50 protein-coding genes, 1 riboswitch and 1 other annotated feature (2 of these 52 cut by a window edge) are annotated in these 57,671 nt (G+C 38.0%); of the genes, 46 read left to right on the top strand and 4 right to left on the bottom strand.

What is annotated here, in order from left to right:
* From ACAN52_RS11880 to ACAN52_RS11845, 8 genes are all read left to right on the top strand, one after another.
* A protein-coding gene (locus ACAN52_RS11880) for an energy-coupling factor transporter ATPase (RefSeq protein WP_378954997.1) crosses the window boundary here: on the top strand, nt 1-244 show its end. Its footprint begins 614 nt before the window's first position; the window shows 244 of its 858 coding nt (coding positions 615-858); its start codon lies beyond the left edge, outside the window; the stop codon is at nt 242-244.
* A gap of 2 nt (nt 245-246) precedes the next feature.
* Nucleotides 247-1,050: an energy-coupling factor transporter transmembrane component T family protein gene (locus ACAN52_RS11875; protein WP_378954995.1), complete on the top strand. Its 804-nt coding sequence runs from the start codon at nt 247-249 to the stop codon at nt 1,048-1,050.
* A 31-nt stretch (nt 1,051-1,081) separates the two neighbouring features.
* Nucleotides 1,082-3,301, top strand: a complete 2,220-nt coding sequence (locus ACAN52_RS11870) for a HelD family protein (RefSeq protein WP_378954994.1) — start codon at nt 1,082-1,084, stop codon at nt 3,299-3,301.
* 25 nt (nt 3,302-3,326) lie between these two features.
* Entirely contained in the window at nt 3,327-4,064 is a 738-nt protein-coding gene (truA, locus tag ACAN52_RS11865) for a tRNA pseudouridine(38-40) synthase TruA (RefSeq protein ID WP_378954993.1), read from the top strand.
* Nucleotides 4,065-4,115: 51 nt separating this feature from the next.
* On the top strand, nt 4,116-5,201 hold the full coding sequence (locus tag ACAN52_RS11860; RefSeq protein WP_378954992.1) for an AbrB family transcriptional regulator: 1,086 nt from the start codon (nt 4,116-4,118) through the stop codon (nt 5,199-5,201).
* Nucleotides 5,202-5,361: 160 nt separating this feature from the next.
* Nucleotides 5,362-5,799 (top strand): 50S ribosomal protein L13, encoded by a 438-nt coding sequence (gene rplM, locus ACAN52_RS11855; protein ID WP_378954990.1) that lies wholly within the window; start codon nt 5,362-5,364, stop codon nt 5,797-5,799.
* A 21-nt stretch (nt 5,800-5,820) separates the two neighbouring features.
* Entirely contained in the window at nt 5,821-6,213 is a 393-nt protein-coding gene (rpsI, locus tag ACAN52_RS11850; RefSeq protein ID WP_378954989.1) for a 30S ribosomal protein S9, read from the top strand.
* 132 nt (nt 6,214-6,345) lie between these two features.
* The gene (locus ACAN52_RS11845) at nt 6,346-7,008 is read left to right on the top strand and encodes a hypothetical protein (protein ID WP_378954988.1); all 663 of its coding nucleotides are present in this window, start codon (nt 6,346-6,348) and stop codon (nt 7,006-7,008) included.
* A gap of 40 nt (nt 7,009-7,048) precedes the next feature.
* On the opposite strand, the gene ACAN52_RS11840 is transcribed toward ACAN52_RS11845, so the two are convergent.
* On the bottom strand, nt 7,049-7,813 hold the full coding sequence (locus ACAN52_RS11840) for a transglycosylase domain-containing protein (protein ID WP_378954987.1): 765 nt from the start codon (nt 7,811-7,813) through the stop codon (nt 7,049-7,051).
* A 158-nt stretch (nt 7,814-7,971) separates the two neighbouring features.
* Here ACAN52_RS11840 and ACAN52_RS11835 point away from each other — a divergent pair, with 158 nt between their 5' ends.
* The 20 genes from ACAN52_RS11835 (at nt 7,972) to ACAN52_RS11740 (ending at nt 32,852) form a co-directional block, all read left to right on the top strand.
* Nucleotides 7,972-8,688, top strand: coding sequence for an N-acetylmuramoyl-L-alanine amidase (locus tag ACAN52_RS11835; protein ID WP_378954986.1), 717 nt, complete (start codon nt 7,972-7,974; stop codon nt 8,686-8,688).
* Between the two features lie 53 nt (nt 8,689-8,741).
* Nucleotides 8,742-10,067, top strand: a complete 1,326-nt coding sequence (amrA, locus tag ACAN52_RS11830; protein WP_378954985.1) for an AmmeMemoRadiSam system protein A — start codon at nt 8,742-8,744, stop codon at nt 10,065-10,067.
* A gap of 13 nt (nt 10,068-10,080) precedes the next feature.
* Nucleotides 10,081-11,073: an AmmeMemoRadiSam system radical SAM enzyme gene (gene amrS, locus ACAN52_RS11825; RefSeq protein WP_378954984.1), complete on the top strand. Its 993-nt coding sequence runs from the start codon at nt 10,081-10,083 to the stop codon at nt 11,071-11,073.
* A gap of 178 nt (nt 11,074-11,251) precedes the next feature.
* The gene (locus ACAN52_RS11820) at nt 11,252-12,595 is read left to right on the top strand and encodes an anaerobic C4-dicarboxylate transporter (RefSeq protein ID WP_378954983.1); all 1,344 of its coding nucleotides are present in this window, start codon (nt 11,252-11,254) and stop codon (nt 12,593-12,595) included.
* 294 nt (nt 12,596-12,889) lie between these two features.
* Nucleotides 12,890-13,921, top strand: coding sequence for an N-acetyl-gamma-glutamyl-phosphate reductase (gene argC / locus ACAN52_RS11815; protein WP_378954982.1), 1,032 nt, complete (start codon nt 12,890-12,892; stop codon nt 13,919-13,921).
* A 130-nt stretch (nt 13,922-14,051) separates the two neighbouring features.
* Complete coding sequence (gene argJ, locus ACAN52_RS11810; RefSeq protein WP_378954981.1) at nt 14,052-15,260, top strand: bifunctional glutamate N-acetyltransferase/amino-acid acetyltransferase ArgJ; 1,209 nt, start codon at nt 14,052-14,054, stop codon at nt 15,258-15,260.
* A 14-nt stretch (nt 15,261-15,274) separates the two neighbouring features.
* The gene (argB, locus tag ACAN52_RS11805) at nt 15,275-16,159 is read left to right on the top strand and encodes an acetylglutamate kinase (protein WP_378954980.1); all 885 of its coding nucleotides are present in this window, start codon (nt 15,275-15,277) and stop codon (nt 16,157-16,159) included.
* Between the two features lie 192 nt (nt 16,160-16,351).
* On the top strand, nt 16,352-17,536 hold the full coding sequence (locus tag ACAN52_RS11800; RefSeq protein ID WP_378954979.1) for an acetylornithine transaminase: 1,185 nt from the start codon (nt 16,352-16,354) through the stop codon (nt 17,534-17,536).
* A 30-nt stretch (nt 17,537-17,566) separates the two neighbouring features.
* The gene (argF, locus tag ACAN52_RS11795) at nt 17,567-18,517 is read left to right on the top strand and encodes an ornithine carbamoyltransferase (RefSeq protein ID WP_378954978.1); all 951 of its coding nucleotides are present in this window, start codon (nt 17,567-17,569) and stop codon (nt 18,515-18,517) included.
* 66 nt (nt 18,518-18,583) lie between these two features.
* The gene (locus tag ACAN52_RS11790) at nt 18,584-19,795 is read left to right on the top strand and encodes an argininosuccinate synthase (RefSeq protein ID WP_378954977.1); all 1,212 of its coding nucleotides are present in this window, start codon (nt 18,584-18,586) and stop codon (nt 19,793-19,795) included.
* Complete coding sequence (gene argH, locus ACAN52_RS11785; protein WP_378954975.1) at nt 19,795-21,210, top strand: argininosuccinate lyase; 1,416 nt, start codon at nt 19,795-19,797, stop codon at nt 21,208-21,210. The genes ACAN52_RS11790 and argH overlap by 1 nt, the downstream gene beginning before the upstream one ends.
* A gap of 163 nt (nt 21,211-21,373) precedes the next feature.
* A complete protein-coding gene (locus tag ACAN52_RS11780; RefSeq protein ID WP_378954974.1) occupies nt 21,374-22,447 on the top strand; it encodes a branched-chain amino acid aminotransferase in 1,074 nt (357 codons plus the stop codon).
* Between the two features lie 152 nt (nt 22,448-22,599).
* Complete coding sequence (gene cdaA / locus ACAN52_RS11775) at nt 22,600-23,415, top strand: diadenylate cyclase CdaA (RefSeq protein ID WP_378954973.1); 816 nt, start codon at nt 22,600-22,602, stop codon at nt 23,413-23,415.
* The gene (locus ACAN52_RS11770) at nt 23,415-24,338 is read left to right on the top strand and encodes a YbbR-like domain-containing protein (protein ID WP_378954972.1); all 924 of its coding nucleotides are present in this window, start codon (nt 23,415-23,417) and stop codon (nt 24,336-24,338) included. The genes cdaA and ACAN52_RS11770 overlap by 1 nt, the downstream gene beginning before the upstream one ends.
* 22 nt (nt 24,339-24,360) lie before the next feature.
* Entirely contained in the window at nt 24,361-25,950 is a 1,590-nt protein-coding gene (locus tag ACAN52_RS11765; protein WP_378954971.1) for an NAD(P)/FAD-dependent oxidoreductase, read from the top strand.
* A 51-nt stretch (nt 25,951-26,001) separates the two neighbouring features.
* A complete protein-coding gene (gene glmM / locus ACAN52_RS11760; RefSeq protein ID WP_378954970.1) occupies nt 26,002-27,342 on the top strand; it encodes a phosphoglucosamine mutase in 1,341 nt (446 codons plus the stop codon).
* Nucleotides 27,343-27,671: 329 nt separating this feature from the next.
* Nucleotides 27,672-29,501, top strand: coding sequence for a glutamine--fructose-6-phosphate transaminase (isomerizing) (gene glmS, locus ACAN52_RS11755; protein WP_378954969.1), 1,830 nt, complete (start codon nt 27,672-27,674; stop codon nt 29,499-29,501).
* Between the two features lie 254 nt (nt 29,502-29,755).
* A complete protein-coding gene (locus tag ACAN52_RS11750; RefSeq protein WP_378954968.1) occupies nt 29,756-30,784 on the top strand; it encodes an FAD:protein FMN transferase in 1,029 nt (342 codons plus the stop codon).
* A gap of 31 nt (nt 30,785-30,815) precedes the next feature.
* Nucleotides 30,816-32,027, top strand: coding sequence for an MFS transporter (locus tag ACAN52_RS11745; protein WP_378954967.1), 1,212 nt, complete (start codon nt 30,816-30,818; stop codon nt 32,025-32,027).
* Between the two features lie 174 nt (nt 32,028-32,201).
* Nucleotides 32,202-32,852, top strand: a complete 651-nt coding sequence (locus ACAN52_RS11740; protein WP_378955059.1) for a L,D-transpeptidase family protein — start codon at nt 32,202-32,204, stop codon at nt 32,850-32,852.
* Nucleotides 32,853-33,007: 155 nt separating this feature from the next.
* Here ACAN52_RS11740 and ACAN52_RS11735 read toward each other — a convergent pair whose 3' ends face one another.
* Nucleotides 33,008-34,435 carry a sodium:solute symporter family protein gene (locus ACAN52_RS11735; protein ID WP_378954966.1) on the bottom strand — a complete coding sequence of 476 codons (1,428 nt, stop codon included), beginning with the start codon at nt 34,433-34,435 and terminating at the stop codon, nt 33,008-33,010.
* Nucleotides 34,436-34,578: 143 nt separating this feature from the next.
* Nucleotides 34,579-34,787, bottom strand: a binding site (T-box leader).
* Between the two features lie 321 nt (nt 34,788-35,108).
* Here ACAN52_RS11735 and ACAN52_RS11730 point away from each other — a divergent pair.
* The 18 genes from ACAN52_RS11730 to ACAN52_RS11645 all read left to right on the top strand — a co-directional run bounded on the left by ACAN52_RS11730 (nt 35,109) and on the right by ACAN52_RS11645 (nt 55,486).
* Nucleotides 35,109-35,390 carry a hypothetical protein gene (locus ACAN52_RS11730; RefSeq protein ID WP_378954965.1) on the top strand — a complete coding sequence of 94 codons (282 nt, stop codon included), beginning with the start codon at nt 35,109-35,111 and terminating at the stop codon, nt 35,388-35,390.
* Between the two features lie 194 nt (nt 35,391-35,584).
* Entirely contained in the window at nt 35,585-36,805 is a 1,221-nt protein-coding gene (locus ACAN52_RS11725) for a multidrug effflux MFS transporter (protein ID WP_378954964.1), read from the top strand.
* Between the two features lie 186 nt (nt 36,806-36,991).
* A riboswitch (cyclic di-GMP riboswitch) is annotated at nt 36,992-37,078 on the top strand.
* Nucleotides 37,079-37,271: 193 nt separating this feature from the next.
* Complete coding sequence (locus tag ACAN52_RS11720) at nt 37,272-38,291, top strand: galactose ABC transporter substrate-binding protein (protein ID WP_378954963.1); 1,020 nt, start codon at nt 37,272-37,274, stop codon at nt 38,289-38,291.
* Between the two features lie 20 nt (nt 38,292-38,311).
* Nucleotides 38,312-40,015 carry a methyl-accepting chemotaxis protein gene (locus ACAN52_RS11715; RefSeq protein WP_378954962.1) on the top strand — a complete coding sequence of 568 codons (1,704 nt, stop codon included), beginning with the start codon at nt 38,312-38,314 and terminating at the stop codon, nt 40,013-40,015.
* A 214-nt stretch (nt 40,016-40,229) separates the two neighbouring features.
* Nucleotides 40,230-40,766 (top strand): hydrolase, encoded by a 537-nt coding sequence (locus ACAN52_RS11710; protein WP_378954961.1) that lies wholly within the window; start codon nt 40,230-40,232, stop codon nt 40,764-40,766.
* Between the two features lie 24 nt (nt 40,767-40,790).
* Nucleotides 40,791-41,666, top strand: coding sequence for a prephenate dehydratase (gene pheA, locus ACAN52_RS11705; protein ID WP_378954960.1), 876 nt, complete (start codon nt 40,791-40,793; stop codon nt 41,664-41,666).
* Nucleotides 41,667-41,986: 320 nt separating this feature from the next.
* Nucleotides 41,987-46,009, top strand: coding sequence for a response regulator (locus tag ACAN52_RS11700; RefSeq protein WP_378954959.1), 4,023 nt, complete (start codon nt 41,987-41,989; stop codon nt 46,007-46,009).
* Nucleotides 46,006-47,481 carry a sigma-54-dependent transcriptional regulator gene (locus ACAN52_RS11695; protein WP_378954958.1) on the top strand — a complete coding sequence of 492 codons (1,476 nt, stop codon included), beginning with the start codon at nt 46,006-46,008 and terminating at the stop codon, nt 47,479-47,481. Before ACAN52_RS11700 ends, ACAN52_RS11695 begins: the two co-directional genes overlap by 4 nt.
* Nucleotides 47,482-47,667: 186 nt before the next feature.
* Nucleotides 47,668-47,916: a hypothetical protein gene (locus ACAN52_RS11690; RefSeq protein ID WP_378954957.1), complete on the top strand. Its 249-nt coding sequence runs from the start codon at nt 47,668-47,670 to the stop codon at nt 47,914-47,916.
* On the top strand, nt 47,894-48,247 hold the full coding sequence (locus ACAN52_RS11685; protein ID WP_378954956.1) for a response regulator: 354 nt from the start codon (nt 47,894-47,896) through the stop codon (nt 48,245-48,247). Before ACAN52_RS11690 ends, ACAN52_RS11685 begins: the two co-directional genes overlap by 23 nt.
* 315 nt (nt 48,248-48,562) lie before the next feature.
* Entirely contained in the window at nt 48,563-49,021 is a 459-nt protein-coding gene (locus ACAN52_RS11680; RefSeq protein ID WP_378954955.1) for a response regulator, read from the top strand.
* A 44-nt stretch (nt 49,022-49,065) separates the two neighbouring features.
* Nucleotides 49,066-50,895 (top strand): ATP-binding protein, encoded by a 1,830-nt coding sequence (locus ACAN52_RS11675; protein ID WP_378954954.1) that lies wholly within the window; start codon nt 49,066-49,068, stop codon nt 50,893-50,895.
* A 71-nt stretch (nt 50,896-50,966) separates the two neighbouring features.
* The gene (locus ACAN52_RS11670; RefSeq protein ID WP_378954953.1) at nt 50,967-52,721 is read left to right on the top strand and encodes a 2-oxoacid:acceptor oxidoreductase subunit alpha; all 1,755 of its coding nucleotides are present in this window, start codon (nt 50,967-50,969) and stop codon (nt 52,719-52,721) included.
* Nucleotides 52,722-53,585, top strand: a complete 864-nt coding sequence (locus tag ACAN52_RS11665; RefSeq protein WP_378954952.1) for a 2-oxoacid:ferredoxin oxidoreductase subunit beta — start codon at nt 52,722-52,724, stop codon at nt 53,583-53,585.
* A gap of 182 nt (nt 53,586-53,767) precedes the next feature.
* On the top strand, nt 53,768-54,301 hold the full coding sequence (locus ACAN52_RS11660; RefSeq protein ID WP_378954951.1) for an RNA polymerase sigma factor: 534 nt from the start codon (nt 53,768-53,770) through the stop codon (nt 54,299-54,301).
* 13 nt (nt 54,302-54,314) lie between these two features.
* Nucleotides 54,315-54,608 (top strand): hypothetical protein, encoded by a 294-nt coding sequence (locus ACAN52_RS11655; protein ID WP_378954950.1) that lies wholly within the window; start codon nt 54,315-54,317, stop codon nt 54,606-54,608.
* A 47-nt stretch (nt 54,609-54,655) separates the two neighbouring features.
* A complete protein-coding gene (locus ACAN52_RS11650) occupies nt 54,656-54,991 on the top strand; it encodes a hypothetical protein (RefSeq protein WP_378954949.1) in 336 nt (111 codons plus the stop codon).
* Between the two features lie 93 nt (nt 54,992-55,084).
* Nucleotides 55,085-55,486, top strand: coding sequence for an HsmA family protein (locus tag ACAN52_RS11645; RefSeq protein WP_378954948.1), 402 nt, complete (start codon nt 55,085-55,087; stop codon nt 55,484-55,486).
* A gap of 128 nt (nt 55,487-55,614) precedes the next feature.
* On the opposite strand, the gene uxaC is transcribed toward ACAN52_RS11645, so the two are convergent.
* Both uxaC and ACAN52_RS11635 read right to left on the bottom strand, forming a co-directional pair.
* Nucleotides 55,615-57,021, bottom strand: coding sequence for a glucuronate isomerase (uxaC, locus tag ACAN52_RS11640; protein WP_378954946.1), 1,407 nt, complete (start codon nt 57,019-57,021; stop codon nt 55,615-55,617).
* Nucleotides 57,022-57,211: 190 nt separating this feature from the next.
* On the bottom strand, nt 57,212-57,671 hold the 3' portion of the coding sequence (locus ACAN52_RS11635; RefSeq protein ID WP_378954945.1) for a molybdopterin-binding protein. It continues 560 nt past the right edge of the window; only the last 460 of its 1,020 coding nucleotides appear in the window; its start codon lies beyond the right edge, outside the window; its stop codon occupies nt 57,212-57,214.

Genomic DNA, 57,671 nt, shown 5'->3' with positions numbered 1-57,671 from the left:
GGAAGATATAGCGCGTATGGCCAATCGACTGCTCGTCATGAATGGTGGGGAAATTAGTTTAGATGGCTCACCAACGGATATTTTTCGTGATTCCCAGGTACAGCTCAAAGAAGCAGGCGTTGATGTACCGCCGCTTACGGTTCTCATGAATCGTTTGAATCAACATGGCTTAGCTGTTGATCATACCGTAGTAGCCATGGATGCTGCTGTCGACAGTGTGCTTACAGTCGTAAGGGGGCTTTAGAAATGCTTGCAGATATTATGCTTGGACAATATTTTCCTGGAAATTCTGTTATACATCACTTAGATCCGCGCACTAAAATAATAAGTACCTTATTATTAATTAGTAGTATTTTTTTAGCAGAAAATTATCAGTCTTATTCAATTGCAGCTGTTTTTGTGAGTATGATTATCGCATTAGCGGGTATACCTTTGATGATGATTTTAAGATCTTTAAAGCCATTATGGATTATTATTATTTTGACGCTGTTGATTCATGTTTTCACTACTCCTGGGACTGTTATGTATGTTTTTGGCCCCTTGGCGGTAACGCAGGAAGGGCTACGACAAGGTCTGCTCATGTCATTTCGATTAGTCTTTTTGATTACCACTTCTTCTTTATTGACTTTTACTACCTCACCTGTTGCTCTGACCGATGGAATTGAAAGGTTGCTCAAACCATTTAAAAAACTTGGGATGCCTGTCCATGAATTAGCTATGATGATGACGATTGCTCTTCGGTTTATTCCTACCTTATTGGAAGAAACTGATCGAATTATGAAAGCGCAAATGGCACGTGGGGCTGATTTCACATCAGGAAATTTATTGCGGCGTGCACGTAATATGATACCCTTGTTAGTACCTTTATTTATTAGTGCTTTTCGTCGTGCTGATGAATTAGCAACAGCCATGGAAGCTAGATGTTATCGAGGCGGTGATCACCGTACTCGTATGAAACAGCTGAAAATTACAAGCCGTGATTGGGCGGCATATGGCATTTTAGTACTCTTACTCGGAGTATTGATTTTATTTCGCATATCTGTAAAATAGAATATTGGAGATAGAGATTCAGGAGGTTATTATGGTTAAAGAGCATCCGGATTATGCCTTAGAAAAGCAGCACTTGGATGACACTATTAATGAAATGAAATTAATAGTATCTTCGTTAGAAATTGATATTGAGAAGCGTGTTCAGCAAATGCGTTTGTCACTCGAATATAAAGATCAAGTAAGTTCCTATGTACATTCCATGCTGAAAAATGACAACATTGATAAAATATATGACATTCAAGGGGCAGTTGACAGCCCCTATTTTGGTCGTGTAGATTTCAGAGAAGACGATACCCCTCTCTACGAAAGCTTCTATATCGGAAGGGTTAAAATTAGTCGGTTAGAAATTAACGGTATTCAAGATATTTTAGTTTTTGACTGGCGTGACCCTGTTGCAACAATCTTTTATGAGTGCCAAGATGGACGTGCTAGTTATGATGTATTAGGAAGGTACTATTACCATGGCGATGTCAACCTAAAACGTCAATATAAGATTACGAATGGGATTTTAGAAAAAATATCCGATGACTATATTTGGGATCAAATCGTAGCACGGCAGCATGAGGCAGTCATTGCCGATCCTTTCTTGACAGAGAGATTACTACAAGGAACGAGTAATAAACTAAAAGATATCGTTACATCCATTAGGGCGGAGCAAAATAAAATTATTCGTGAGACTCTTAATCAAGTGATTATCATTCAAGGTGTTGCTGGATCAGGGAAAAGTACCATTGGCCTGCATCGATTGTCTTATCTACTTTATAATGAAAAATTAGATCCACAAAAAATGATGGTTATTGCCCCCAATAAAATTTTCCTTGATTATATTTGTGAATTATTGCCGGAAATTGATGCCAATGATGTTGGTCAATCAACATTTATAGATTTAGTAACAATGATGACTCAAACTGAGCTAATCCTTCACAAAGATGAAAAAACTCAATTATATCTTGAAAATAAAGATAAAGATCAGCGGAGAGAACAGCTGAGTGCTGTTGCCAAATTAAAGGGTTCCTTAGAGTTTATCAAGGTGCTTGAAGCTTGGCAATTTAAAAAGACTGAAAAATTTTGTTTAAAACTAAAAGAGATTAAATTATTTGATGGTCAATTACTCATTACGAAAGAAGAACAGATTGCAAAAGTGATGGAAGGTAATCAGCTTATTATTTCATATAATGAACGAATTCAGACACTCATTGGCTATATTAAATTTCGGGTACGAAATTTCTTAGAAGTACTCGAGGCGCGACAAAGAAAATCCAAGGGTGAGATTGATAAAAAACTTGAGCAATATAAAAAACAGGGAGCCGATTTTTTAGGACGCCACTTCACAAATTGGCTTGCGAATGATTTAATTTTAGCCTACATGGAAGTTTTTCGCGATAAAAGCATATTCAAGGTAGTTAAACAGAAAAAATATGATTTAACGTTCATTACTGAGTATTGCTTAGATATTTTAGGTGAAGGTAAGGTAGAAAAAGAAGATTTAGCACCTCTTTGTTATCTTAAATATTTACTTGATGGTTTTCATCATATTACACGATTTGAGCATATTGTAGTGGATGAAGCTCAAGATTTAAATGCTTTAGAATTTACAGTATTGAGACTGCTATCCCGCAACAGTTCTTTTACCATCATGGGTGATATGTCACAAGGCATTACATCATATCGCAGTATTGATAACTGGCAGATATTGATGAAAGATGTGTTTGCTGATGTAAAATCGATCTATCGAGAAGTAAACTATAGTTATCGTTCGGCGCGGGAAATTGTAGAATGTTTTAACAGTGTGATGCCGAGTGGCTATTCAGCTGCGATACCTGTATATGAAATTGGTCATCAACCAACTTTTGAGCAAGTCACTACAACACAAGAGAACATTTCAGCGATTGTAGAGGCCATTGAAAAATTTCAACAATTAGGATGTAAGTCCATTGGCATCCTTACAAAATTAGACCGTGAAAGTCTACTTATTTACCATACTCTCAAGAGAGAACCTTTTAATATAAGTAATATCAACTTGATTACCAATGATACAGTTACATACCAAGGAGGTATTTCCATACTGCCCATTACCTTGGCTAAAGGATTGGAATTTGATGGTGTCATCATTGGCAATGCTTCCGATAAAGAGTTTAAAGAGAATAGCTTTGATCATAAGTTATTATATGTTGCTTTATCTCGCGCTTTATATTATTTATATATTGTATATCGTGGTACAATCACGCCACTTCTAAAAAAATACACATAATACAACAGTGATGAGGTATATAAAGATGCGCACTATTAAACTAACAATTTCATATGAAGGCACCGCTTATAATGGTTTTCAACGTCAAATGAATGGTATTGGCATACAACAAGTATTGGAACTAAGGCTGGCAAAACTATTTGGTCATGAACTTAGGATGAATGGTGCTGGCCGGACTGATACAGGAGTACATGCCTATGGGCAGGTTGTCAGTTTTAAAACGAATGGTACAATTCCAATTGATCGAATTGTAATCGCTTCCCGGTGTTTATTGCCCCATGATATTGTCATTACTAAGGCTGAAGAAGTGAATGAGAATTTTCATGCTCAATATAGTGCTATTAGTAAGATCTATGTATATAAGATTTATCCACATGATATGCCAAATCCATTTTTACGCAATTATGCTTGGCATATTACGCGTAAATTGGATACAGCAGCGATGCATCAGGCCTCACAATTTGTTGTAGGAACCCATGATTTCTCAGCTTTTCGTGCAGCAGGTAGCGCCAATAATAGTCCTATACGAACGATTATGGAGGCTAATTGTCAATTCAATGATGATATCTTAGAACTTTCTTTTTGGGGAACAGGATTTTTGTACCATATGGTACGGAATCTAACAGGTACCTTAGTGGAGATTGGTCTAGGATGCCGCCGCATTGAAGATTTTAAGACCATACTGGAGAGCCGTCAACGAAAAAAAGCTGGCATTACAGCACCAGCCCATGGCTTATATTTACAAGAAGTAAAATATTCTTAGTTATCGAATTTAGATAATGTTCTACTAGGTTTGATATGGAGGTGATGTAAGATGTTATTATCAGTCTTGGAGACATTACTCATTGCTTTGTTAGGGGGATTTTTATTTTCTTACCTTCATACCCCTCTGCCTTGGATGTTAGGGGCTTTAACGACCGTATTGTTATGGAATTTCTTACTTAAAAGGAAAGTTTGTTGGCCAGGGAAATTTGCTAACATTGGGCAGATCATTATTGGCTATACCATTGGGAGAACTTTTACTCAAGAAACATGCCAACAAATTATGACGCAACTGCCAATTATGCTAATCGTCACTATCGTGACAGTTATTTTTAGCTTATTGTTGGGTTATATTACTCATAAGAGAACAGGTATTAGTGTCGAGAGTGGTTTAATTGGCAGTATCCCTGGTGGACTTAGTCAGACAGCGGTATTATGTGCTGAAGTGCCTGGCAGTGATATTACGATTGTTACTGTGATGCAAACAGCACGATTGCTATCTGTTATCTTTGTCGTACCCTTTTTAGCCATTCATGGTTTAGGTTATGGCAGCCTTACACCAACAGCGGTTTCAACAATTTCTACAGCGACTTCGATCTTGATGCCAGTCAGCCAGAAGATATTAATTTCCGGCTTGGTCATTTTAAGTGCAATCCTTGCCCATAGGCTTGGCATGCCTACCCCCTTTTTATTAGGTGCTGTAATCGGCACTGCCAGTATTGGTTTATATGGCCTCAAATTGCCATCCTTACTTCAATATTGGCTTGATGGGGCACAACTATGCATTGGTGCATATACTGGTGCCAGGATCAATCTAGGTAACTTAAGCAATTGGCGTAAAATATTGCCATACACTTTGCTCGGTGTGATCGGGCTTATTTTCTGTTCCATTGGCATTGCTTTTCTTTTAATGCATTTTCATCATATTTCACTGGTAACAGCTTTCTTGAGTACAGCACCTGGTGGTATGGCTGAAATGGGTCTTACAGGGATGATGCTACAGGCTGATTTATCAGTGATTGTTGCTTTTCAGCTGTTTAGGTTACTATTTATTCTAATGGTACTACCACCAGTTTTAAAATGGTGGCTTGCTAGAAATACAGCAAATAAGAGGCGTAATAAACAAAAATGTGGATAACTTAAAAAAAAATACGCTTATCTGTCGATACTTCTTGACATTGACAAGCTTATTTAATACAATGTTTCTATGAGATTTATGCCATGACTTCCGTTAGCCCCGGAATCTCAAGGATACAAAATCAATTTTTTCTGTAATGTTGTGACAAGGAGGTAATCGCATGAAAACATTTATGGCAAATGCTGCCACCATTGAACGTAAGTGGTATGTTGTAGATGCAGAAGGTAAAACTTTGGGTAGATTAGCTGCTGAAGTAGCAAAAGTTCTTCGCGGCAAAAATAAACCGACTTTTACTCCGCATGTTGATGCAGGTGATCATGTTATCGTGATCAATGCTGCTAAAGTAGCGTTAACTGGTAAGAAATTAGTACAAAAAACTTATTTCCGCCATTCTGGTTATCCAGGTGGAACTACGTTCACTCCTGCAGGCCAAATGCTTGCAGACAAACCAGAACGAGTGATTGAATTAGCTGTTAGAGGCATGTTGCCAAAAAACAGTCTTGGTCGCCAAATGTATCGTAAATTGCAAGTATACCGTGGTGCTGAGCACCCGCATGCTGCGCAACAACCTGAAGTATTAGAAATTAACGTAAGATAATCCGGAAAGGAGGAACATATTATGGCATTGGTTACTTACTACGGCACCGGTCGCAGAAAAACCTCGGTTGCCAGAGTTCGTCTGGTTCCGGGAGAAGGCAATGTTCTTGTTAACGGCCGTTCTTTACCAGAATATTTTGGTCGTAAAACATTAGAATTAATTGTTAAACAACCCCTTAATTTGACAGAAACTCTTGGCAAATATGATGTATTGATTAAGGTAGCGGGCGGCGGTCCTTCTGGTCAAGCAGGCGCAGTTCGTCATGGTATTTCACGTGCACTACTTCTTGTAGATGCTGAGTATCGTCCATCTTTGAAAAAAGCTGGTTTCCTTACTCGTGATCCACGCGAAAAAGAGCGTCGTAAATACGGTCTTAAGAAAGCTCGTAAAGCTTCCCAGTTCTCAAAACGTTAATATCGTTTTATATCAGATCCAGAAAGAGTTTATCTTTCTGGATTTTTTATATTTTTATCAGCAGGAATCTAATGAATGAGGTATAATTATAAATAGTAAAAATGTAAAAATAAAAATGGAAGGGGTTCATGTATGAAAAAGTCGATAGCAACATTAGTTCTTTCCTTACTGCTCATGATGTCAAGTGTGGCTTTTGCTAATTTAAATGACAACAAAGCAAGTATGCAAACCCAGTATGGAGATTATCGTTTAGTCATCGATTCTGATAATCAATTATGGACCAAAGCTGATTGGGAGGGTAAAGGATATAAAAAAGCTAAAGCTGCATCCTATATGTATTCTTTCACTCGACAAGGACTTCGGACTCAAATGGAAGTATTATATAATGGTGATCAACCGGATTCAGCTGTTCTTATACAACGATTTACACCTGACACGGGCATTCAATTAAAAGAATTTAAGCTTTATTTCCCTGAAGTATACGCTTTGATTAAATCGCCTAAAGCACAAACTTTTGCTACCTATCATTCTCTAAGTCGTCAGTTTCAAGAACTTCAATCACCTGTAAAAATGGGTGTCGTAGTTAAAGACTTAGTTGATAATAAAAAAGTTGCTTTTTACTCTCTAATAGCCTTTAATATTCAAGATGAAGGCCGTCTCATTAAAGATATTAACTTGATTAATGAGGATACATATATTAAAGAGTTCACAATTGAACGCGTTTCTCGTACTGTTGTGCGTGATTCTCTAGAGTCGAATAAACCAGAATGGCAAAGTATCAAAAATTATTTTTAGCTAAATAAGAAAAGACTTGGCTTATGCGCCAAGTCTTTTTTTATTTAGCTAATCTTATTGGTACAGACTTGGCTTCTTCAGCTGATTGTGGACCAATATAGCCATTTCGCGCCATGACTGACAATACAATCGCTTGACGTTGTTTAGCGGCCTTAAAATCTACGTAGGGAGAGTACAGAGAAGGAGCATTTGGTAATCCTGCCAGCATGGCAGACTCTGCTAAGTTGAGATTAACTGGTGCTTTATCAAAATAAATTCGAGCAGCATCACCAATGCCGTAAGCCCCAGAGCCAAAGTAAATGGAATTTAGATACATTTCTAAGATTTCTTCTTTTGAATACCGAAGTTCCATATCAATGGCGAGGACAAATTCTTCAACTTTACGTCCATACGTTTTTTCTTGGGATAAAAATAAATTTTTAACAAGTTGTTGCGTGATGGTACTACCACCTTCGCTAAAAGAACCAGTCTGCATATTCACTAACATGGCACGAAGAATTCCTTCAATATCAAAACCCATATGACGATAAAAGCGGTTATCCTCGACAGCAATGATTGTTTGCTGCATGGTGAGAGGAATGTATTGTATTTTAATATAATTTCGTTGATCTAATTTGCTATTAACAGCACTTTTTAAAGCGATGACGCGATATGTGCGTTCCCATGAAGTCGATAATTCTTTTGTTATGATTTTTGATGACGGTATAGTAGGTAGTAATCCTTGTAAAAAACTAGTGCCACCAGCCCAACCAAAAGATAGGGCGAATAACAGTAGTAAAATTATAATCAATCGACCAAATCGCATGAGCACCCTCCCCGTATAATGTTAAGTCTTCTTTATCATTATTCTACCTTAATGTCTTGTATTTAGCCATATATAGAATCTATTAAAGAAAACCTCTGTATATATATAGAAAAATTGGCATAAAGTGATAAGGGAGCTTACGAGGGGAGTGGAGTCGATTGAAGTTAGTTATGATTCGAAAATATAATTTGCAACGATTTGCGATGCTTAGTATTGCAGTTGTCGTACTTAATTTTTTGTCCATTCACTATGTAGCACAGGAAGAGATAGAAAATGTAGATATGTCAGTACTTGCTGGTCATAAAATTGTAATTGATCCAGGGCATGGTGGTATTGATAGCGGTGCGAGTGCGAATCATGTCATTGAAAAACAAGTCACATTCGCCATTTCACTTAAGTTGGCTGAAGTTTTAGAGAAAAACGGGGCAATCGTCACCTTTACTCGGAATGGAGATATTGATTATTACACGAAAGGAAAAGGCGGAAAACGAAATGACCTATTACAACGTATCAAAATTATTGAAGATTCAGGTGCCGAAATTTTTATCAGTGTACATTGTAATGCTTTTAGTGCTGTAAATTTGTCAGGAGCGCAAGTGTTTTATAATCCCAAATTTGCGGAAAATAAAATACTAGCAGAAAGATTACAACAAGTTCTTAAAGAATTTCCTCCCAATAATAAACGTCAAGCAAAGGAGGATTTGCGTATTTTATTATTGAATGGTACTACTATTCCTGGAGTATTAATTGAAACAGGATATATTACCAATCAACGAGAAGCCCTCTTACTTGTTGATGATCACTACCAACAAAAGTTAGTCGAGCAAATCGGTAAAGGCTTAGCGTATCATTTTAACCATTACGTAACAAAATAAAGAAGAATTGATTCAGGTGGAGTTCTATCGATATTGAAAGGAGAAGTCACCATATGAAAAAACCAATTATTTGTGCATTTATGCCTCATCCTCCGATCATGATACCTGAGATAGGTAAAGGTGATTTGGATAAAGTTAAGGCAACAGTAGCTGCAGCTCAGCAAGCGGCTACAATTATTCAGCAGCAAGATCCCCAGACCATTATCCTCATTACTCCTCACGGACCAGTATTTGATAAAGCTTCTAGCATTAGCATTGACCCAAGATTAAAAGGAAATTTTAGAGCATTTGGTGCACCTGAGGTCTCTTTAGCTTTTGAAACAGATGATTTACTGACCCAACATATTTTTGCAAGTGCTGATGACGTAGGCATCAACTTAGTACAATTAACAGATCATCTTGCTGAGCATTATGGACTGCATTTGGAACTTGATCACGGAGCTTTAGTTCCACTTTATTATTTGAGTAAAGCGGGATTTAAAGGACAATTGATACATATATCAGTTGGTACTCTGTCTTATGAACAAATGTATACTTTTGGCAAGGCGGTACAAATAGCCATAAACCAAGGGGATAAGAGGGTAGCAGTCATTGCGTCAGGCGATTTGTCCCATCGTTTAACACCTGATGCACCAGCTGGTTATAGCCCTCAGGCTGCTGACTTTGATAAACAAGTATTGCAAGGGTTACAGGATATAAATAAAGATACATTACTTGCCATTGATAAAAAGTTAATTAGAGAAGCTGGTGAATGTGGTTTACGACCTATTTTCTTCCTGTTAGGAGTCGTGGATGGTATGGATATGACTACCAATCTATTATCCTATGAAGCACCTTTTGGTGTTGGATATGCAGTAGGGGTCATGACTAGAGAAAGTTCACCTGTTTCTTTGGCGAGAGCTAGTTTACATCATTTTTTGGACAAGGGGAGCGTATTACCTGCTCCTGAGAAATTAGATGATATGCTAGCGGGGCGGGCTGGTGTTTTTGTATCTTTGAAAAAGCAAGGTCAGTTGCGAGGATGTATTGGAACCTTTGGACCGACTCGAACGAATATTGGGAGCGAAATTATTTATAATGCTATTAGTGCTGGTACTGCTGATCCAAGATTTGAACCAGTAGAGCTTATAGAGTTACCTGAACTTACGATTAGTGTTGATATTCTAGAAACTCCTGAGCCTGTAAATCGTATCGATGATTTAGATCCACAAAAATATGGAATTATTGTCCGTAATGGCAGTCGAAGTGGTTTGCTCTTGCCTATGCTTGAAGGTGTTGATACAGTGGATGAGCAACTTAGTATTGCCATGCAGAAAGCAGGAATTGGTCCGAAGGAAAAAATCGAACTTTACCGTTTTACTGTCACTCGGTATAAATAGTGGAGGCTTATGTATGCGAGAAGCTATGTATTATCAGTCTTATGGACAGGGTATACTCTGCAGTCTATGTCCAAAAGGATGTATCATCAATGAAGGGCAGACAGGGTTTTGTCGAGCTCGTGAGAATATTAGCAACAAACTCTATACAAAAAATTATGCAGGCTGTACTTCATGTGCCCTTGATCCGATTGAAAAGAAGCCACTTTATCATTTTTATCCAGGTAGTTTAATCTTGTCACTCGGTACATGGGGGTGTAATTTCTCTTGTTCATTTTGCCAAAATTGGCAGATTGCTCAGGAACTTCCGAGCACGACAGAGTTATTGCCTCCTAAAGCAGTAGAAATCGCTAAACAGTATCAAGCAAAGGGCAATATTGGAATCGCATATACTTATTCTGAGCCAAGTGTATGGTATGAATATGTGTTAGAAACCGCTCAACTTATCAAAGAGGCTGGACTTAAAAATGTGCTCGTGACTAATGGTTTCATTAATCCAGAACCATTAAAAAAGTTATTACCCTATATTGATGGAATGAATATTGATGTCAAAGCATTTAATAAGGAGTTTTATCAGACCATTTGTGCTGGAGGGCTTGAGGCGGTCAAAGAAACGGTAGAACTAGCAGTAAAATCTTGTCATGTAGAGATTACGACACTGCTGATACCGGGACTTAATGATGAAAAAAAGGAAATTACTAAAATGGCTCAATGGTTGGCAGGATTAAATTCTAATATTCCGTTGCATTTTTCCCGCTACTTTCCCAATTATAAAATGAATTTGCCTCCTACATCTGAAAAGATAATGAAAATGGCTAAAGAGGAAGCGGAGCAATATTTAAACTATGTGTATCTTGGTAATATGAACGGAGATGAAGGGAATACCAATTGTCCTCAATGCAATCAAGTCGTGATTGATCGCACTCGATCACTGAATTATTTGCAAGATAAGAAGCATTGTCCACATTGTGGGCATATCATCTCTATGATTGGTGAAGTTAGATTTTAAGCCGTTTTTTCTTATTCTCACTTTTTTAACTTTTTTAACTATTAAATATGTTTTTATAACAGGAATTATGTGTGTAAATAGTAAATAAGGTGTAGAAAGTTAGGTGTTACTAGCAGGAGAGCTAATGATGAATTTTCATGATTAGCTCTTCTGCAAAAGAAAGGAGAGTATACAAAATATGCTTAGTTTACAATTTTTAGTCATTCTTGGATGTCTGCTGTTAGGTACGCGATTCGGAGGTATGGGTCTCGGACTTATTAGTGGTATCGGTCTTTTTATTCTTACATTTGTTTTTGGTATAGAACCTGGTAAACCACCAATTGATGTTATGCTCACAATTTTAGCCGTTATTGCCTGTGCTTCTGTACTGCAGACGGCAGGTGGTTTGAATGTTATGATGAAAGTGGCAGAACGTGTACTGCGTCGTCATCCTGCATACATCACCATCCTGGCACCAATTACCACATGGACATTGACAATACTGTGTGGTACTGGTCATGTAGTTTATACCATGTTCCCAATTATTTATGATATTTCTATTAAAAAAGGAATACGTCCAGAGCGCCCTATGGCAGTTGCTTCGATTGCATCCCAAATGGGGATTGGTGGATCTCCTGTATCTGTTTCTGTTGTCTCTATGGTTTCCATTTTAGCGGCAGGTCATGGTATAGGAAAAGCTGTTGGCATTCTTGATTTACTTTCTATCTCGATTCCAGCAACATTCTTTGGGGTGTTGGCAGCTGCTCTATGGAGCATGAACCGTGGTACGGATCTTGATAAGGATCAAGAATTCCAAGCTAAACTTCAAGATCCAGAGCAAAAAGAATATATTTATGGCGCTACCAATACGTTGCAAGACACAGTGTTTCCTAAGGAAGCTTACTGGGCCACTTGGATTTTCTTTGCAGGTATTCTTGGTGTTGTATTACTAGGGTCATTCCCAAGTTTATTACCGAAATTCGGTGCTGTTGGTAAGTTAAAGCCCATGTCAATGACTTTAGCCATTCAAATGATTATGCTTATTGCTGGTGCTGTTATTATGATGGTTTGTAAAGTTAATTCACGTGAAGTCTCTAAAGGTCCTGTTTTCCAAGCTGGTATGGTTGCTATCGTATCTGTATTTGGTGTAGCTTGGATGAGTGATACTTTTTTCCAATCCCATTTTGAGCTACTCAAAAGTACTTTAGCTGGCGTTGTTGCTAGTAAACCATGGATGTATGCTATTGTATTATTTTTAGTTTCTAAACTGGTAAATAGCCAAGCAGCTGCAGTTGCTGCCATTGCTCCTATGGGTGTTGCTTTGGGAGTCGATCCTAAAATGATGGTGGCTTTCTTCTCTGCTTCATATGGTTACTTTATATTACCAACTTATCCAAGCGATCTAGCCTGTATTGGATTTGACCGATCTGGTACAACTCGCATCGGTAAATTTATTATTAATCATAGCTTCATTATGCCTGGTCTTATTGGTGTAATAGTTGGATGTGCCGTGGGTTATATCTTAGTTAAGGTCATGATGTAATCTTCATCTAGCAATAAAAATAACCTAATCCTTTGTTGACGAAGGATTAGGTTGTTTTTTTACGTAATAAAAAAATAATATAGATAAGGAAGTTGATTCTGTATATTTTGCAGGAATTTTATATTTTAATGGTAAATACTATTGAGTGTTCCATCTTTCGATTACCAACCCATAATCGAATTCAATTGGCACCTATCAATCACTGTTGTATCTTGATGAATTTTTTATGCAAAAACCATTGCATAAAAATGCAGTAGTCGTGTATAATTATAAAGAAGAAAAGGGGGAAGTTCAATGAAGATTAGTATTATTGGCGCAACAGGCTATGCAGGAGCAGAGCTATTAGGGATATTAGCTAATCATCCAGAAGTGGAGATTGGGCCTATTACTTCCGAGAGCCAGACCGGTACGGCGATTGCTGATGTGTATCCGCATTTGCGCGGATTTTATGATAAAAAATTAAGTAGCATGACAGATATAAGTCAATTTGCCGATAGTCAGGCTGTGTTTATTGCCCTGCCTCATGGGCATGCTATGGGTATTGGTAAGCAATTAGCAGAACAAGGTATTAAAATTATTGATTTAGGTGCGGATTACCGTTTCCGTGATGAAAGTGTCTATGAACAGTGGTATAAGGTTCCTCATACACATGTGAAATCAGGCGCTGTGTACGGCTTGACTGAATTATACCGAGACCAAATCAAAGGGGCGAGCATTGTTGGTAATGCAGGTTGCTATACAACGGCCAGTATTTTAGCTTTGGCACCATTGGCTAAAAATCACTTAATTGATGTAAAAAGTATTGTTGTTGATGCAAAATCAGGCGTATCAGGCGCAGGACGCAGTTTAAATCTAGGTGTACATTTTGCTGAGATGTTTGATAATCTTAAAGCATATAATATTGGTGGTCATCGTCATACACCTGAAATTGAGCAAGCCCTTAGTGATGTTTCAGGTCAAGAGGCTCTTATTAATTTTACGCCACATTTAATTCCTATGTCGCGGGGCATTTTAAGCACTTGTTATGGCAATCTTAATGAAGGGGTCACAGCAGAAGATGTTGACCAAGCATTTCATGATATGTACGATCAAGAATATTTTATTCGTCTGCTCGGACGAGGCGGTTACCCAGCTGTGAAAAACACACGTGGTTCTAACTTTTGTGATCTAGGTTGGCACATTGATCCTCGTACGAATCGAGTGATTGTGGTATCTGCCATTGATAATCTAGTTAAAGGTGCAGCGGGCCAAGCAGTGCAAAATTTTAACGTCATGTTTGGTTTTGCAGAAAATACTGGATTAGCAAAAATAGCATTATATCCATAAAAAGATTGCTTTTAAAGAAATAGATCAGTTTTTTCCATAGGGGTGGGTATGATTTTCTATGTCATGCTTGACTACTAATTTAGAAGTGACGTTTTCATAGAGTTTAGTCGAAATTTGAGGAGGTTATTATATGTTGAAAAAAATTACAGGCGGAATTACTGCACCAAAAGGTTATAAAGCAGCGGGGGTTAAAGCTGGTCTCAAGAAAAGTGGGAAATTAGATGTAGCTCTTATTTATAGTGAAAAACCTGCTAGCGTAGCGGCTGTGTTTACTACGAATACGATGGCAGCAGCGCCTGTTCTTGTCTCACGTCAGGCTGTTGAACAAGGCACTGTGTCTGCTGTAGTCATTAACTCAGGTTGTGCCAATGCATGCACAGGACCTCAAGGGCTTGTTGATGCTAAGGATATGGCTCACATCACAGCTCAGCTTCTTCAAATTGAAGATCATGAAGTCATTGTGGGTTCGACAGGTATTATTGGAGTCAATTTACAAATGGATAAAATTAATACAGGTATAAAAGAAGCCGTATCTCAGCTTGATGAAAAAGGATATGATAATGCCACGGCTGCTATTATGACGACAGATACTTTTCCTAAGAGCTGCTCTTATGAATTTGAATTAGGTGGCGTTCCTGTCAAAATTGCAGGGATTGCAAAAGGGTCAGGCATGATTCATCCTAATATGGCGACCATGCTGTGTGTGATTACTACAGATGCTGCTATTGCTTCGCCAATCTTGCAAAAATCATTAACCGAAGCTATTAATTTATCGTTTAATATGATATCTGTTGATGGTGATAGCAGTACGAATGATATGGCAAGTGTTCTGGCTAATGGCCTGGCTGCTAATCCACTGATTGATAGTATAGATTCTGCTGATTATAAAGCTTTTACAGCTGCATTGACGGAAGTTTGCATTTACTTAGCCCAACAAATCGTGCGTGATGGTGAAGGGGCAACTAAATTCTTAGAAGTGACTGTACAGGGTGCTGAAAGCTTTAGCGATGCTAAAAAAGCCGTTATGGCTATTGCCAAATCTCCATTGGTTAAAACTGCATTTTTTGGTGAGGATGCCAACTGGGGACGGATTTTATGTGCAGTAGGTTATTCAGAAGCTGCTGTTAATCCAGAAAAGATTTCTCTAGCTATTGGTGATGTAACCATTGTTAAAGAAGGTATGGGCGTTGAAGTTGACGAAAAAGCATTGAAAGCCATCATGGCAGAGCAAGACATCACCGTGACTGTTGATTTAAATCTTGGTGAGTCAAAAGCGACCATGTGGACATGTGACTTTTCTTATGAATATGTAAAAATTAATGGTGAATATCATACATGAGAGGCGGTAATAAAGTGACCAATCCATTGGAAACTGCAGCAGTGCTCATTGAAACACTGCCTTACATGCAACAGTTTGCTGGTAAGACTGTTGTCATTAAATATGGCGGCAATGCCATGGTTAATAACGAGCTAAAGCAGAGTGTGATTCAAGATATTACTCTTTTAAAATATGTGGGGATGCGTCCTGTGGTTGTACACGGGGGTGGTCCAGAAATTACTAAGACTTTAAAACAGCTTGGCAAAGAGACGACTTTTGTCAGCGGACTCAGAGTGACAGATGCTGAGACTGTATCAATAGCAGAAATGGTACTTGTCGGAAAAATTAATACAGAAATAGTAAGCTTACTGAATCGGCATGGTGCTAAGGCTGTGGGGCTCAGTGGAAAAGATGCTGATCTCATTATTGCTAAAAAACATTTTGCTGAAGTTCATGAAAATGGGCAAGTCAATACCGTTGATATTGGTTTTGTTGGTGATGTTGAACATATTAACGCCGATATTTTAAATGCACTTCTTGATCGTGGTTATACTCCAGTGATTGCCCCTATTGGCGTGGGCCGAGAAAACGAAAGCTACAACATTAATGCAGATTATGTAGCTGGTGAAGTCGCAGGTGCTCTTGGAGCTGAAAAATTGATCATGCTCACGGATGTTGAGGGGATCTACCGAGACTATAATGATAAAAGTAGCTTTATTTCCACCCTATCCCTCGCTGACGCCCAGCAAATGATTAAAGATGGTACTATCGGGGGTGGAATGATTCCTAAGGTAGAGACCTGCATTAAGGCTCTTGAGGGCGGTACAGGCAAAACTCATATTATTGATGGACGTCAGCCCCATTCTATCTTGTTAGAAATATTCACCGCTCAAGGTATTGGTACACAGGTCGTGAAATGAAGCAGCGAACCAAAATCTTTGCTAAAAGATTTTTGTGAGTTGCGACCTTAGCATCGGGATGCTAACATCATATCCCTGCTGAACGAAAATCTTTGCTAAAAGATTTTCGTGAGTCGCGGCCTTAGCATCGGGATGCTAACATCATACTCATCGAAGTGGGCTTCGTAAGAATGGATAAACGGAGGAATCAATATGAATAAACAAGAAGTAGTTGACATGATTGACGAGTATTATATGCCCGTCTTTGCTCGTTATAATATAGTACTTTCTCATGGCGAAGGTCCTTACGCTTATGATCAAGAAGGTAAAAAATATTTAGACTTTTTGGCAGGCATTGCTGTTAATCTTTTGGGTCATGCTCATCCTCGTTTAGTGTCAGCCATTGCTGAACAAGCTGGAAAAATGATTCATTGTTCAAATTTATATTACACTGAAGTTCAGGCGCGACTCGTTAAAAGGTTGGCGGCTGTTAGTGGTCTTGATAAAGTTTTTATTGCTAACAGTGGGGCCGAAGCTAATGAAGGAGCTATTAAATTAGCACGGAAATATGGCAAAAAGTTAAACCCAGATCGAGTAGAAATTATTGCTGCAAATCATTGCTTTCATGGACGTACGTTAGCAACTTTGGCAGCTACAGGTAAATACTATAATGGTTATGAACCATTGCCAGCAGGGTTTCGCCATGTAGATTACAATGACATTGAAGCACTCAAAGCTGCTACATCGGAGAAAACCTGCGCGATTCTTCTTGAACCGATTCAAGGAGAAGGTGGAATTAATATGCCTGATGAAAATTATCTGAAGCAAGTACGCCAATTATGTGATGAAACAGGCGCCTTACTGATTTTTGATGAAATTCAAACAGGTATGGGACGCATTGGTACTATGTTTGCCTATCAGCATTATGGTGTCACCCCTGATATTGTGACCCTTGCTAAAGGGCTCGGTGGTGGTGTACCGATCGGTGCTTTCATTGCCAGTAACAAAGTGGCTGCGGCTTTCTCAAGCGGTGACCATGGTTCAACTTTTGGTGGTAATCCATTGGCCTCTGCAGCAGCTAATGCTGTATTGACAGAGATTGAAGAAGCAGGATTACTTGCTAATGTCAAAGAAACGGGTGCCTATTTACTCCAATCTTTGGCAACGCTGAAAGAAAAATATCCTGAACTGATTACAGAAGTGAGAGGTAAAGGTCTGATCGTTGGCGTTCAATTGACTATTCAAGGGCGGGATATTGTAAATTCTTGCTTAGAAAAAGGGCTTATTATTAATTGTACAGCAGGTGATGTACTGAGGTTTGTGCCACCACTCATTATTAAGCCCGTTCATGTGGATGAAATGGTAGCAGTACTCGATCAAGTACTGTCGAAAATATAAAAGATAGAATTCATTATGGGGGTTTTTACTATGGGGCTAGAGGTGAAAGATTTACTATCAATTCATGATTTGTCAACGAATGACGTCAATCAAATACTTGATTTGGCTACAACGCTGAAAGCCCAGCTTAAAAATGGCGAACAGCACCATTTATTAAAAGGGAAAACGTTGGGGATGATTTTTCAAAAATCATCCACCCGGACTCGCGTATCTTTTGAAGTTGGTATGTGGCAATTAGGTGGTTCAGCATTATTTTTAAATGCTAATGACATGCAAATTGGTCGCGGTGAACCTGTCAAAGATACGGCGAGGGTATTATCACGTTATGTAGATGGTATTATGATTCGTACATCTTCTCATGATGAAGTCATTGAGATGGCCAAGTATGCAAGTATACCTGTGATTAACGCTCTGACAGAAATGATGCATCCATGCCAGGCGTTAACAGATATCTTTACCGTCATGGAGTATAAAGGAAAATTACAAGGATTAAAAATGGCCTACATTGGTGATGGTAATAATATGGTACATTCACTGGTGCAAGCGTGTGCGAAAGTGGGGATGGACATTGCCATCGCTACGCCAAAGGGCTATGAGCCTGATGCAGCTATTATTAATGAATCATTAGAAGTTGCTAAAGTCACTGGCAGTAAAATTACTCTGAGCAATGACCCTTTAATTGCCGCGCAAGATGCCGATGTACTCTACACAGATGTATGGGCCAGTATGGGAAGAGAAACAGAACAAAACATTCGAAAAATCGCTTTTGCTGGTTATCAAATTAATCAAAAAGTGATGGATGTAGCTAAATCTGATGCCATGGTATTACATTGCTTACCAGCTCATCGTGGAGAAGAAATTACAGACGAGGTAATGGAGAGCAAACAGTCAGCTGTTTTTGATCAAGCTGAAAATCGCCTTCACATACAAAAAGCAATTATGGTATTATTAATGGGTAGTGAGGCATCTTCAAAAAAATAAAGAGCCATCTTTGACGAGTTATTTTTTCAAATGCCTAAATAGGAAAATGCAAGGGGGATTATAAAAATGAGTGAAATTAAAAAAGTTGTACTGGCTTACTCTGGGGGCCTAGATACTTCCGTTATTATTCCGTGGTTAAAAGAAAATTACAATTGTGAAGTTATTGCCATGTGTGCTGATGTAGGACAAGGTGATGAATTAGCACCTGTGTATGATAAAGCGATCAAATCCGGCGCAAGCAAAGTATATATTGAAGATCTAACAAAAGAATTTGTTGAAGATTACATTTGGCCAACCTTAAAAGCTGGTGCTGTTTATGAAGGAAAATACTTATTAGGTACTTCTTTTGCAAGACCAGTCATTGCAAAAGCCTTAGTTAGAATTGCTGAACTCGAAGGGGCTGATGCCATTGCCCACGGTGCAACAGGTAAAGGGAATGACCAAGTACGCTTTGAACTCACTGTTAAAGCACTTGCTCCTCATCTTAAAGTGATTGCTCCTTGGAGACTGTGGGATATTCGTTCACGTGAAGATGCTTTTGATTATGCAGAAAAACACAATATTCCAATTCCAGTAGCTAAATCCCGTCCATACAGCATGGATCGTAACATTTGGCATTTAAGCCATGAAGGGGCAGACCTAGAAGATCCAGCGAATGCACCACTTGATGATGTTTATATGGTGACTCGCACTCCAGAAATGGCACCAGATCAAGCTGCCTATGTGAATATTGATTTTGAAAAAGGCCTTCCAGTTGCTATTGATGGTGAAAAACTAGAAGCTGTTGCCTTATTAGAAAAACTCAATATTCTTGGTGCTGAACATGGTGTAGGGATTACCGATATGGTAGAAAACCGTCTCGTTGGTATGAAGTCTCGTGGTATTTATGAAAATCCAGGCGGAGCTATTTTATATTATGCTCATCGCGAATTAGAATTATTGACGTTAGATCGCGCGACTATGCATTATAAAGAACAAGTGGGAATTCGCTATGCAGAACTTGTATATGATGGAATGTGGTTCTCACCTCTAAAAGATGCCTTAGATGCATTTGTTGATAGTACACAACAAACAGTAACTGGTACTGTGCGTATCAAATTATATAAAGGTAATATTATTAGTGCAGGTACTAAATCACCTTATTCACTGTACCATGAAGGGTTTGTTACTTTTGGTCGTGATGAAGTCTATAACCAACAAGATGCTGAAGGATTTATCAACCTCTTTGGACTTCCATTAAAAGTTCGTGCGTTAATGATGAAAGAGGCGAATAAATAATGAGTAAATTGTGGGGCGGTAGATTTGCCAAAAATACAGATGTAATGGTGGAGGAGTTTACCTCCTCCATTTCCTTTGACCAACGTATGTATGCTGAGGATATTGCAGGCAGCATTGCTCATGCGACTATGCTAGCAAAATGCAAAATTATTGGAACGGATGAAGCCAATACCATTATTGAAGGTCTCAAGAGTATCCTAGCTGATATTGAAGCTGGAAATTTCAGTTTTGAAGTAGCCCTTGAGGATATTCATATGAATATCGAAAAACGCTTAACGGATCGCATCGGAGCAGTTGGTGGCAAACTACATACTGCCCGTAGTCGTAATGATCAAGTGGCTTTAGATACTCATATGTATCTAAAAAGAGAAATTGTCACCATTGGTACATTACTGAGTGAACTTCAACAAGCAATTGTCGAAGTCGCAGATAAGTACAAGACTGTTATTATGCCAGGGTACACTCATCTTCAACGTGCTCAGCCGATTTTGTTTGCTCATCATATGATGGCATACTTTTTTATGCTAGCTCGTGATTTTCGTCGTTTGCAGGGCGTATGGGAAGGCGCTGATATGATGCCTCTTGGGGCAGGTGCTCTTGCCGGTACGACTTTTCCCATTGATCGGCATTTCGTAGCCAATGAACTGGGTTTCAGTCAAGTGTATGAAAATAGTATGGATGCAGTCAGTGATCGGGATTATATTTTAGAATTCTTATCTTGCTCTTCCATTATGATGATGCATTTAAGTCGTATTAGTGAGGAAATTATTCTCTGGTCTTCTACGGAGTTTTCCTTTATTGAGCTCGATGATGGTCATTGTACTGGTTCTAGCATTATGCCCCAGAAAAAAAATCCAGATGTAGCTGAACTTGTTCGGGGCAAAACAGGACGGGTATTTGGACATTTGATGGGACTTTTAACCACTGCAAAAGGATTGCCATTGGCTTATAATAAAGATTTGCAAGAAGACAAAGAGGGAATGTTTGATACTATCGATACCTTAAAATTTAGTCTAACTGTCTACGCTTCTATGCTCAGAGGCATGAAAGTCAATGAAAAGGTTATGGGCGCGGCAGTGCGCAATGATTTTTCCAATGCGACAGATATGGCGGATTATTTGGTGAAAAAAGGTTTACCTTTCCGTCAAGCTCACGAAGTCGTTGGCAAATGTGTAGCGTACTGTCTCGGAGCAAACAAATGGTTAATGGATTTATCTCTCATCGAGTTTAAAGAATTCTCACCTTTGTTTGAAGCCGATATTTTAGAGGCAATCAAAGTAGAAACTTGTGTAGATGCTCGTAATTCCTATGGTGGAACTTCGTCCACCGGCGTACAGCAAGAATTTACAATGGCGGAACAAATTTTAACAAAACAGCAAGCTGTACTTGACATGTTTACAAAAAGCAATATATAATACCTCTAAATTGTGGTACAATATATTGAATACAAAGCTTTTTTACGGAACCAAGAAAATATAATATTTTCTTGGTTTCAAGTAAGAACGACTAAGGCTTTGGCCTACGTCTAAGGACTTGGCACAAGCCAAGTCTTTTCTTAAATAACAAGGAGGCGCTGACATGACTGAAATTAAAGTTGTAAAGAAAGATGGAGTAGGGATCATGCCACCTGAGGAACATTTAGGGTTTGGCGAACATTTTACAGACCATATGTTTATTATGGATTATGACCCTCAAAATGGTTGGAATAATCCTCGAATTGCTCCTTATAATGAATTTTGCGTATTTCCAGCTGCAATGGTTCTTCACTATGGACAAGCTATCTTTGAAGGTATTAAAGCATTCCGAACTGCTGATGATCGGGTTGTTGTATTTCGTCCCCAAGATTATCTTGAACGATTCAATCGTTCCGCTGATGCCTTGTGTATACCACGCATTGATGTTGATGTAGTGGCGGAAGGCCTAAAAAAAGTCATTGAAATTGATAAAAAATGGGTTCCATCGACAGTTGGAACGGCCTTATATATTAGACCACTCATTATTGCTACTGATCCTTATGTTGGTGTAAAAGTATCTGATACATATAAATTATTTATCATCTTATCACCAGTTGGCGCCTACTATGCAGCAGGATTTGATCCTGTCAGCATTAAAGTTGAAGATAAGTATGTTCGCGCTACTCTTGGTGGCCTTGGGGAAGCTAAAACTCCAGCTAATTATGCTATGAGTTTAAAAGCTCAAGTCGAAGCCAAAAAAGAAGGGTTTGCCCAAGTATTATGGCTTGATGCTGTTGAACGTAAGTATGTTGAAGAAGTAGGAACCATGAATATATTCTTCAAGATTAATGGTGAAATCATCACCCCTGAATTAGTTGGCAGTATATTAGGCGGAATGACGAGAAGAACTGTATTAGAATTGGCTAAGTCTTGGGGACTAAAAGTATCTGAACGTCGGATTTCCATTGATGAAATATTTGCTGCCCATGAACAAGGACAGTTGGAAGAAGTATTTGGTACAGGTACAGCGGCCGTTATTTCTCCAGTTGGTGAATTATCTTGGAAAGGCAAAAAAATCATCATTAATAATAACAAAACAGGTGAATTTGCACAAAAATTATTTGACACTGTAACGGGTATACAATATGGAACAGTGGAAGATACATTTGGTTGGGTGGAAGAAGTTACAAAATTGTAAAATCATAAAAAATAGTACCTCTTGCATATCATTTGCAAGAGGTATTATTTTTTTTAATTGTTTATGAGAAATAATAAAGGTTTTGCTTGATATTGGGTAGAATAAATTAGTATTTATTTATAATTTATTTATGGTGAGGAGTTTGGTGTAGTATGCCGCAAATTAATGCAATCATTTCAACGATTAGCTTACTCGACATCTTTGATATGGTCATTGTAGCTTTTGTCCTTTATAAGCTATACGTCATGATTAAAGATACGAGAGCCTTAGCGCTATTAAAGGGGTTAATTGTCATGCTGATTGCTACAGTCATCAGCAAATGGCTAGGGCTTAATGTTATTTATTGGTTACTACAGAAAACCATGACTGTCGTACTCGTTGCTCTGCCAGTGGTATTTCAGCCTGAACTTAGACGGGCACTTGAGCAATTAGGCAGAGGTGGATTATTTAAAAAGAGTGTATTTTTAAATGAAGAAGAGCAAGAAAATCTTTTAGATGAGTTAGCTAAAGCTGTGGCAGTTTTAGCAAAAAACAAAATTGGTGCACTCATTGTGTTAGAACGAGAGACTGGTCTTAATGATTACATTGAGACAGGTATTAAAGTGGATGGTCTTGTATCCAATGAATTTTTAATTAACATTTTTATTCCTAATACACCACTTCATGATGGAGCTGTTATTCTCAGAGGTAATCGGATTATGGCAGCAGGGTGTTTATTGCCTTTAACAGAAGACCGTAGTCTGAAGAAAGAACTAGGTACACGTCATCGTGCCGCCATTGGTCTTGCGGAACAAACCGATGCAGCGATCGTAGTGGTCAGTGAAGAAACAGGCATTATTTCTCTTGCCCGCAGTGGTCGATTAGTACGTGATCTTGATGCGAACCTACTGAAAGATAAATTACGCCCACTGTTTGCTAATAAAGCTCATCCTTTGGGTAATATCTTAAACTGGAGGCAACATTTATAATGGAGAGACTTCCGAAAAAAAACCTCACTGCTAAAATAATTGCCCTCATTATGGCTATTATCCTATGGGTATATGTGATGAATGAACAAAATCCACCAGTAGAAACAAATATGGAAGTTCCTCTTGAAGTGAGAAATCTTTCCACTTCGGCTATGGCTTCTGGGATTCCAGAATATGTACGTGTAAAAGTACGAGGGCCGCGGACAATTGTGATTGGGCTAACCCATAATGATATAAAATCATATGTTGACCTTCGGGGATTATCCGATGGACCCAATACTCTTAAAGTAAATACTGCTATTCCGGCCAATATGGAACTCGTTGAAGTAAGCCCTGAGAAAATTAATTTTCAACTCGATACCATTACCAGTCGCCAGATACCGATTGAGGCTAAAGTAGTTGGTACTCCTTCTGAAGGTGGTGCTATAGAAAAAATCACCTATAGTTTGCCTAATATAACTGTCAAAGGCCCTAGTGAATTACTCAATCGGGTTACCAAAGCTGTAGCGACTGTTGATGTATCAAATCAAAATAAGGATTTTACTGTAAATGTACCTCTTACCATTGTTGATGATAAGGACAAAGCAGTAGAAGGATTAACTATGGCTCCAGGAAATGCATCCATTAGCGTGGCTATTACACCGATGATGAGTAAGAAAATCGTTGATGTAAAACCAAATGTGATCGGTATACTGGCAAAAGGTGTAGTACTTAATCAAATCAATATAAAACCTGAAAAGGTTGAAATTAGCGGTGAATCAGCTGCCATTGCAAAAACTGATTTTATCTACACGGAACCCATTAATTTGACAGGAATTGAGAAAGATATAGTACTAGAAGTAAAACTACAATTAAAAGATGGTATAGCCAGTAGTAAAAATAGTGTCAGTGTAGCGCTAAGTATCGGAAAGCAAGGACAATAAAGAATGAAGGAGCGAAAAATAGTTGTTACGAGTCATAAACATGCGGGTATCTCTCAATGATAATACATCCATTCATAATTTAGCCGCTAAAAGGCTTAGAATACCACCTCAAGCTGTGCTTGGGGTGGTGATTATACGTAAGGCACTTGATGCACGTCGGAAAAATAACATCAGCTTTGTTTATTCACTTGACGTGAAGACAACTGTGCCAGAAGGCCAGTTATTATCTTCTCTCCGAGGTGATAAGGATGTAACGATCATCAAGGAACAGGAGTCCGTGAAAATCACCCCAAGAGAAATCAAACTGGAAGATCGACCCGTCGTGATTGGACTAGGCCCAGCAGGGATGCTGGCAGCTCTGACTTTGGCTCAACATGGTTATCGGCCCTTAGTTTTGGAACGGGGGCGGGATGTAGAAAAACGTACGCAAGATATAGCTAAGTTTTGGAATACAGGAGAATTTGATGAAACATCCAATGTACAGTTTGGTGAAGGCGGAGCTGGTACTTTTTCTGATGGAAAATTAACCACTCGTGTCAATGATCCTCTTATGCATCACGTATTAGATCTTTTTGTAAAAGCTGGTGCGCCACCTGAAATTATGTATCTGCATAAACCGCATATTGGTACAGATAAACTTCGTGGTGTTGTGAAAAAGATCAGAGAGCAAATTATAGAACTGGGTGGTCAAGTCGAATTTGAAGCTAAAGTGACAGATGTTACTATTGAAAATGGGAAAATAAAAGGGGTCACTGTCAATGACAATCGATACATTCCTTGTTCAATCGCTTTATTCGCCATTGGTCATAGCGCCCGTGATACGTATACGATGCTATACAATCGTGGGATTGATATGGAGGCGAAACCCTTTGCTATAGGGGTGCGTATTGAGCATCCACAAGAGTTGATCGATCAATCCCAATACGGCATCTCAGCTAGTCATCCTAATTTGTCTGCAGCTGACTATAGTCTGGTGTATCATGCAAAGGAAACGCGGCGCACTGCCTATTCTTTCTGTATGTGTCCAGGGGGCTTAGTTGTGGCTGCTGCTTCTGAAATCGGTGGAGTGGTCACTAATGGTATGAGTCTGTATAATCGAGCCTCAGGGGTCAGTAACAGCGCTTTGGTGGTGAATGTCAATCCTGAGGATTTTGGCAGTGATGTACTTGCTGGTATTGACTTTCAACGTAAATATGAACAACTTGCCTTTAAATATGGAGGAAATAACTACCATGCTCCACTGCAGACTGTCGGTGATTTTCTAGCAAATAAAGTGGGTAGTACGGCTTTCCAGACAAAACCTAGTTATCGGCCAGGGGTGTGCACTGCTGATTTGCGCCAGTGTTTGCCTGACTTTGTCACCGATACGCTCGCTGAGGCATTACCTGATTTTGACCGTAAAATCAAAGGTTTTGCCCATCCTGATGCCATTATGACAGGGGTAGAAACGAGAACCTCTGCACCTGTACGCATTAAGCGTAATCATGAGTATATGTCAGTCAATGTACAAGGATTCTATCCCATTGGGGAAGGTGCAGGTTATGCAGGTGGTATTATGAGTGCAGCTCTTGATGGTCTTAATTCTGCGATTGCAATTATAAAAACAATATAAGGCGTAGAGCGATTTTACAATCGCCAAGTGAAAGGGGTATAGAAATAGATTATGGGTAAATTTTTTGGAACAGATGGAGTACGTGGGGTAGCCAATAAAGAACTAACACCAGAACTGGCTTTTAAGCTAGGGTGGGCAGCTACGACATATTTTGGCAGGGATCATGAGAAACCTGTGATTGCCATTGGTCGTGATACTCGAATCTCTGGACAAATGCTAGAAGCTTCTTTGGCTTCAGGAATTTGTTCTGCGGGTGGACAGGCGATCTTACTCGGTGTAGTGCCAACACCAGCCGTAGCCTACCTAGCAGGTAAGCTCAATGCTCAGGCAGGTGTAGTCATCTCAGCATCCCATAATCCATACCCAGATAATGGTATTAAGTTTTTTGCTGGTTCAGGGTACAAACTTTCTGATGCAGTGGAAGCTGAACTAGAAGAACTTGTTATTAGTTACCAAGAAGAAATGGAGCGTCCTATTGATGGAAAAATCGGTACGATTGACCATCATCATGATTTGGTAAAGCAATATATCGATTATTTAGTTAAGACTGTGGATGTTGATTTTTCAGGTCTCAAACTGGTAGTTGACTGTGCTCATGGTGCATCTTATGAAGTAGCACCTGTTGTTTACAAACGTCTCGGTGCCGAGGTTATCGTCATCAACAATAAGCCGACAGGCATTAATATTAATGATCACTGTGGTTCGACTCATATGGAACAATTACAAGAAACTGTTATCTTACATAAAGCTGATTTTGGTATTGCTCATGATGGGGATGCCGATCGCTGCCTCGTTGTTGATGAACAAGGCAACATAATTGATGGTGATCAGATGATGGTCATTTGTGCCTTAGATCGTCTAAAACAAAATAAATTAAAAGACAATACTTTGGTTGCCACTGTTATGAGTAATATTGGTCTTTATCAAGCCATCAAAAAAGCGGGCGGCCGCGTAGAAGTAGCAGCAGTTGGTGATCGTTATGTTCTCGAACTTATGCTAGAAAAATCATTTATGCTTGGTGGAGAACAGTCTGGTCATGTTATTTTTGCGGAACATAGCACTACAGGGGATGGGGTGCTCACAGCCCTACAAGTCATTGCCGCTTTAAAGAAAAGTGGAAAGAAAATGTCAGAGCTAGCAGCTGTGATGACTCGCTATCCTCAGTTATTGGTTAATGTACGTGTAATGAGTAAAAATGGTTGGGAAGAAAATGAGGCTATTACAAATGCCATCGCTCAAGGTGAAAAAGAACTAGGTGAAGAGGGGCGCATTCTTGTTCGTCCTTCAGGTACAGAACAACTGATTCGAGTGATGGCTGAAGGACCTGATATGCCTACACTTGAGACAATTGTTAACAACATTGCAAATATCGTTAAAAGAGAACAAGGATGAGTTGACCAAAGTCCTTGATTATATTACAATAAGAAGGCAAAGGAGCACAGTGGTGCTCCTTTGCATATGTATAGTATAAAATGGGGGTGAGATATGGATAGAGAATGCGATTTTAACATACAGTATATACTAAGCGCTGGAACTTGTTGATTGATGACAAGTAGACGAGGGAGAGGTTTATCGAATTGATCAGCGGATGCCTCTCGGTGACTTCTGCAACCGATAGATAGCGACAAAACTACAAGGTGACTTGTAGGACAAAACGTCTAGAGCAGAAAAAAATGAATCGTTAATCTAAATGATAGAGTAAAATTAGGGGGAATTACCATATGTGTGGTATTGTTGGATATATTGGCCCTAAACAGGCCTCAACGTTTTTAATTGATGGGTTAAGTAAACTTGAATATCGTGGTTATGACTCAGCGGGGATTGCTGTACACGATGGTAATCAAATTACCATTGAAAAAACCATCGGCCGCCTTGCAAATTTAGAAAAAAAACTTGATAAGCATCAACTCCAGGGGAGTTTAGGAATTGGACATACACGTTGGGCTACCCATGGACGTCCATCAGATGTCAATTCTCATCCTCATAGTGATTGCACAGGTAATTTTGTTGTTGTTCATAATGGTATTATTGAAAATTATATGTACCTTAAAGAACAACTCATTGCTAAAGGTCACATCTTTACATCAGAGACAGATACAGAAGTCGTAGCCCATCTCTTAGAAGAACACTATGATGGGGATTTTGAAGTCGCTGTCAAAAAAGTATTAGATGATATTTCAGGTTCTTATGCATTGGTATTTATGACTAAATTTGAACCTGGCAAAATTATCTGCACCAAGCAAGATAATCCGTTAGTTATTGGTCTAGGTGAAGGTGAAAATTTTATTGCATCTGACATTCCAGCTATTATCAATCATACACGCAGAACCTATATTTTGAGTGATGGTGAAATGGCCGTTGTTACAAAAGATTCTGTATGGGTGACTAATCGTCAAGGTGTACCTATCACGAAAAAAGTATTTGAAGTTCATTGGGATGCTGAAGCAGCTGAAAAAGGCGGCTATGAGCATTTCATGAGTAAAGAAATCTATGAGCAGCCAAAAGCTGTTCGTGAAACCATGACAAGTCGTTTGGCGAAAGATAATAGCCATGTAACCTTTGAAGAACTTAAATGGAGCAAAGGTGAAATGGCCGCCATCACAAAAGTAATGATCGTTGCTTGCGGTACAGCATATCATGCGGGTATTGTAGGTAAATATTATATTGAGAGCTTAGCGCGTATTCCGGTTGAAGTCGATGTGGCTTCTGAATTCCGTTATCGTTCTCCTCTAGTTGATGAAAATACCCTAGCAATTGTTATCAGTCAATCTGGTGAAACACTTGATACCTTGGCAGCACTCAAAGAAGCCAAGAGACTTGGTGCTAAAACAATGGCGATTACCAATGTAGTAGGTTCTTCTATTTCTCGTGAAGCAGACCAAGTAGTATACACTTGGGCTGGTCCAGAAATTGCTGTAGCTTCTACTAAAGCATATACGACTCAGCTCATTAGCATGGCAATGCTCGCTATCTACATGGCAGGATTACGTGAAACGATTACTGCTGAGCGCAGTCAAGAACTCATTTCTGGTCTACGTAATGTACCAGCTCAAATTCATGAAATATTAGAAGATGTTGAGCCGATCAAAACTTTTGCTCAACAATATGGCTTTAACGAAGACGTATTTTTCATTGGTCGTTCTTTAGACTATGCTGTAGCCCTTGAAGGCGCACTTAAACTAAAAGAAATTTCCTATATCCATGCTGAAGCGTATGCTGCTGGTGAATTAAAACATGGTACACTTGCTCTCATCACTGAAGGCGTACCTGTCATTGCTCTAGCAACTCAGCATGATGTATACGAAAAAACTCTGAGCAATATCAAAGAAGTCAAAGCTCGTGATGCAGTCGTTATCGGCATAGCGCAACAAGGTGATGACCAGATTAAAAAATATGTGGATCATACCATTTTCATCCCAGCTGCCGACAAATTCTTGGCACCAATCCTTGCAGTCATTCCATTGCAGCTATTATCATACTACGCTGCTGTGACTAGAGGCTGCGACGTCGATAAGCCACGCAATTTGGCAAAAAGTGTAACAGTTGAATAGGTAACCAGTGGAACGCTCATATTCTTGCAGCGTTGTAAAAAAGGTTGAACATTAACGAAAAAGATTGAACAAAACGATCTGTTTTGGTATATAAATTATAACCCCCCTTTCGGACGCGTTTAAAAAGACGTATCTGGAATGGGGGTTATAGTTTAACGTAAAGGTTGAAAAGTTGGGGAAATAAAATCCTCACAAAAGTATTCACCCAGCTTGCCGTCCCCGTGTCTCTATGATTTATATAAGGAGCAATAAGTGTGAAAAAATTACGAAGTTTAGTAAGTGTTGTACTAATTTTTATTGTGGCTTTTTCTATTATCGGATGTTCACCTATGAGTTTTCTATCGCCTAAACCTTATAAAGAAACTCAATTTTTAATGGATACGATCATTGAAATAACTGCTTATGGATCAAATAATGAAAGTGCAGTTAAGGCAGCTTTTGATGAATTTAAACGCATTCAGGAAATAAGTGACAAATATAATCCAGAGAGTCAGATATCGAAAATAAATCAAATGGCTGGAATTTCTCCGGTCGAGGTTAGTCCTGATCTGATTAAAATGATCAATTATTCTATAGAGATATCTAAAAAAATGGATGGTGCATTTGATATATCGATTGGTTCTCTTACCGAACTATGGGGTATCGGTCATAAAGAAGAATTTGTACCGACTCAAGAAGAAATCAATGGGGTATTACCTCTTGTTGATTATCGAATGATTCAAGTGAATGCAAACAATGGGACTGTATATTTGCCCAAGGTCGGTATGAAACTAGATTTGGGTGGTGTTGCAAAAGATTATGCCCTTAATAAAGGGATAGAAATATTAAAATCTTATGGCATTAAATCGGCTTTACTGAATGCCGGTGGAGATATTCAGGTAATCGGAACAAAACCAGATGGTAATCCTTGGAGGATTGGCGTACAGGATCCTCGAAATTCTGAGGGAGTGATTGCGAAAGTTACTTTAGATCCTTGGAACACAGTGCAAACATCTGGTGATTATCAGCGTTTTTTCATTAAGAATGGGGTGCGCTATGCTCATATACTAAATCCTAAAACTGGTAGACAACCAATTGAAATAGCGAGTGTCACTTTGGTTTACAAGGATGCGGATGTATATACTACTGGTGATATTGCTAGTTCAGGTTTTATCGTTTTGGGTTTGGAAAAAAGTATGGAAGTATTGAAAAAGTTTCCTGGTGTCGAAGGGATATTTGTAACGACTGATGGTAAAGTCGTTGTTACTCCAGGCTTAAAAGATAAGGTTGAATTATCAAAATAAAGATAAAATTTTTTTGATATGGAGAGGTTAAATGTTAAATTGGCGTAAAAATCTTTGGACATTATCCTTTGCGGTCATGTTGTCAGGTGCAAGTTATACAATGGTCATTCCATTTTTACCATTGTATCTTCTTGATATGGGGGTCAGTCATGATGATGTAACGATGTGGTCTGGTCTTATATTTTCTGTGACTTTTTTGGTTGGTGCATTAATGGCACCTTACTGGGGACGATGTGCAGATAAGACGGGTAAGCGTCGTATGATCATGCGAGCTGGTTTTAGCTTGGCAATCGTATATTTTTTAGGGGCCTTAGTTAGAAATCCAATTGAATTATTGATTGTAAGAATTCTTCAAGGTTTTGCTAATGGCTTTGTTCCCGCTTCCATGGCTGTTGTTGCATCGTCCACACCGAAAGAAAAAATGGGCTCTAGTCTCGGATTTATGCAGGCCGCATTATTAATTGGTGGAATTTTAGGTCCCTTATTAGGAGGAGGGTTATCTCATTTTTTTGGGATGCGTTTGTCTTTTGTTATTGCAAGTATTGTCATATTTATAGGCACCATTGCAGTTCGATTACTTGTCACAGAACCAGAAAAATCTCATTCTTCAGGTGATGGTAGCATGATTGATGATCTAAAAATGGCATTTAGTAATCGTAAGCTAGTGCAGATGTTACTACTGCTTTTTACCGTTCAGATGGCGACCATGATGCTGCAACCTCTTATTACCCTTTATGTTGCAAAATTACAAGGGACGATAGAAGGGGCTGTTTTAACAGCAGGAATTGTGTATAGTCTGGCAGGTATCGCTGGTGCAATTGCTGCTCCCACATGGGGGAAATTAGGCCAACAGAGGGGCTTTCGCAAAATATTGATCATCGCTTTTAGTGGTGCAAGTATATTTAATCTTGGGCAATTTCTTGTGGACGATCTTTATCAATTCGCCTTTTTGCAATTTTGTTGGGGATTATTTATAGTTGGTGTGTTTCCCACCATCAATAGTATTGTAGTAGGGTGTACTGACCGAAGTTCTCAGGGACGTGTTTTTGGTCTCACCACTACAGCAAATCAACTTGGTTCCATGGTAGGGCCGCTAGTTGGTGGGATGATTAGCTCTTGGATTGGCATTAGACCTGTCTTTGTATTTACTGGAAGTTTATTTATGATTCTTGGGATCATAGTATTTTTAAGCCACTTTAAGAAAGAAGCAGTGTTAGTCAGAGAAAATGTTCAGAAGAATTGAGCTAATAGCATAGAAGATTTTAAGTACGGACATTTTCATCAGCTATTTCTGGGATATTCTAACTTGATCGTGCATACATTGTGACAATGAATGGATGGCAGGCAAGGATGTGAACAGATGGAGTGGATTAGTATGAAAAAGTCTAGGTTGTATTTTACAATTACATCAATCATTATGATGAGTCTCTTTATCAGTATTATAGGTTATGAATACTGGGATGAATTAGAATTAGCGGCAATTCCTAATCAAGTAGAGAAAGCGCCTACAGGCAGTATATCCATAGTCATTAAGGTTCCAGCTCGGATTTTAGAGCTGCATAATGACGGAAAAGTATATAAACAATATCGCATTGCTGTAGGACAGAGCGAGACGCCTACGCCCATTGGCGACTGGAGAGTCATCTGGAAGGCTCATCGATCTGCTGATTTGTTAGGCACGCGTTTTCTTGGTATTGATGTACCTTGGGGTGGATATGGGATTCACGGTACTAATCGCCCATGGAGTATTGGTCACTTTATTAGTCAAGGATGCATTCGCTTACGTAACAAAGACATTGAAGAACTGTTTGAATGGGTGCCAGTGGGGACTCCAGTACGTATTGAAGGTGAGATATCTCCCATTCATCGTGAGCTTAAGCGGGAGACGATAGGGCAAGATGTGGTCCAATTGCAAAGAAAGCTAAGGGGCTTAGGTTATCTAGAAGGGCGAGCTGATGGTTTTTTTAACAATGATACAGAGGTAGCCTTAAAGCGCTTTCAACATGATAAAGGACTTAAAGCTACTGGTATAACTGATCGGAAAACTCTTGATCTTTTGGGGATTTAGGGAGTGGTTAGAACAACCAAAAAAGAACATGCAGACACAAGATAAGATGTCTCGCATGTTCTTTTTTGGTTGATGATACAGTTAATTTTAGGTTTCGAATAATCGAATAGGGAATTGTCTATGGAAAAATAATCCTCTACCAAATTCAATTCAGCTTACTGTACTTTTGAAAATGCTGTTTTTATGGAATCTGCAACCATGATTGGTTTTGGATCGATTAGATAGGTTAATAAGAAAGTTGCGGTGCAGGCTAACCATTCAAGGTAGATCACATGAGGAAAAATATGAGTTGCTGGGACTGTCTGCCATAAAATTAGAACAATGACACCTGTCAAAATCGTGTAAAAAGCAGCATTTTTGCGGCAAAGTCCTGGAGCAAATAGGGTAAAGAGTACAATGATGCTAAAGGAGGCAGTCAAACTGAGACCAATCATTAGAGTACTGATAATGCCACTGATCGTCATAGCTAATAATAAAGTGAATAATCCAAGAAAGAATACGGATCCTTTTGTGACAATGAGAAATTTTTTATCGCTTACGTTAGGATTCATAAATTTTTTATAAATATCTTGGGAAAATAAAGTTGCTGAGCTAAGGAGTAAATTACAGGCCGTCGATACATCTGCGGCCCATAAGGCGGCGAGAGTAATTCCTGCTAGAACAGGATTTAATGACATGATTGTCATAGGTAGAGCCATTGCAGGGCTTACATCGGGAAACATAGTTTTAGCAATGACGCCAAGTAATGCGCTGACAAAACCAATCGGCAGCATCATCAACCCACCGATGATAAAGCCGCGACGAGCTGCTTGAATATCTTTGGCTCCTAAGGAAATTTGAATAATACTTTGCAGTGATAAGTTGACAGTGACTAATACGATGATCCAGGTAAAAATACCGATAACGCCAACGCCGTCAAAGAAACTAAGATAAGGTACATTGTTAGCGGGGAGCTGACCTTGGATCTTTTCGATTCCCCCAGCTTGTGAAACGCTAATAATTGTAGCCAAAATAATACCAATATATTTTAGAGAAACATTTAAAAGATTGGATAAACTAGCTGACCACATGCCACCAATCAAAGTGACGCCAATAAATACTGCGGCGCTAGTCAGCATACCTGAAGTTAAAGTGAATATTTCGGGCATTAACGCACTGAGTATACTACCGCCTGCAATATACTGAAGTGACATAACGACAAGTTGAATCAAAATTTGGCATGAGATTCCAGCTATCATACCTTTTTTATCATAATGTCTTCCCAGCAATTCTGGTACGGTGGTTATGTTGAGTTCGCGATATCTTTTAGCAACAAGCAGCCCCATCACAATGGCTCCGATCCCCCAGGCTGTTGTATACCAACCTGCGGAAAGACCAACTTTATAGGCCTGTTCAGCCACGCCAATTGTTGAAGCTCCGCCAACAGCAAGTCCTACAATCGATACAGTAATGAGCGGGGTGCTAAGTTGTCGACCTGCTAGGATGTAGTTTGCAGCATTACCAGCAGAGCGACGTTGGGCAAAATAACTGATTAAAAAAAGTAGAGCGATGTATGTGCATACGATGAGAAACGGAATATTCATGTGAACCTCCTTAAATAATAAAAAAATTTGTCGATGTTCTTTTATACTCACTATAAAAGAAAAAACGTCCCTCAGAAGAGGGACGATAGTGACCGTGGTACCACCCAATTTAAATCCTATGAAAAAAACTAAAGATGGTACCTACAAGGGGCGAATTGCCGCGGTACCACCCTATTATTGATCATAAGATCTACTTATAGTCTGTAACGTAGACAAATACGGCAAGACCTACTGTAATGTTCAGTCCGCAGTTTAGGAAGGAACTTCATTCTGCATTTTCAACTAGTTTACACCAGACACTAGCTCTCTGCGTGAAAAACACAAAATTACTTTCTTCCATCATTACTGTTGAAATATATTATTATCAAGATTATAAAATGAATACATACAAATGTCAACAGTCACTGTACATAAACTTTCGCTATTGAGATATTATGTACATATTTAACTTAAAAATGTTATCTTAGTTGTTCCGAAAAATAAAATAGTCCGTAGTGAACTGAGCAGGGATTTCTTGACTCAGTTTCATTTTTGAAATACAATAAAACTTCTCAGAGAAATAAGATAAAGATATTGTCTAAGGAAAATAGAAGGATCAGTGAGGTTGTAATTGATCATATACTGTTAGAAAAAATGAAGAAAATATTCCCTGATTCCAAGGAGGTAGTTAGTGTTGAAGGCAATAGAAAAGGTAGCAATTTTTCTTGTTATACTTGGTTTAGAAAAGGCTAAAAGCATCATTGCATTAATGGATAGCGATGAGATCAATAGGATTATTCCTAAAATTCGCAAACTAATCGAAATTTCACAAGAAGTACAAAAAGATGTATGGAATGAGTTTAGGCAATTGGGCTATGAGGATAAAATGAATCCATCTGAAACTCTAGGTATTATAAGGTTGTTGTTTAACGGTAGTAAAATTAGCGATAAAAGTCAAAGGCCATTTTTTAGGTAGAAAAAGTCATACGTTAATCTTGACGATTGACTACCTTCCCATTACAATAATGACAACGAGAAAATGATGGATTTTTTATTAGAAATGAGTAGAAAAGGCAAGCACTATTTGTCGTGAAGAGAAATAGTGCTCTTATTATTTGATATTATTTCTGAATTTCTATCGATTATATTTGAAAGGATTGATTTCAACGTATGAATTGTTCTATTCAAGAGGAGACGATTGCTCCTGAAGAAAAATCTCGATCATCGGTCCTATGGATCGCTTTACTTTTAGGAATGTTAGCCTCTTTTGGACCCTTATCCATTGATATGTATTTGCCGGCTTTACCTAACTTAGCAAATGATCTACATTCGAGCACATCCTTAGCGCAGCTTAGTTTGACAGCATGTTTGCTAGGAATTGCATCAGGACAATTATTTGCAGGTCCAATTAGTGATGTACGGGGGCGAAGAGGACCTTTGTTAGTCGGTTTACTGAGCTATGCGATTTCTTCTTTGTTGTGTGTGTTTGTTCCAACTATTTGGACATTCGTACTGATGCGATTTATTCAAGGACTAGCAGGATCTGCAGGTATTGTTATTTCGCGAGCCATTGTAAGGGACCTTTACTCAGGGGCGGAGATGACACGGTTCTTCTCATTATTGATGTTGGTGAATGGGGTTGCTCCTATCCTTGCTCCCATTTTAGGCGGGCAAGTTTTAGAAGTCACATCTTGGCGAGGAATTTTTGTAGTATTGTCAGGCATGGGGATGATTATGCTAGTGGCTGTCTTCTTTGGGTTAAAAGAAACCTTGCCGATTCAGCGACGTTCCCAAGGGGGCGCTCTCAATACTTTCCGCACTTTCCATAAATTAATTGGTAATCGATCTTTTATGGGGTATGCATTAACACAAGGATTCGTTATGGCAGCGATGTTTGCGTATATTTCTGGTTCTCCCTTTGTTTTGCAAAATATTTTTGATGTATCACCTCAGATGTTTAGCTTGTTTTTTGGTATTAATGGTCTTGGCATTATTATCGCTGGTCAAGTGACTGGGAGATTAGCAGGGCGGGTTCATGAAAGTAAGCTTTTGATTGTAGGTCTTGCCATAGCATTTTTTGGAGGGATTTCCTTGCTTGCTATGACTTTGATAGGGGGAGGACTTTACACTGTTTTAGTACCATTGTTTTTTGTGGTATCGAGTGTTGGAGTTGTTGGTACCAGTAGTTTTTCATTAGCCATGCAGGATCAAGCAAAAGCTGCAGGCAGTGCATCAGCTCTTATTGGACTCTTATCCTTTATTTTTGGTGGATTTATGGCACCTCTTGTTGGTATCGCTGGAAGTCATACCGCCATTCCTATGGGCGTTACCATTGCTGTTGCTGAAACAGCTGCCGTTTTAAGTTATTTTATCTTAGTAAAATCGAAATGACGATACAAAAAGATAGAATAATCATGAAGGCTTATTGTAAAAAAAAGGAACATATAGATGCGGAAATATAGTTAAGTGTCAGTTAAAGTAGAAATAAGTAATATTTTACAAGGAATTTAGTTATGATATAGCGAATATAAAGAACTAAGTTAATTAAAATTATGTTGATTAGCTGACTATAGCAATTGATAAAAAGGGCAAACTTGTCGAAAGGCAAGGACGCAAAGCAGTGGGTCTACGACCGATATTGGTTACGATTGCCAAGCTACAAAGAAAAATTCTTTGCGAGCTTGTTTTTTTTATGCCCAATTACAGTGATTGATCATTCTTTTGAGGATATAATCAACCAACAAATATCTAAAAGAATAATTAGCGCTAGTCGATGATAGGATCACTGATGAGAGGAGATGAGAAGGGTAATTCGAAGAAGTAAAATCAAAACAACTTATTTTTACGGAGGGTGCTAATGAAAAAATATATGAAATTGTTCATTACGGTCATGTTTTTTTTAGGTATTTTGGCTTTAACTTACTATTCTTCAGGATTCTCATCAACAGAGCTACAAAAGAAAGCAGTTATTGGTGTGATTGTTGGCACATTTGATGATACCTGGAGGACATGTGTGCGAAATGAAATCTACAAAATTGCTGAAGGGAAAATTAAAGTTGATATTTGGAATGGAAATAATTCTCAAACCGTAGAAAATGAAAAAATTGATCTGATGATTCAAAATAAAATAAGTTCACTTGCCATCAACCTTGTTGATTCAACTGCAGCTGGTGAAATCATTGAAAAAGTTAAAAAAAATAATTTGCCAGTTATTTTTTTTAATCGTGAACCCTTGCTAGAAGAACTTAAAAAATGGGATAAAGCTTATTATGTGGGGGCGAAAGCTGAGCAATCTGGGACTTTACAAGGACAAATCTTAGTCAATTATTTTAAAACTCATCCTACCGCAAATGGTGTTATTCGTTATGCAATGCTCAAAGGTGAACCAGGGCATCAGGATGCTGAATTGCGGACAAAATATGTGATTAAAGCGATGGAAGATGCTGGTTTTCACGTACAAAAAGTAGCAGAAGATACAGGAATGTGGGATCGCATCAAAGGTCAGGAAAAAATGGAACTATTCCTTTCCTCACACGGCGATGGAATTGATTGTGTGATTGCCAATAATGATGATATGGCCCTAGGCGCCATTGATGCTCTGAAAAATAAGGGTTATTTTCAAAATGGAAAATACATACCTGTTGTTGGTGTTGATGCTACAACTCCAGCGTTAAAGGCACTTAGCGAAGGTACTCTTCTTGGTACTGTTTTAAACGATGCCGTGCATCAAGGAAGAGCTATATTTAATCTTGCGAATGTTTTTGCGGAAGGGAAAGTGCCGAGTAACGAAAATATAGGATATAAAATCACTGATGGAAAATACGTGTGGATTGATTATAAAATAATTACTAAAGAAAATATCAATGACGCAAAGTGATTTCGGGGGAGGTATAAGGTTTGTTAAAAAATGCAAAGGTTGGTTCTAAAATATTAGTTGGATTTGGTATTATTTTAATTATGATGCTAATAACTACAATTGCGGCTTTTTATAATTTAAGAATTATGGAAAACGCTACAAATAAAGTAGCTAATGATTCTTTGCCATTGGCGCGCATGGTTGAGGAAATCGGCACTGAGTTATCCAATGAAGAGGCGGGCGTTCGTGGCTATATTGCTAGTAACGGCGATGAGCGATTTTTGGAATCCTATGCTGCAAGTCGCAAAAATATCGATCATATTATGAAAGAATTAGAAGGATATTATTCTGTATATCCTGCCTTGGAAAGTATCGTAGAAAATGAAACAAAACCTAATATTGAAGTCATTAATAAACACTTTGATAGTCAAATTGACCTTATTAAAAACGGTAAACTGCAACTGGCACAAGCAAGATTAGCAGATGGAAAAATTTATATGGATGCATGTGGGCATGTTCATAAAAAGTTGCGTAAAGAAATCAGTGAATTGACGAATCGTGAATGGATGAGTAGCAAATCAGCTGGATTATCGGCAAAGTGGAGTATGGGAATTATATTTTTAATTAGTATTATGACGAGTGGTATGATTGCATGGTTACTTTCACGAATGATTGTGACTCGGTTGCATCAATGTGTAGTCTGCTTACAAAAAGTTGCTCACGGAGATCTATCTGTTGCGCCCATAAAGATTGGCGATAAGGATGAAATTGGGGAATTGGGTATTGCTACCAATACCATGTTAGAAAGTCTTAAAAATATTGTTTCGGTTGTATCGGATACAGCTCTACAAGTTACTTCTTCTTCTGAAGATTTATCTAATAGTGCAGAGCAATCAGCATTAGCGGCGAATCAAGTGACCGTTACGATCACAGAAGTAGCTCAGGGAGTAGAAAATCAATCAAAGGCTTCCGATGAAGCTTGCGACGTTGTAGAGCAAATTACGATAAGTGTACAGAAAGTTGCAGTCAATGCAAGTCGTGTAGCCAATGTAGCTGATAAGACATCTCAGGTAGCGCAGGATGGCAGTCATGCGATTGGAACAGCTGTTAACCAGATGATTTTAGTTAATCAATCTTCTCAAATTGTCAGTGAAGCTGTTACGAAACTAAGTAATAGCTCACTTGAAATTGGACAAATTGTAGATGATATTGCAAATATTGCAGGACAAACAAACCTATTGGCATTAAATGCTGCCATTGAAGCTGCCCATGCAGGTGAGCAAGGTAGAGGTTTTGCCGTTGTAGCGGAAGAAGTACGAAAATTAGCTGAAGAATCTCAAGGAGCGACCAAAAGGATTGCTGGAATCATTGGTATTATTCAAGATGATATGAAAGCAGCTGTACTTGCCATGAATCATGGTGCACAAGAGATTGCCATAGGAACACAAGTCGTTACTATGGCTGGACAATCATTTAATGAAATACAGGAAAAGGTTAATGAAGTTTCTTCACAGGTTAATGGAATTTCTGCGACGCTACAACAGTTAGTAGTCGGAAGCCAACGAGTCATTTCCTCAGTTCAGACCATTGATACCATTACGAAGGAAACGGCGAATCAGACTCATACTGTATCAGCGGCTACACAAGAGCAATTGGCATCCATAGAAGAAATCGCTTCCTCTAGCCAGAATTTAGCTCATTTGTCCAATAAACTAAAAGATGCAGTGAATCAGTTTATCGTATAAATCAAGAAAAAAGTAGATTTTATATGGATTTGGCAAGGAGATTATGGTGATAGAGCGAACATAAACATTCAAGGTGATTTTTTTATGGAATCAGAAAATATAACACTTTCTAGGGTTCCAAGTCTTTTTTTATATGATCAGTATTTAGAGTGCCTGTCGAAATGACAACAAAAAGTCAAAAGTGATGATTGTTGAAAGGGAGAGGAAAGAAAATATGCGTATTGAAAAAGAAAAGTCTCAGTTGTTATTAATTGATGTTCAAGAAAAACTATTTCCCCATATGGAGAATCAAGAAATTCTTCGTAAAAAAGTGATTACCTTGCTCGAAGGTATGAAAGCTCTCGCTATTCCTATCATGGCCGCACGACAGTATCCAAAAGGGTTGGGCGATACGATTGAAGAACTAGGAGTATATTTTTCTCATTACTATGATAAAATGGCCTTTAGTTGTTGTGGTTCAGCAGAGCTACTCGCCGAATTTGACAAAACAGGTAGAAAAAATATTATTATTACGGGTATAGAGGCTCATGTTTGTGTATTACAGACGGTTATTGATTTAAAATCTCTAGGCTTTACACCGATTGTAGTTGTCGATGCAATTAGCTCTCGTGACAGGCGAGACTATGAAATCGCATTAAAACGCATGGAATATGAAGGTGCAATTCTTGCGACTGTGGAATCCATACTCTTCGAACTTTGCCATAGTGCGGGGACTGAGGACTTTAAGAAGATTTCTCGTCTAGTAAAATGAAGATAAATGTTAGGAGGGTAAAGGATGAAACGTAATGCTATTCTTGTAATAATGCTCATATGTTTAAGTTTGTTAGGAAATACTGCATTCGCGAATGTAGGTTATTTGGGACCAGCAGGTACTTATACTGAAGAGGCTACTATTCAATTCTTTGGACAAGGAGAGACAATAACACCCGTATCCACAGTTGCAGAATCTTTAGCCATGTTGAAATCAGGAAAATGTGAGTATGCAGTCGTACCCATTGAAAATACAATTGGTGGCCCTGTGTATAATTATCTTGATGGGGTTGTAGCAGATGACTCCTTTACTGTTGTTGGTGAAGTGGATTTACCAATCCGGCAAACCTTGCTTGCTTTACCAGGGGCTACAATACCGCAAATCAAAACAATCATGTCTCATCCACAAGGAATTGCTCAAAGCAAGGCTTGGATGAAAGCCAATACTCCTGATGCAACTATTGTTGAAGTGTCGAGTACGGCTGAAGCGGCTAAAAAGGTGGCGGAGTCAGGAGATACTTCAATGGCAGCCATTGCAGCATCACGTACTGCAGAAGTGTACAATTTAAATATTTTAGCCACTGATTTGCAGTATACAAATACTAACGTAACTCGTTTTTGGATTGTTACATTAAAAGCAAAGCATACGAGTGAAGGAAATAAAGCATCAATACTCGTCAACGGCTCGATCAATTCCGTGGTAAAATTGTTATGCGAATTAGAGAAAAAGGGCTATGCTGTACAAAGTCTTCATGATCGACCATTGAAAACAAAAATGGGAGAGTATCAATTTGTTATTGAAGTAGTCGATCATAAGCAGCAAAATTCTCTTGAAAATATTCTTGCTCGTAAGGATTTGCAACTGCAAATTCGAATTTTAGGTAAATTTAACTCAAAGTAAAACGAGCTAGGTGATCGTTCGAATTTTAATAAAAAAATTTGAGTCATGATTCACGTATAAGGTGGGTTGTGGCTCTTTATTTCATGACTATTTTTCTTGGAGTATGAATAGTTCTTGTAAAAAATGTAATTGACAATAATGTAGGAATTTAGAAAATTATGGCGAATGTAGCAATATGATATGGTTGGAAATGAACGACTCCAGGCGACGCGACTCCACATATGGAAAGATGTCCATTACAACTCTGATTGGGGCAACCAGAGGAGATTTTGTGAAACTCGTCGATCATTCAAAAAAATCCTTGTAAAGGAGAGCGAAAGATGGATAGAGGTAAAATTCTAATCGTCGATGATGATGAAGGATTGCTCCAGTTAATTGTGAAATTACTTTGTCGGCATGGTTGGGATGCTTTTCAGGCATCGAATGAAATAAAGGCGCTAAAAGAAATTGAAAATAATAAGCCAATGCTGTTGTTGGTAGATTATCAATTACAAAAAGTAACTGGCGGACAATTGATCAAAAAGGTTCAAGAAAAATTTGGAGAAATTCCATTCGTTGTGATGACAGGTTACGGTGATGAAAAAAAAGTTGCAGAGATGTTTAAGTATGGTGCGAGAGATTACCTAGTAAAAGACACTAACTTTTTAGAGCAATTACCTCAGGTTATTGAACAAGTCGTGGAAAAAATTCAAAAAGAAAATTTAGATAAAGAAACCTTCGCATTATTGAAAAATCAGGCTGCCATTATTACCTTTTCTGAAGATGCAGTTATTGCTATGGATCTAAAAGGGATTATTCAGTATTGGAATCATGCTGCTGAAAAAATATATGGTTATTCATCCGCAAAGGCGATAGGATCTCTTTATTTAGATTTGCTTTCTCCTCAATATAGAGAGATGGATATGATTTTCTTTGATATATTGAGTGCAGGGGATAAATTGGAAGCCTATGAAACTGAGCATATACAAAAAGGTGGAGTCAGTATTTATGTTTCTGTGACTCTATCTTCCATTTATGAAAATGATGGACGCCATCGTGGTTTTTCTGCTATTGTACGGGATATTACTGAGCAAAAAAAAGCAGAACAAGCATTGCGCCTGAGAATGGCTTTTGAAAATATTTTAATGAATGCCTCGCAAACATTTTTTTCAGCGCCTACCCAATTTTCGAGAACAATGTATACGACTTTAGGAAAAATAAGCCAATTAATTGGAGCCGATCAAGCCTTTTTATATTGGTTGAGTGACAATGATGAAGTTTGTATTTTATATGAGTGGTATAAAAATATTAATGAAATAGATCTTCAACCAACGAGTACGATAGCAGATCATTGGAAAGAATTAGCTAAACAAAAAAATATTGTTGTTGCTCTTGGCAATCGTCAGGAATCTACTATGGAGAATGAGAATAGTGGCTTTATTTTAATTCCCATGGTGAGAGATGAAATATATGGTTTTATTATTTTTGAATGTAATGTGATTGCAGAAGAGTGGTTAACGAGAGATTGGTCTTTTTTGAAGTTATCCGGAGACATGTTTTGTAATATTATTACCAGGCAATTAGCCGAGAAAGAATTGGCAGACCGCCAGGCACAAATTATTAATCACCAAAAAGTATTATTAGAACTTTATCAAGAGCAGTTTGTAAAAACTGAAGATAAAATTGAAAAAATTTGTATGTTAGCGGCTCAGACCTTGCTCGTTGATCGAGTGTCGATTCTTCTTTTTAACGAAGATATTACAGAACTTGTTCGAATTGGTATGTATCAATTAGGACCTACGCTGTTTCCTGCCAATGATAAAATCACATTACCACCAAATTCTCTTTTTAAAAAGGAAATAGAAAAACAAAGAGTCATTTTATCTGGAGATATTCAAAATAATCCTCTATTTACTGATTTTAAAGAAGATGCTTTATTTAAAAATATTAAGACAGCTGCTTTTGTAACAATCAGCTCACGTGGAAAAGTCATAGGTATGGTAAGTTATTGTAATATGGAAAGGATGCGTAGTTGGTCCCTGCCCGAACAGGAATTTACTGTTTCGATTACTGATCAGGTAGCCCTTAGTCTAAAAGAAGAATCTCTTAGACAAACCTTAGAACAATACCAACTCGGCGAAAGGCGTTATCGAGCTTTGATGGAGCAATCGTCAGATGGAATATTAATATTAAATTTAAATTCCTGGGAAGTGCTTGAAGCAAATGTGCAGGCTCAATCTATTTTTAACGTAAAGGATGAGGGTGTAGTCGGAAAAAATCTCATTTCTCTCTTGGGTGATCGTGGGCATGATGCTTATCAACGAATGTCCGATGACTCTGGCCAGCATCAAATGATATGTGATTATTGCCAAGAGAACGGACAGACTCGCGTCTTAGAATTTCGTTTTAGTCATATTTCTTTTGATGACTATCAGTGGGTTATGGCGAATATAGCCGACATTACTGAGAAACGCTTGATGGAGGAGAAATCACGCTATACACAAAAAATGGAGGCAGTTGGAACTCTTGCTGGTGGTATTGCACATGACTTTAATAATATTTTATCTGCAATGATGGGTTATACCGAACTTGCACTGAGAGAATTACCAGAGATTGATCGTGTACAGAACCATTTGCAGGAAGTCATGCATGCTGGAAATCGAGCTAAGGCTCTCATTAAACAAATTATGACCTTTGGTCGCCCTACTGATAACAACATTCAACAGGTAGATTTGAAAAAAGTTATCCATGAAGTATTACTTTTTCTAAAGGCTACCCTCCCATCAAATATAAAAATATGTCAAGACGTAGGGGATAGTGATTTTTATGTAAAAGGGGAACCTACGCAACTTTTTCAGATTATCATCAATTTGTGTATTAATGCGGAAATGGCTATGCGCAGAACAGGTGGGACATTGCAGATTGGACTTAGTAAGAAAAAGATTGAGAAAGAAGAAGCACAATTTCTTCAATTATTGGGGGAGGAGTATTGCTTACTCATCGTTTCTGATACAGGAATTGGCATGGAACCTCAGGTTATGAATCGGATTTTCGAACCATTTTTTACGACTAAGCCCCAGGGTGAAGGGACTGGTATGGGATTAGCTGTCGTTCATGGCTTAGTGAAATCTTATGGAGGAGTTATTGAGGTCGAAAGTAAAATCGAAGAAGGAAGCAAATTTACCATCTATTTGCCGATTGTTACAGAAATAGCTGAAGTAATCCCTTCGACTGAAAAACTGAAAAATACGAGTCACGCTAGAATTTTATTTGTAGATGACGAGGAGATCTTGGTTAAGCTGCATGTAGATGCTTTACGTAGAGCTGGGTACTTCGTAACGGGAGCTTCTAGTGGAAGAGCGGGAAAAGAAATTTTTCTAAAGGCACCTAATGAATTTGATCTCATCATTACAGATCAAACGATGAAAGATATGACTGGGGAGGAGTTGGCCCTTAGTATATGGACGATTCGTGAAAATATACCGATTATTTTATGTACGGGATATAGTTATTTGATTGATGAAGAACGGGCTTATGAAGTTGGTTTTAGTGCTTTTCTTCATAAACCAATATCGATGGAAGATATGGTTCATGCGATTGAAATAAGTTTGACTACTCAGGATCATTTTCCATATAAAGGTCCCATGAAATCAAAGGCAAATCTTATACCTTCTTTATTTCAGAAACAAGTGTCTCATAAGGAATGGGCTCCACGCCAAGATATTTATACTGATTATATGGAAATTGTCACTAGGTGGTGGGTACATGAGTTAAAACAACCTCTTAGTATTATTTCTAATATTACTAATATGGCAGCCTATTACCGAAAAAAAGGAAAACTGCAGTCCGCTGCCGAGTATGCTGACGAAATGGAAGAAGTTCGGCGGCAAGTAAGACGTATAGAAAGTTTACTTAACAGCGGTGTTGGGTATTTTCAAAATCCCGGACAAGAAGCTAATAGTAAAATTGACTTACAGGTAACTGTACAAGAAATTTTACAACTACTGAATGCCTATTTTATACGCAATAAAGTAGAAATAGTATTTACACAAGAGTGTGAAGATCTTTTTATTGAAGTCAAACCTTCCTCACTTAAAAGAGCTATTATTTTGACTCTGCTTGAATTAGTTGAAAATCATATGTTATCAGGAGGCAGTGAGAATATATTTATTATACTTTCCTTGCTAACGGGGCCTACGCTAGAGTTTAAAGTACAAGATCCATTTTTTCAAAGATTAGTTAAATGGAGGTTTAGCTCTTATTGGGACAAAAAAGATGGAAAAGTAAGCGTAGCACAATCTGAAGGATATCAAAGTATTCGGATCTTGATTCATAATGTTAAGATGCAAGGAGAACGAGTATGAATATATTGGTAGTTGATGATGAACCTCTCTCTCGAGGATATTTAGCAAAATTTTTGACTGAGCTTGGGCATAGTGTCATCGAAGTAGGTGACAGTCAAGAAGCCATTAAGGCAATTCAAAATCATACTTTTATTTTAGTCATCTCTGATATCAGTCTGCCAGGAATGTCTGGTCTTGAATTGCTTTGTTATATTAAGGCTAATGTATTTCCAGTTCCAGAGATTATTTTAATGACTGGTTTTGGCGATATGGATACTGTTCTCGCAGCTCTTCGCGCTGGAGCTTACGATTATTTGCGAAAACCCTTAAATTTTGATGAATTAGAAATTGTAGTAGAAAGAATTGCGGAACATTATAGTTTAAAAGCGGAGAATCATCTTCTTACTAATCAGTTTGAGCAACAGGTCAATGCAGCTGTTCGATCTAAGCAGGATGAGCTTACACGAATGCAAGAGAGGCTTTATCAAGAGATGGGACTCAACTCTCTCTCTGTATTTTCCGATAGTATGAAAGAAGTCATTAGACAAGCGGAAGTGTATCGGAATGATCGGAGTGTACCTGTTTTGATTGAAGGTGAAACGGGAGTTGGTAAAGAACTAATTGCCCGATATATTCATGGTCATTCAGAAGAAATCTCTGATCCTTTTATTGATATCAATTGCGCAGCGATTGCAGAAACTTTATTTGAAAGTGAATTATTTGGGTATGAGGGAGGGGCTTTCTCTGGTGCACTGGCAAAAGGGCAAAAAGGAAAATTCGAACTCGCTAATGCTGGATCTCTATTTTTAGATGAAATAGGCGAAATGCCCTTACTCTTGCAGGCTAAACTTCTTAGGGTTTTGGAAGAAAGACAATATTATCGAGTAGGCGGGATCAAAAAAATAACATTAAATACCCGAATTATTGGTGCTACGAATGTAAATTTACAAGATAGTGTTGAACGCGGAACTTTTCGTCGAGACTTATTCTTTCGGTTGCATATCGGATATATTCGTATACCACCACTTCGTGAGCGGACTGAAGATATTTTACCCTTAGCTAAAAAGTTTTTAATTAAATTTGGGCTACAACGAAAAAAAAGATTTCATACGATTCATCCAGCGGCAGAAAAACTTCTTTTGAATCATACTTGGCCAGGTAATGTGAGAGAATTACGGAATTTGATGGAATGGGTTACATTGATGTTCAATGAAGAAGAATTGACAAGGGAGCATTTGGTTGCTTTGAATAAAGGAGCAATGGCAAGGGATACATCTCAGAGTTCTTCTATGGATCATGAACAATCTTTTGAATGGAACGGAGTTCGCATCATGCTACCGAATACGCCATTTTCACTTGAAAATTTGACGATGCGGATTATTGAAGAGGCCTTATTATTAAATCAGCAGAATAAAAGTAAGACAGCTCGTTATTTAGAAATGAGTCGCAGATCCTTATGTTATCGTCTCGATGGAGAAAATCATACAAAATAGTACACTATACCATTTTTGTATATACCAAAAATGGTATAAACTAAAAATAGTACAACAAATATTAAATTTTTATAGAATGTATCAGCAAAAATCATGTCAAATTACTTTGGCATGATTTTTGCATATTTTAATGAGAAATAAATAAGAAGAGACTTGATAAAAATGTGCAATGAGGAGAGGAAACAAATGATTAGTGATAAACATTGCAAAAGTCTTCTAGAAATAGCAATTAATTATTTAGTATTTGAAACACGAAATATGGATGTTTCTTACCAATCACAATATGAATACTGGGAAAAAAGAATTCTAACCAAAGCAAGGAGATATCACACACCGGTGATTAAAAATACTAGTATAAAAGATCAAGTAGAAAATAATGGTGGGTTACCGAACTGGAGAGAGGGAGAACACCATGAAAAAAATATTAATTGTTGATGATGCAATTTTTATGAGAAATACTTTAAGAAATATGTTAGAGAAAAATGGCTATGAAGTGGTTGGAGAGGCGGAAAATGGTGAAGCGGCGATACAAAAGTATGAAGAACTTCAACCAGATATTACAACCATGGATATTACCATGCCTGTAACTTGTGGCGTGGAAGCCTTAAGACGTATTCGAGAAATCAATCAGGGTGCAAAAGTAGTGATGGTGACGGCGCGAGGGCAAGAAAATTTATTGAAAAAGGCTGCCTTAGAAGGTGCCTATAGTTTTGTCATAAAACCTTTTGAAGAAAAAAAAATTGTTAATTTACTAAAAAACTTATGATCATTAAAAAAAACTTATNGCAAGAAAATTTATTGAAAAAGGCTGCCTTAGAAGGTGCCTATAGTTTTGTCATAAAACCTTTTGAAGAAAAAAAAATTGTTAATTTACTAAAAAACTTATGATCATTAAAAAAAACTTATTTATAAGTAATTATCAAAAAACAGGTGTATATTTTGATCTTTGGTAAAAGGTCAAAATATACACCTGTTTTTTCGACAAATCGAAAGGATTATATCAGTTTTATATAGAATTATTTATCAAATAATAGATTGAAATAAGTGGAGATTATAGAAGGATTCGGGAGGAAAGTAAAGCGTGAAACAGATAAGAATTATATTAGTCGAAGATGATTCCGGCCATGCCCTTCTCATCATGAAGAACTTACGTCGTTCTGGAATTTCCGATGAAATTACGGTATTTGATAATGGACAAAGTGTTTTAGATTTTTTTAATTCTCTTCCTGATGAGAGAGCCCATGCAGAATTTGTAATTATTTTGGATTTAAATTTGCCAGTATTAGATGGACATCAAGTATTGAAAAAACTTAAGTCTGACCATAAAACTAAAAGTATTCCCGTTATTATTCTGACAACGACAGACGTTCATCAAGATATTAGAATTTCTTATGAGTTGGGTTGTAATATTTTTATTACCAAGCCAACTCAATATGATAAATTTTGCATAACAATCCAAACATTGGGAATGTTGTTGTCGATTATGGAATTTCCTATTCTAGTTGAAACAAATTCCCTAGGAGATAATAGCAGGACATAGTTGGCAGTTGCTATTTCTTTGATCATGAGGGAGGAGGAGAAGAGATGTTTTGGGATCTCAATAATCGTCGAAGCTGGAGCGGCTATGTTGTTGCCGTTTTGGTTGTTGCTATCAGTGTAGGTCTACGGATTGGATTCTTTTCAGAGCTAGGGAACCGTGCTCCTTACCTGATGCTTTATCCTGCTGTGACAATCGTAGCTGCTTATGGGGGATTTTTTCCTGGCTTATTGGCAACGTGTCTTTCGGGCTTATTGTCAACCTTACTTTGGGTAGAGCCCTTGGGGTCCATTCGAATCGATGCTTTTGGTGATCAACTAGCCGTGGGGATATTTTTTCTCAGTTGTTGTATTATTTCAGCTGTGTGTGAAATGATGCAACGCGCTCAGATCAAATTACGTGATTCTAAGGTCGAATTAGCGACAAAATCTGAACTCCTTGATGCGGCAGCCGATTATATTATGGTACGTGACTTAGATAGTCGGGTTATTTACTGGAATCGAGGGGCCGAGAAAGGATATGGTTTCACCGCTGACGAGGCTATTGGAGAAATAACACATGAATTATTAAAAACTCAATTCCCTCAGTCATCAGAGGCCATAAAAGCTGAGTTATTAACGCGGGGGCAATGGGAAGGCGAATTGACTCACACTTGTAAGAATGGTGTAACGATTGTTGTGCAAAGCAATCAAACTCTTAATCGGGATACAGCGGGTAATCCCATCTCGATGATGGAGATTAATCATGATATTACGGAAAAGAAAAAGGCCGAAGAAGCGATCATCCATATGAATGCTCTTTTGCAGGGATTTAACAATGAATTAGAGTTTAAGGTTGCTGAACGAACGCGAGAACTGCAAGATATTAATGCTGCAATGGAAGAAGAAATCATGGAGCGACATGGGGCTGAGCAATCTCTTAGAGAAAGTGAACAACGGTTACAAGACATCAATGCTACTTTAGAAGAAGAAATTATGGAGCGGCAAGCTGCAGAACAATCCCGCAGAGAAAGCGAACAAGGATTACAGGATATTAATGCTGCATTAGAAGAAGAAATTATGGAACGTCAAGCAGTCGAAAAAACTCTTATCGAAAATGAACATCAACTTAGAAGTTATTCAGAAGAACTTATGGAAACCAATAAAGAGCTAACGTCTTTTGCAAATGGCATTGCCCATGATTTTCGTAGCCCAATGGTCAATCTCAAAGGGTTTTCTCATGAACTAAAGGAATCACTTTTTGTCATGAGACATATTTTAAAAACTGATTCAGTACACATGCCAGATGAATTACAAGAAAAGGTAGATCAATTACTTGATCGAGATGTACCTGACTCTTTAAAATTTATTTATTCTTCTGTTGATCGGCTAGATCGAATGGTCAATGCCCTTCTCGGATTGGCTCGTATGGGGAGACAAGATTTAGTATTGCAGGATGTAGATATGGGGCCTCTTCTCAATCAGGCAATTCAGTCCTTAAAGCATCAAATCGAAGCTAATCATATTCAGGTAACGATCGGACCACTACCTACTGTCAAAGCAAATCGTGTAGCGATGGAACAAATTATTGGAAATTTGTTGGATAATGCTGTAAAATACCAAATGCCTAATCGTTTGGGTAAAATCTCCATAACCTGCAGCGATGAAAATGAAAGACACATTTTTGTTATTGAAGATAATGGAAGAGGCATTGATGAAAATGATTATGAAAAGATCTTCCAAATTTTTCGAAGGACCGGTCAACAGGATGTACCTGGTGACGGATTAGGTCTAGCTTATGTCAGGACACTGATCCGTCAGCTCGGTGGTCGAGTATGGGTTGAATCTGAACTAGGAATTGGAACTAAGATGAAGTTTAGTGTTCCTAAATTTCGTTAATAAAAAATAGTTTCATTAGATTGTCGATTATATAAAATTTGATCGATTGATTGAAAAAAGGAGAATGACATATGAAACAAAACATGTCAGAAGTATCCTGGAAGGTAGGAGGACAGCAAGGAGAAGGAATTGAGAGCAGTGGTGAAATATTATCGACTGCCCTAAATCGTTTAGGTTATTACTTATATGGTTATCGCCATTTTTCTTCTAGAATCAAAGGAGGACATACTAATTATAATGTTAGGATATCCTTAACTTCTAAAGGTACGATTGCCAATGAACTAGATATACTCATTGCCTTTGATCAAGAAACCATCGATATCAATCGTCATGAATTACAGAGTCAGGGAATTATTCTGGCAGATGAAGAGTTTAATCCAACAATAAAAAATATAATAGGACTGGAAGTTTTTCCGGTCCCTTTTTCTAAAATCGCTGCATCCTATGGATCGATGATTATGAAAAATATTGTTGCCCTTGGTGCGACTGCTGCATTACTGGGAATCGATCTTATGGCATTTACTTCTGTAATACAAGAAAATTTCGCTAAAAAAAATAAAGAAGTGATTGACCATAATCTAGGTGCTTTTCATGCCGGCGCGCAGTTCATTCATGAAAATGGGATTCATTTAATTGAAAAGTATGTATTACCCAAAGTACAGCCAGTAAAACGGATGTTTATGATGGGAAATGAAGCCATTGCCTTAGGCGCTATTGCAGCTGGATCACGTTTTATGGCTGCCTATCCCATTACACCTGCTTCAGAAATTATGGAATATATGATAAAAAAGCCACCTGCACTAGGCGGAGATGTCATACAAACAGAAGATGAGATTGCTGCCTGTACTATGGCGATTGGTGCTAATTATGCCGGAGCAAGAGCGTTTACTGCCACATCAGGGCCTGGATTATCTCTCATGGCAGAAGCAATTGGACTGGCTGGAATGGCAGAAATTCCTCTCGTTGTAGTCAATACCCAACGTGGTGGACCAAGCACTGGTTTACCGACTAAAAATGAACAGTCAGATGTAATGGCTGCCATTTATCATACCCATGGTGATACTCCCAAGGTTGTATTAACACCAAGTACAGTGGAAGAGGCTTTTTATGATACCATTGAAGCTTTTAATATTGCAGAAGAATATCAATGTCCTGTGATTATCTTAACCGATTTACAACTTTCTTTAGGTAAACAAACGGTTGAACTTTTCCAATATGAGAAAATTAAAATCCGCCGTGGCAATCTGATGCAAGAGTCTATTTTACCGACACTGGCTCAAGGAGAATACTTTAAGCGTTTTCAAGTCACTAAAAATGGAATTTCACCACGAGTATTACCAGGTATGCCTAATGGTATTCACCTCATTACAGGACTTGAACATGATGAAATGGGGAAACCAGCTGAGGCTGCTGCAAATCGCATAAGACAAACAGATAAACGTATTCGTAAATTGACTCATTTAGTCGATCATTATCCTAGACCTATTTATATCAATGCGCCTTATGAAGAAGCAGATCTTTTGATTATTGGAATGACAGGAAGTCGTGGTGCCATTGAAGAAACGATGACTAAGTTGACGGCAGAAAATTGGAAAGTCAATCATGCTCATATTCGTTTGTTACATCCATTCCCTATAGAGCAGTTAAATCCCTTATATACTTCAGCGCGTAAGGTCCTTGTTGTTGAACACAATGCTATTGGTCAGCTGGCTGCCCTCATCAGAATGAATAGAGTCGATGATGGAAAAATGATCAATCTATTAAAATATGATGGTGGTATTTTTAACCTAACCTCACTATATGAAAAATGTAAGGAGGTTTTATAAATGAGTACTTCTGCCGATTTTCGTAATCAAATAAAACCAAATTGGTGTCCAGGTTGCGGCCATTATGCCCTGCAAAATGCCTTACAACAAGCTGCTGCTCATGCTAACATCGAACCTCATCAATTAGCCGTCATATCAGGAATAGGATGTTCTGGTCGACTTTCTGGCTATATGTATGCTTATGGCGTCCATGGAATTCATGGCCGAGCACTGCCTATTGCCCAGGGAGTAAAAATGGGAAATCGTGATTTAACTGTTGTTGCCTGTGGTGGGGATGGGGATGGTTTTGCCATTGGTCTGGGGCATACGATTCATGCTATGAAACGTAATATGGATATTACCTATATTGTACTTGATAACCATGTTTATGGCTTAACAAAAGGGCAAACTTCTCCACGAAGTGATCTAGGTTTTCAAACAAAGACCACACCAAATGGAGCAACAGAATCACCTATTTCTGCTATAGAGTTGGCGCTAGCGAGTGGAGCAAGTTTTGTTGCTCAAGGATTTTCCCAAAATATCAAAGAATTAACATCATTAGTTGAACAAGGTATTAGGCATAAAGGTTTTTCTTTTATTAATGTATTTAGCCCGTGTGTTACTTTTAATAAAGTTAATACCTATGAATGGTATAAAAACCATCTGACTTCTCTTCAAGATATTCATAATTATGATTCAATGAATCGCTCACAGGCCATGGAAGTCAGCATGGCTCATGATGGTTTAATCACAGGATTAATTTATCGAAATAAAGAAAAACGATCCTATCAAACCACTATTGATGTTAACAAACAACCATTAGCCCAATTAAATAGAACACCTGATAAAGAAATTTTGGAAAAACTGATATCTGAATTTATCTAAGAGTCAGGGGATGGCAGAGAAACCTCCCCTGACTCTATATTTTTTATAAGATATTTCAGTAAAAATAAATATTTTATGCAATAAACTAGGCATAAACTCGTCATTAATAGTAAGATAAAAAGTAAGTAATAAAACTGTGTTCGAAATACTTTGGCTATATGTGTAAGGGGAATTCAAATGTTATGTATAATCAACAAAAAGATATAGTCGAAATCATTACGAATGAACGGAATCGATTTTTACAATATGTACGACGTAAGATAACAGATATCTCAGAGATGGATGCTGAAGACATAGTCGCTGATGTGATATTTAATGTATATAACAAAGTAGATCTTCAATATCATATAGAAAATGTTCTTGCTTATATGTATCGCTCTATAAAAAATAGAATGACAGATTATCTTCGGCAGTCCTCGAAGCAAATATCATTAGATAAGATGGATGAAGCCTCTGGTATAACGATTCTAGAAACTCTTATTGATACTCATGCAGACATTGAAATGAATTTGCAACAAACAGAATTGCGCGATCAACTTTATGCAGCAGTTATGAAGCTTGAACCAAAGCAACGGGCAGTATGGATTGCTACAGAAATTGAAGGATATACATTTAAAGAACTATCTGAGAAATGGGGAGAACCTATCGGCACATTATTGTCGCGCAAGAGTAGGGCGGGAAAGGTATTAAAGAAAATACTCAAAGATCTAGTATGAGGAGGGTTTACGCATGAGTGCTGATTATAATCCGTGTAAATCAAAGGGAAAACTGATTGTCATTCACGTTTTCGCAGGTATAGGTATGGCAGTGGCTTTTGGCTTAATTTTTGGTTATTTTGTCATGCTGTTATGGAATTTCTTAATGCCTGATATTTTTGGATTAAAAGAAATTACCTTTTGGCAGGGGGCTGGCCTTGTTGTTTTGAGTCGATTGCTACTGGGAACGCGTGGATATGGTCATCACGGACATGCTTTGGACAAATACCATATGCCAAAAAAGAAGGATGACCAGGAATTTGTTTAAAAAAATCACTAAAAAGAAATGATTGAAAATAATAGGAGGTAAAAATAATGAATGAAAAAGTAATCGAGGCCTTTCATATGATGTGGGGGAATTTTCCGGAGCCAGTCATGCTCATACACAAAAGTCGAGAAATATTGGCTATCAATGATGTTTGCCGTAATGCTGGAGGAGTTATAGGAGTTAAATGCTCAGAATTAGGTGGACCAGAAAGGCATAAAGGCTGTCTGGCTAACCAAGCTATTGCACTGAAAAAAACAATATACTCGAAAAGTGAAGCAGGGGGGAAACAGGTTATTGGCTATTGGATGCCTCTGACTGATTATCCAGATGTTTATGTTCATTTTGGTGTGGGAGTTATGGTAGATTACGATAAACCCTGTTAATTTTCTTACGGTTTTAGTCATTCGTGTATGTCTTACAGTCACTGGCTGTAGGACATACACATCTTTCATTTCGAAAGAATAGGGGATGGTGAAATGTCACAAGGAATTATATTTATAAATTTGGCCTTTGTATTATATACAGTGGGAGTTTGGAGTGAAAAAATACAAGGTCAATTAAAGAAAGGACATTTGTTTTTATTCTGGTTTGGCGTATTTTGTGATATGCTCGGGACATCAGCCATGAGATCCCTAAATAACAATCATATCGGTGGTGGGATACAAAATATATTTGATCTTTTGCCGATTTATAAAGATTTTCATAGCTTAACTGGTTTTATTGCTCTTGTGTTAATGTTGCTACATGTATGTTGGGCAACGATTATTCTCTTTACTAAGAAAAGAGGGTGGATAAAAAAGTTCCATCGTTATAGTTTTATGGTCTGGATCATATGGTTAATACCTTTTTTGAGTGGTATGTTATTTCATCTTCGATGATCATAATAGAACAATAAACAATCTATCACCAGATGAATCTGCAGAAGGTTTCCAATCTTAAAGTAAAAAATTAAAATGGAGTGTACTGAAACGTTAGTTTCAATACACTCCATTTTTTATATCATTGATTAAAATTCAATACCAAAATATTCTTTGGCATTATCGAAAGAAATATTTTGTACCATTGTACCAAGAAGTTCAAAATCATTTGGTGCTTCGCCTGCTTCTACCCATTCACCGATAATGTTACATAGAATTCGGCGGAAATATTCATGTCTTGTATAGGAAAGAAAACTTCTTGAATCAGTCAACATACCTACGAAGCGACTTAAAAGTCCAAGATTTGATAAGGATATGAGTTGTTTTGTCATGCCATCTTTTTGATCATTAAACCACCAGCCGGAACCAACCTGAATTTTGCCTGGAATTCCTCCGCCTTGGAAGCAACCAATGATCGTACCCAACACATCATTATCGCGAGGATTCAAACAATATAAGATTGTCCTTGGTAATTCGTCTGTATCATCTAATTTATCAAGGAATTTTGAAAGGGCTTCAGCAAAGGTATAATCTGCAATTGCATCAAAACCGGTATCAGGTCCAAGCAGTCTCATCATTCGTTTGCTATTGTTTCTAATTGTACCAATATGAATCTGCATGGTCCAATTTAAACGTGAATACTCTTTTCCAAGAAAAACCATAACTTGTGTTTTATATTTTTTTACTTCAGATTCAGTAAGTTGTTGTCCTTTTAATGCTTTTTGAAGAATCACAGTAATTTCCTCGTCACTACCTTCTTCAAATACAATTGGATCTAAGGCATGATCAGAAACTCTGCAACCAACTTCGTGGAAAAATTCTAATCGTTGTTTCAAAGCATCTTTAAGATGAGCAAAAGTTTGGACATCTTGACCAACAACTTTGCTAAGTTTTTCGATCCATTCTACGAAACCATCTTTATCGATATTAAAGCTCTTATCAGGTCTAAAGGCGGGGAGTACTTTCACATCAAAGGTACTATCTTTAGCTAATTCAATATGATCTTCAAGGGAATCTGCAGGATCATCAGTTGTACAGATTACTTTTACATTGGAACTTTTGATCAGTCCGCGCGCCGTAAACTCATCTGTTGCCAGCATTTCATTACATTTGTTCCAGATAGTTTCAGCAGTTTTTGGTGAAAGGATTTCATTGATACCAAAGAATCTTTTCAATTCGAGATGTGTCCAATGATACAAAGGATTACCAATGCAATTTGGCATTGTTTCAGCCCATTTCATGAATTTATCTTTATCAGGTGCATCACCTGTAATAAATTTTTCATCAACGCCATTGCTTCGCATTGCACGCCATTTATAATGATCGCCACCAAGCCATATTTCTGTGATATTACGATAACGTTTATTGTCTTTAATCTCTTTAGGGCTTAGATGACAATGGTAATCAAAGATAGGCATGTCTTTTGCGTAATCATGGTAAAGTTTTTCTGCAGTTTTGTTGGTTAATAAAAAATTTTCATCCATAAAAGGTTTCATCGTTATTCCTCCATTATAATTTTTTTAGCACATAGATTAGATACTTCTATTTTCATGTTGGAAATTCCTTGTTTTTTCTGAATCTTAATTAAATAAATTAACTAAGATTCTAAATTAATAATATTTTACCCACTTGATTGGTTAATATGAGTCGAAAGACTGTCTTTCGACTCATATTATTTCTATATTTTTACATTTTACAAAAGGAACAATTAGGATAGCGACACCCTTCAGGACAAGTACGACATAATCCTCCATGTCCGAGAGAAGCAATAAAGCGAGAGGTAATTTCATCTCCGATCAGGACTTTCGGTAATAAAACATCTAGCACTGTAATTTTACTAAACATACCACAAGCAGGGATACCTAAAATAGGGGTACCTTCCAAATAGGCCAATAAAAACATAGCACCTGGCATAACGGGTGTTCCATAGACAATCACATTTGCGCCAGTTTGACGCACGGCCAGTGGAGTTACATCATCAGGATCTACGGACATCCCGCCTGTGACAAATACCACATCATTTTCAGCGCTAAGTTCTTGAATCGCAGCGGAAATTTTATTGGCATCATCGGGCACAAAAATAGTTTTTGTGAGGTGGCTGCCAAAAGCAGAGAGCTTTTTCTTAATGACTTCTTCAAACTTATCT

It is taken from the genome of Pelosinus sp. sgz500959 (assembly GCF_042610375.1).
GTDB lineage: Bacteria > Bacillota > Negativicutes > DSM-13327 > DSM-13327 > CTSoil-075.
This window is presented reverse-complemented; position numbering and strand designations above follow the sequence as displayed.

Excerpts from the sequence above, each read along its gene's own strand:
- rpsI (WP_378954989.1), top strand. The coding sequence starts at position 5,821 with ATGGCATTGGTTACTTACTACGGCACCGGTCGCAGAAAAACCTCGGTT.
- ACAN52_RS11695 (WP_378954958.1), top strand. The coding sequence starts at position 46,006 with ATGAATATATTGGTAGTTGATGATGAACCTCTCTCTCGAGGATATTTA.
- ACAN52_RS11790 (WP_378954977.1), top strand. The coding sequence starts at position 18,584 with ATGAGTGAAATTAAAAAAGTTGTACTGGCTTACTCTGGGGGCCTAGAT.
- ACAN52_RS11700 (WP_378954959.1), top strand. The coding sequence starts at position 41,987 with ATGGATAGAGGTAAAATTCTAATCGTCGATGATGATGAAGGATTGCTC.
- ACAN52_RS11870 (WP_378954994.1), top strand. The coding sequence starts at position 1,082 with ATGGTTAAAGAGCATCCGGATTATGCCTTAGAAAAGCAGCACTTGGAT.
- argJ (WP_378954981.1), top strand. The coding sequence starts at position 14,052 with ATGTTGAAAAAAATTACAGGCGGAATTACTGCACCAAAAGGTTATAAA.
- ACAN52_RS11875 (WP_378954995.1), top strand. The coding sequence starts at position 247 with ATGCTTGCAGATATTATGCTTGGACAATATTTTCCTGGAAATTCTGTT.
- amrS (WP_378954984.1), top strand. The coding sequence starts at position 10,081 with ATGCGAGAAGCTATGTATTATCAGTCTTATGGACAGGGTATACTCTGC.
- ACAN52_RS11735 (WP_378954966.1), bottom strand. The coding sequence starts at position 34,435 with ATGAATATTCCGTTTCTCATCGTATGCACATACATCGCTCTACTTTTT.
- ACAN52_RS11710 (WP_378954961.1), top strand. The coding sequence starts at position 40,230 with ATGCGTATTGAAAAAGAAAAGTCTCAGTTGTTATTAATTGATGTTCAA.
- ACAN52_RS11655 (WP_378954950.1), top strand. The coding sequence starts at position 54,315 with ATGAGTGCTGATTATAATCCGTGTAAATCAAAGGGAAAACTGATTGTC.
- glmS (WP_378954969.1), top strand. The coding sequence starts at position 27,672 with ATGTGTGGTATTGTTGGATATATTGGCCCTAAACAGGCCTCAACGTTT.
- truA (WP_378954993.1), top strand. The coding sequence starts at position 3,327 with ATGCGCACTATTAAACTAACAATTTCATATGAAGGCACCGCTTATAAT.
- ACAN52_RS11685 (WP_378954956.1), top strand. The coding sequence starts at position 47,894 with ATGAAAAAAATATTAATTGTTGATGATGCAATTTTTATGAGAAATACT.
- ACAN52_RS11780 (WP_378954974.1), top strand. The coding sequence starts at position 21,374 with ATGACTGAAATTAAAGTTGTAAAGAAAGATGGAGTAGGGATCATGCCA.
- pheA (WP_378954960.1), top strand. The coding sequence starts at position 40,791 with ATGAAACGTAATGCTATTCTTGTAATAATGCTCATATGTTTAAGTTTG.
- ACAN52_RS11670 (WP_378954953.1), top strand. The coding sequence starts at position 50,967 with ATGAAACAAAACATGTCAGAAGTATCCTGGAAGGTAGGAGGACAGCAA.
- ACAN52_RS11720 (WP_378954963.1), top strand. The coding sequence starts at position 37,272 with ATGAAAAAATATATGAAATTGTTCATTACGGTCATGTTTTTTTTAGGT.
- ACAN52_RS11665 (WP_378954952.1), top strand. The coding sequence starts at position 52,722 with ATGAGTACTTCTGCCGATTTTCGTAATCAAATAAAACCAAATTGGTGT.
- argH (WP_378954975.1), top strand. The coding sequence starts at position 19,795 with ATGAGTAAATTGTGGGGCGGTAGATTTGCCAAAAATACAGATGTAATG.
- argF (WP_378954978.1), top strand. The coding sequence starts at position 17,567 with ATGGGGCTAGAGGTGAAAGATTTACTATCAATTCATGATTTGTCAACG.
- ACAN52_RS11860 (WP_378954992.1), top strand. The coding sequence starts at position 4,116 with ATGTTATTATCAGTCTTGGAGACATTACTCATTGCTTTGTTAGGGGGA.
- ACAN52_RS11645 (WP_378954948.1), top strand. The coding sequence starts at position 55,085 with ATGTCACAAGGAATTATATTTATAAATTTGGCCTTTGTATTATATACA.
- ACAN52_RS11840 (WP_378954987.1), bottom strand. The coding sequence starts at position 7,813 with ATGCGATTTGGTCGATTGATTATAATTTTACTACTGTTATTCGCCCTA.
- ACAN52_RS11660 (WP_378954951.1), top strand. The coding sequence starts at position 53,768 with ATGTATAATCAACAAAAAGATATAGTCGAAATCATTACGAATGAACGG.
- ACAN52_RS11650 (WP_378954949.1), top strand. The coding sequence starts at position 54,656 with ATGAATGAAAAAGTAATCGAGGCCTTTCATATGATGTGGGGGAATTTT.
- ACAN52_RS11745 (WP_378954967.1), top strand. The coding sequence starts at position 30,816 with ATGTTAAATTGGCGTAAAAATCTTTGGACATTATCCTTTGCGGTCATG.
- ACAN52_RS11725 (WP_378954964.1), top strand. The coding sequence starts at position 35,585 with ATGAATTGTTCTATTCAAGAGGAGACGATTGCTCCTGAAGAAAAATCT.
- glmM (WP_378954970.1), top strand. The coding sequence starts at position 26,002 with ATGGGTAAATTTTTTGGAACAGATGGAGTACGTGGGGTAGCCAATAAA.
- cdaA (WP_378954973.1), top strand. The coding sequence starts at position 22,600 with ATGCCGCAAATTAATGCAATCATTTCAACGATTAGCTTACTCGACATC.
- ACAN52_RS11690 (WP_378954957.1), top strand. The coding sequence starts at position 47,668 with ATGATTAGTGATAAACATTGCAAAAGTCTTCTAGAAATAGCAATTAAT.
- ACAN52_RS11845 (WP_378954988.1), top strand. The coding sequence starts at position 6,346 with ATGAAAAAGTCGATAGCAACATTAGTTCTTTCCTTACTGCTCATGATG.
- argC (WP_378954982.1), top strand. The coding sequence starts at position 12,890 with ATGAAGATTAGTATTATTGGCGCAACAGGCTATGCAGGAGCAGAGCTA.
- ACAN52_RS11800 (WP_378954979.1), top strand. The coding sequence starts at position 16,352 with ATGAATAAACAAGAAGTAGTTGACATGATTGACGAGTATTATATGCCC.
- ACAN52_RS11770 (WP_378954972.1), top strand. The coding sequence starts at position 23,415 with ATGGAGAGACTTCCGAAAAAAAACCTCACTGCTAAAATAATTGCCCTC.
- ACAN52_RS11740 (WP_378955059.1), top strand. The coding sequence starts at position 32,202 with ATGATGAGTCTCTTTATCAGTATTATAGGTTATGAATACTGGGATGAA.
- rplM (WP_378954990.1), top strand. The coding sequence starts at position 5,362 with ATGAAAACATTTATGGCAAATGCTGCCACCATTGAACGTAAGTGGTAT.
- amrA (WP_378954985.1), top strand. The coding sequence starts at position 8,742 with ATGAAAAAACCAATTATTTGTGCATTTATGCCTCATCCTCCGATCATG.
- ACAN52_RS11675 (WP_378954954.1), top strand. The coding sequence starts at position 49,066 with ATGTTTTGGGATCTCAATAATCGTCGAAGCTGGAGCGGCTATGTTGTT.
- uxaC (WP_378954946.1), bottom strand. The coding sequence starts at position 57,021 with ATGAAACCTTTTATGGATGAAAATTTTTTATTAACCAACAAAACTGCA.
- ACAN52_RS11820 (WP_378954983.1), top strand. The coding sequence starts at position 11,252 with ATGCTTAGTTTACAATTTTTAGTCATTCTTGGATGTCTGCTGTTAGGT.